Source organism: Chachezhania sediminis (assembly GCF_009765275.1).
Classification (GTDB): domain Bacteria; phylum Pseudomonadota; class Alphaproteobacteria; order Rhodobacterales; family Rhodobacteraceae; genus Chachezhania; species Chachezhania sediminis.
In genome coordinates this window covers 1-57,260 of sequence record NZ_VOPH01000008.1, presented here as the reverse complement: position 1 = coordinate 57,260, position 57,260 = coordinate 1, and the positions used below count along the sequence as shown (strand labels likewise).

General features: G+C 64.9%; 50 protein-coding genes (1 of these 50 running past the window's edge). 18 read left to right on the top strand and 32 right to left on the bottom strand.

Annotated features, from left to right (window positions below; genetic code table 11):
• Positions 1-487, top strand: partial view of a porin gene (locus tag FQK05_RS19780; RefSeq protein ID WP_158970112.1) — the end only. It extends 704 nt beyond the left edge of the window; 487 of the gene's 1,191 nt are visible here — the last part of the coding sequence; the start codon falls outside the window, past its left edge; its stop codon occupies positions 485-487.
• 125 nt (positions 488-612) lie between these two features.
• Here the strand turns inward: FQK05_RS19780 and FQK05_RS19775 are convergent, their stop codons facing one another.
• From FQK05_RS19775 to FQK05_RS19750, 6 genes are all read right to left on the bottom strand, one after another.
• Positions 613-1,560, bottom strand: a complete 948-nt coding sequence (locus FQK05_RS19775) for a PDR/VanB family oxidoreductase (protein ID WP_158970110.1) — start codon at positions 1,558-1,560, stop codon at positions 613-615.
• 4 nt (positions 1,561-1,564) lie between these two features.
• A complete protein-coding gene (locus FQK05_RS19770; protein ID WP_158970108.1) occupies positions 1,565-2,035 on the bottom strand; it encodes an MOSC domain-containing protein in 471 nt (156 codons plus the stop codon).
• On the bottom strand, positions 2,035-2,649 hold the full coding sequence (locus FQK05_RS19765; RefSeq protein ID WP_158970106.1) for a glutathione S-transferase family protein: 615 nt from the start codon (positions 2,647-2,649) through the stop codon (positions 2,035-2,037). The genes FQK05_RS19770 and FQK05_RS19765 overlap by 1 nt, the downstream gene beginning before the upstream one ends.
• Before the next feature lie 6 nt (positions 2,650-2,655).
• Positions 2,656-4,299 carry a TRAP transporter large permease gene (locus FQK05_RS19760; RefSeq protein ID WP_158970104.1) on the bottom strand — a complete coding sequence of 548 codons (1,644 nt, stop codon included), beginning with the start codon at positions 4,297-4,299 and terminating at the stop codon, positions 2,656-2,658.
• Between the two features lie 62 nt (positions 4,300-4,361).
• Complete coding sequence (locus FQK05_RS19755) at positions 4,362-4,886, bottom strand: TRAP transporter small permease subunit (protein ID WP_158970102.1); 525 nt, start codon at positions 4,884-4,886, stop codon at positions 4,362-4,364.
• 7 nt (positions 4,887-4,893) lie between these two features.
• Entirely contained in the window at positions 4,894-5,964 is a 1,071-nt protein-coding gene (locus FQK05_RS19750) for a TRAP transporter substrate-binding protein (RefSeq protein WP_158970101.1), read from the bottom strand.
• 223 nt (positions 5,965-6,187) lie between these two features.
• Between FQK05_RS19750 and FQK05_RS19745 the strand changes: the two genes are divergently transcribed.
• Positions 6,188-6,754 (top strand): helix-turn-helix domain-containing protein, encoded by a 567-nt coding sequence (locus tag FQK05_RS19745; protein WP_158970099.1) that lies wholly within the window; start codon positions 6,188-6,190, stop codon positions 6,752-6,754.
• A gap of 367 nt (positions 6,755-7,121) precedes the next feature.
• Here the strand turns inward: FQK05_RS19745 and FQK05_RS19740 are convergent, their stop codons facing one another.
• The 8 genes from FQK05_RS19740 to FQK05_RS19705 form a co-directional block, all read right to left on the bottom strand.
• Positions 7,122-8,654: a class I adenylate-forming enzyme family protein gene (locus tag FQK05_RS19740; protein ID WP_158970097.1), complete on the bottom strand. Its 1,533-nt coding sequence runs from the start codon at positions 8,652-8,654 to the stop codon at positions 7,122-7,124.
• Positions 8,655-8,664: 10 nt separating this feature from the next.
• Positions 8,665-10,005 carry a TRAP transporter large permease gene (locus FQK05_RS19735; protein ID WP_158970095.1) on the bottom strand — a complete coding sequence of 447 codons (1,341 nt, stop codon included), beginning with the start codon at positions 10,003-10,005 and terminating at the stop codon, positions 8,665-8,667.
• Positions 10,006-10,020: 15 nt separating this feature from the next.
• Complete coding sequence (locus tag FQK05_RS19730) at positions 10,021-10,512, bottom strand: TRAP transporter small permease (protein ID WP_158970093.1); 492 nt, start codon at positions 10,510-10,512, stop codon at positions 10,021-10,023.
• 72 nt (positions 10,513-10,584) lie between these two features.
• On the bottom strand, positions 10,585-11,634 hold the full coding sequence (locus tag FQK05_RS19725; protein WP_158970091.1) for a C4-dicarboxylate TRAP transporter substrate-binding protein: 1,050 nt from the start codon (positions 11,632-11,634) through the stop codon (positions 10,585-10,587).
• A 134-nt stretch (positions 11,635-11,768) separates the two neighbouring features.
• Positions 11,769-12,746: an NAD(P)H-dependent flavin oxidoreductase gene (locus tag FQK05_RS19720; protein ID WP_158970089.1), complete on the bottom strand. Its 978-nt coding sequence runs from the start codon at positions 12,744-12,746 to the stop codon at positions 11,769-11,771.
• A 23-nt stretch (positions 12,747-12,769) separates the two neighbouring features.
• Positions 12,770-13,924 carry a CaiB/BaiF CoA transferase family protein gene (locus FQK05_RS19715; RefSeq protein WP_158970087.1) on the bottom strand — a complete coding sequence of 385 codons (1,155 nt, stop codon included), beginning with the start codon at positions 13,922-13,924 and terminating at the stop codon, positions 12,770-12,772.
• A gap of 54 nt (positions 13,925-13,978) precedes the next feature.
• Positions 13,979-14,449 carry a MarR family winged helix-turn-helix transcriptional regulator gene (locus tag FQK05_RS19710; protein WP_233270589.1) on the bottom strand — a complete coding sequence of 157 codons (471 nt, stop codon included), beginning with the start codon at positions 14,447-14,449 and terminating at the stop codon, positions 13,979-13,981.
• Positions 14,450-14,527: 78 nt separating this feature from the next.
• Complete coding sequence (locus FQK05_RS19705; protein ID WP_158970084.1) at positions 14,528-15,430, bottom strand: SDR family NAD(P)-dependent oxidoreductase; 903 nt, start codon at positions 15,428-15,430, stop codon at positions 14,528-14,530.
• A 120-nt stretch (positions 15,431-15,550) separates the two neighbouring features.
• Here FQK05_RS19705 and FQK05_RS19700 point away from each other — a divergent pair, with 120 nt between their 5' ends.
• From FQK05_RS19700 to FQK05_RS19690, 3 genes are read left to right on the top strand one after another with little or no spacing between them, the layout of a single operon-like run.
• Positions 15,551-16,705, top strand: a complete 1,155-nt coding sequence (locus FQK05_RS19700) for an acyl-CoA dehydrogenase family protein (RefSeq protein WP_158970082.1) — start codon at positions 15,551-15,553, stop codon at positions 16,703-16,705.
• Positions 16,702-18,279 (top strand): long-chain-fatty-acid--CoA ligase, encoded by a 1,578-nt coding sequence (locus FQK05_RS19695; protein ID WP_158970080.1) that lies wholly within the window; start codon positions 16,702-16,704, stop codon positions 18,277-18,279. The genes FQK05_RS19700 and FQK05_RS19695 overlap by 4 nt, the downstream gene beginning before the upstream one ends.
• Positions 18,279-19,076, top strand: a complete 798-nt coding sequence (locus FQK05_RS19690) for an enoyl-CoA hydratase/isomerase family protein (RefSeq protein WP_158970318.1) — start codon at positions 18,279-18,281, stop codon at positions 19,074-19,076. The genes FQK05_RS19695 and FQK05_RS19690 overlap by 1 nt, the downstream gene beginning before the upstream one ends.
• Positions 19,077-19,185: 109 nt before the next feature.
• Here the strand turns inward: FQK05_RS19690 and FQK05_RS19685 are convergent, their stop codons facing one another.
• From FQK05_RS19685 to FQK05_RS19640, 10 genes are all read right to left on the bottom strand, one after another.
• Positions 19,186-21,639 (bottom strand): CaiB/BaiF CoA-transferase family protein, encoded by a 2,454-nt coding sequence (locus FQK05_RS19685; protein ID WP_158970078.1) that lies wholly within the window; start codon positions 21,637-21,639, stop codon positions 19,186-19,188.
• A gap of 2 nt (positions 21,640-21,641) precedes the next feature.
• Positions 21,642-22,430: an SDR family oxidoreductase gene (locus tag FQK05_RS19680; RefSeq protein WP_233270588.1), complete on the bottom strand. Its 789-nt coding sequence runs from the start codon at positions 22,428-22,430 to the stop codon at positions 21,642-21,644.
• Entirely contained in the window at positions 22,427-23,572 is a 1,146-nt protein-coding gene (locus tag FQK05_RS19675; RefSeq protein WP_158970074.1) for a thiolase C-terminal domain-containing protein, read from the bottom strand. The genes FQK05_RS19680 and FQK05_RS19675 overlap by 4 nt, the downstream gene beginning before the upstream one ends.
• On the bottom strand, positions 23,569-23,982 hold the full coding sequence (locus FQK05_RS19670) for a Zn-ribbon domain-containing OB-fold protein (protein WP_158970072.1): 414 nt from the start codon (positions 23,980-23,982) through the stop codon (positions 23,569-23,571). Before FQK05_RS19670 ends, FQK05_RS19675 begins: the two co-directional genes overlap by 4 nt.
• 349 nt (positions 23,983-24,331) lie before the next feature.
• Complete coding sequence (locus FQK05_RS19665) at positions 24,332-25,192, bottom strand: MaoC/PaaZ C-terminal domain-containing protein (RefSeq protein WP_158970070.1); 861 nt, start codon at positions 25,190-25,192, stop codon at positions 24,332-24,334.
• A 430-nt stretch (positions 25,193-25,622) separates the two neighbouring features.
• Positions 25,623-27,236 carry an ABC transporter ATP-binding protein gene (locus FQK05_RS19660; protein WP_158970068.1) on the bottom strand — a complete coding sequence of 538 codons (1,614 nt, stop codon included), beginning with the start codon at positions 27,234-27,236 and terminating at the stop codon, positions 25,623-25,625.
• Positions 27,233-28,066, bottom strand: a complete 834-nt coding sequence (locus FQK05_RS19655) for an ABC transporter permease (protein ID WP_158970066.1) — start codon at positions 28,064-28,066, stop codon at positions 27,233-27,235. The genes FQK05_RS19660 and FQK05_RS19655 overlap by 4 nt, the downstream gene beginning before the upstream one ends.
• Positions 28,067-28,069: 3 nt before the next feature.
• Entirely contained in the window at positions 28,070-29,047 is a 978-nt protein-coding gene (locus FQK05_RS19650) for an ABC transporter permease (RefSeq protein WP_158970064.1), read from the bottom strand.
• Between the two features lie 87 nt (positions 29,048-29,134).
• A complete protein-coding gene (locus FQK05_RS19645) occupies positions 29,135-30,682 on the bottom strand; it encodes an ABC transporter substrate-binding protein (RefSeq protein ID WP_158970061.1) in 1,548 nt (515 codons plus the stop codon).
• A 79-nt stretch (positions 30,683-30,761) separates the two neighbouring features.
• A complete protein-coding gene (locus FQK05_RS19640; protein ID WP_158970059.1) occupies positions 30,762-31,532 on the bottom strand; it encodes a class II aldolase/adducin family protein in 771 nt (256 codons plus the stop codon).
• 150 nt (positions 31,533-31,682) lie between these two features.
• Here FQK05_RS19640 and FQK05_RS19635 point away from each other — a divergent pair, with 150 nt between their 5' ends.
• Genes FQK05_RS19635 through FQK05_RS19625 form a run of 3 tightly spaced genes read left to right on the top strand, consistent with a single transcriptional unit; the run spans position 31,683 to position 34,693 of the window.
• The gene (locus FQK05_RS19635; protein ID WP_158970057.1) at positions 31,683-32,387 is read left to right on the top strand and encodes a GntR family transcriptional regulator; all 705 of its coding nucleotides are present in this window, start codon (positions 31,683-31,685) and stop codon (positions 32,385-32,387) included.
• Positions 32,384-33,406, top strand: coding sequence for a histone deacetylase family protein (locus tag FQK05_RS19630; protein ID WP_158970055.1), 1,023 nt, complete (start codon positions 32,384-32,386; stop codon positions 33,404-33,406). The genes FQK05_RS19635 and FQK05_RS19630 overlap by 4 nt, the downstream gene beginning before the upstream one ends.
• A 3-nt stretch (positions 33,407-33,409) precedes the next feature.
• Positions 33,410-34,693, top strand: a complete 1,284-nt coding sequence (locus FQK05_RS19625) for an ArgE/DapE family deacylase (protein ID WP_158970053.1) — start codon at positions 33,410-33,412, stop codon at positions 34,691-34,693.
• A 1,548-nt stretch (positions 34,694-36,241) separates the two neighbouring features.
• On the opposite strand, the gene FQK05_RS19620 is transcribed toward FQK05_RS19625, so the two are convergent.
• The 3 genes from FQK05_RS19620 to repA form a co-directional block, all read right to left on the bottom strand.
• Positions 36,242-37,411: a helix-turn-helix domain-containing protein gene (locus tag FQK05_RS19620; protein WP_158970051.1), complete on the bottom strand. Its 1,170-nt coding sequence runs from the start codon at positions 37,409-37,411 to the stop codon at positions 36,242-36,244.
• A 282-nt stretch (positions 37,412-37,693) separates the two neighbouring features.
• Positions 37,694-38,626: a plasmid partitioning protein RepB gene (repB, locus tag FQK05_RS19615; protein ID WP_158970049.1), complete on the bottom strand. Its 933-nt coding sequence runs from the start codon at positions 38,624-38,626 to the stop codon at positions 37,694-37,696.
• The gene (repA, locus tag FQK05_RS19610) at positions 38,623-39,825 is read right to left on the bottom strand and encodes a plasmid partitioning protein RepA (RefSeq protein ID WP_158970047.1); all 1,203 of its coding nucleotides are present in this window, start codon (positions 39,823-39,825) and stop codon (positions 38,623-38,625) included. Before repA ends, repB begins: the two co-directional genes overlap by 4 nt.
• A gap of 867 nt (positions 39,826-40,692) precedes the next feature.
• Between repA and amaB the strand changes: the two genes are divergently transcribed.
• Positions 40,693-42,213, top strand: coding sequence for an L-piperidine-6-carboxylate dehydrogenase (gene amaB / locus FQK05_RS19605; RefSeq protein ID WP_407644513.1), 1,521 nt, complete (start codon positions 40,693-40,695; stop codon positions 42,211-42,213).
• A gap of 43 nt (positions 42,214-42,256) precedes the next feature.
• On the opposite strand, the gene FQK05_RS19600 is transcribed toward amaB, so the two are convergent.
• Genes FQK05_RS19600 through FQK05_RS19590 form a run of 3 tightly spaced genes read right to left on the bottom strand, consistent with a single transcriptional unit; the run spans position 42,257 to position 44,709 of the window.
• The gene (locus FQK05_RS19600; protein WP_158970043.1) at positions 42,257-43,162 is read right to left on the bottom strand and encodes a LysR family transcriptional regulator; all 906 of its coding nucleotides are present in this window, start codon (positions 43,160-43,162) and stop codon (positions 42,257-42,259) included.
• A 7-nt stretch (positions 43,163-43,169) separates the two neighbouring features.
• Positions 43,170-44,447 carry an NAD(P)/FAD-dependent oxidoreductase gene (locus FQK05_RS19595; RefSeq protein WP_158970041.1) on the bottom strand — a complete coding sequence of 426 codons (1,278 nt, stop codon included), beginning with the start codon at positions 44,445-44,447 and terminating at the stop codon, positions 43,170-43,172.
• A gap of 34 nt (positions 44,448-44,481) precedes the next feature.
• Positions 44,482-44,709, bottom strand: a complete 228-nt coding sequence (locus FQK05_RS19590; RefSeq protein WP_158970039.1) for a hypothetical protein — start codon at positions 44,707-44,709, stop codon at positions 44,482-44,484.
• Positions 44,710-45,073: 364 nt separating this feature from the next.
• Between FQK05_RS19590 and FQK05_RS19585 the strand changes: the two genes are divergently transcribed.
• Both FQK05_RS19585 and FQK05_RS19580 read left to right on the top strand, forming a co-directional pair.
• Positions 45,074-45,994, top strand: coding sequence for a DUF1254 domain-containing protein (locus FQK05_RS19585; protein WP_158970037.1), 921 nt, complete (start codon positions 45,074-45,076; stop codon positions 45,992-45,994).
• A 26-nt stretch (positions 45,995-46,020) separates the two neighbouring features.
• Positions 46,021-46,254: a hypothetical protein gene (locus tag FQK05_RS19580; protein ID WP_158970035.1), complete on the top strand. Its 234-nt coding sequence runs from the start codon at positions 46,021-46,023 to the stop codon at positions 46,252-46,254.
• A 472-nt stretch (positions 46,255-46,726) separates the two neighbouring features.
• Here FQK05_RS19580 and FQK05_RS19575 read toward each other — a convergent pair whose 3' ends face one another.
• Entirely contained in the window at positions 46,727-47,971 is a 1,245-nt protein-coding gene (locus FQK05_RS19575; RefSeq protein ID WP_158970033.1) for a serine hydrolase domain-containing protein, read from the bottom strand.
• A 48-nt stretch (positions 47,972-48,019) separates the two neighbouring features.
• The gene (locus FQK05_RS19570; protein ID WP_158970031.1) at positions 48,020-48,682 is read right to left on the bottom strand and encodes a GntR family transcriptional regulator; all 663 of its coding nucleotides are present in this window, start codon (positions 48,680-48,682) and stop codon (positions 48,020-48,022) included.
• A 157-nt stretch (positions 48,683-48,839) separates the two neighbouring features.
• Between FQK05_RS19570 and FQK05_RS19565 the strand changes: the two genes are divergently transcribed.
• The 7 genes from FQK05_RS19565 to FQK05_RS19535 form a co-directional block, all read left to right on the top strand.
• A complete protein-coding gene (locus FQK05_RS19565) occupies positions 48,840-49,709 on the top strand; it encodes an alpha/beta fold hydrolase (RefSeq protein WP_158970029.1) in 870 nt (289 codons plus the stop codon).
• Positions 49,709-50,821, top strand: a complete 1,113-nt coding sequence (locus tag FQK05_RS19560; protein WP_158970027.1) for a C45 family autoproteolytic acyltransferase/hydolase — start codon at positions 49,709-49,711, stop codon at positions 50,819-50,821. The genes FQK05_RS19565 and FQK05_RS19560 overlap by 1 nt, the downstream gene beginning before the upstream one ends.
• A 59-nt stretch (positions 50,822-50,880) precedes the next feature.
• Positions 50,881-52,437: an ABC transporter substrate-binding protein gene (locus FQK05_RS19555; RefSeq protein ID WP_158970026.1), complete on the top strand. Its 1,557-nt coding sequence runs from the start codon at positions 50,881-50,883 to the stop codon at positions 52,435-52,437.
• A gap of 26 nt (positions 52,438-52,463) precedes the next feature.
• Positions 52,464-53,411, top strand: coding sequence for an ABC transporter permease (locus tag FQK05_RS19550; protein WP_158970024.1), 948 nt, complete (start codon positions 52,464-52,466; stop codon positions 53,409-53,411).
• Complete coding sequence (locus tag FQK05_RS19545) at positions 53,408-54,256, top strand: ABC transporter permease (protein ID WP_158970022.1); 849 nt, start codon at positions 53,408-53,410, stop codon at positions 54,254-54,256. The genes FQK05_RS19550 and FQK05_RS19545 overlap by 4 nt, the downstream gene beginning before the upstream one ends.
• A 1-nt stretch (position 54,257) precedes the next feature.
• Positions 54,258-56,036, top strand: coding sequence for a dipeptide ABC transporter ATP-binding protein (locus FQK05_RS19540; RefSeq protein WP_158970020.1), 1,779 nt, complete (start codon positions 54,258-54,260; stop codon positions 56,034-56,036).
• A 287-nt stretch (positions 56,037-56,323) separates the two neighbouring features.
• On the top strand, positions 56,324-57,260 hold a 937-nt coding region (locus FQK05_RS19535; protein WP_199252717.1), incomplete at its 3' end, for an Orn/Lys/Arg decarboxylase N-terminal domain-containing protein.

Here is a 57,260-nt window from a genome sequence, read left to right as displayed (position 1 = left end):
CAATACGCTGGGCGACTTCGAGGTGAAGACCTCGCTGGGGACGTCGCTGGCCGACATCACCTCCGCCACGGCGGGACAGCTGGCCGGGTCTTTCAGCCTGCTGCACAACCCGTCGGGGCTAAACCTGACCGCCGCATACGGTGCCCGTGCGAACGAGGGACATTACCTTTATTCCAAGATCGGCCTGACGCGACGGTGGTCCGACTGGGGCGATACCGCATTGTCGGTCGACCTTTACCGCGGCGTGGATACGGTCGAGGACGGGTCCGAGGCGATGTCCTATGGGCTGGGGATCGTGCAGGACATCGACCAACTGAACCTGCAGTTCTACCTGGGCCTGCGCAACTACGATTACACCGGCGGGGGACAGTCCTACCAGACGGCATCGTCGGTGCTGTTCGGCACCAAATGGGTCTTCCGCAAACTCGAAGCGATCAAGCTGCCCGACGACTGGCAGGACACGGACTGGAGCGGAGCCGACGAGTGACCCGCCGGGCAGGCGCCCACATGCACCAGCCGGGATGAAGGACCCCGCATGTCGTCCGGCCGCAGAGAGGCCGGACAGCGTGGCATTGTTGCCCTTCGTAACGGGCCGCGACGGGAGACGGGCCGCTATGGCAAAGGCAGGTCCAGGACGATCCGTTCGCTGGCGCAGCCGGACACGCAGGGCGTCAGGAACTCGCCACGTTCCCCTTGCGGCATGATCAGATCGCGATGGACCGGCGTCCCAGACAGATAGCGGGTCTTGCAATCCAGGCAGACCCCCGCCTCGCACGAGGACGGAACTTCGACCCCAGCCTCGCGCAGGGCTTCCAACATCGTCTGCGCCGCGCCGACGCGGATGACCTCGCCGCTGCGCGCCAGTTCGACCTCGTAGGCGGTCTGCCCGGCCAGGATCGCCGCACCGAAGCGTTCCATGTGCAGCCTGTCGCCAAGGCCTTCCCCCGCCGCCTGCGCCGCGTCCAGCATCCGTTCCGGGCCGCAGACATAAAGGTGGTCGTCGGGCCCCAGCGTGGCAACCAGTTCGGCCAGGTCCAGCCGGGTGCCGGCATCGCTGAAATGAAGGTGAAGCCGGTCCGGCGGAACGCCATCCAGCAGGTCGGCCAGCCCGTGCCGCGCCACGCTGCCGTTGCAGACATGCAGCGCGAAGTCCCGGCCTTCCGCCAGCAGCGCGGGCAGCATCGACAGGAAGGGCGTCAGACCGATGCCGCCGGCCACCATGACAACGCGACCTTCGTCCGCCATGGGAAAGTGGTTGCGCGGCAGGGACAACATCACCTCGTCCCCGACCGCCAGGCCGTCGTGCACCTCGCGCGAGCCGCCGCGCCCGGCCTCGTCCCGTGCAACGGCTATGACATAGCGGTTAGATACGGCCGGATCGCCCACCAGTGAATATTGCCGGATCCGGCCGCTGGGCAGGTGCAGGTCGATATGGGCACCGGCGGTAAAGGGCGGCAGGTCCCAGTCGTCCCGGTCGGCAAGCTCGATCAGGCGGATGTCGCCCGGCAGGTCGGTAAGGGTGCGGATGACCGCGCTGACGCGGTGTATCGGTTTGGGCATGGTCTCACTCCGGTCTGATCGTGTCGCCAAGGGCCACCTCGCCGCCTTCCAGGATGCGGGCATGCAGGCCCGAACGGTGCAGCAGGATGGTGAAGATCTCCTGTCCGGTGATCTGCTCGATATGGCGGCAGGGGGTCGACAGGCGCGTGCCTTCCAGCAGCACCGGCCCAATCCGGAACCGCTGTCCCACCAGGTGGTTCAGCGGCACGTCCCGCACGGTGACATTGCGCCGGTGCTCGGCCGGCAGCAGCGTCACCTTGTGATCGCGCTGAAGCGCTTCCAGCGTCTCGATCTCGAACAGGGTCACCTGGCGGCCTTCCTCGGGCCGGTCGGAATAGAACCCGTCGCCGGTGGAATAGCGGTCGCCGGTGATGCCGCGGCCCGCGACCAGCTCGATCCTGTCCATGCTGCGCATCGGCAGGAAGGACCGGGGCACAATGTGCAGATGTTCGACTGTTCCTGTCCAGGTTGCCATCACAGCGCCTCCTTCAGGCCGGGCATGGAAATATAGCCGGGCAGGGACCGGATCCGGTCCAGCCAGGCCAGCACGTTGGGGCAATCGGCCAGCGGCAGTTGGCCCTGTTCCGAAAGGCCGACATAAGGAAAGACCGCCAGATCCGCGATGGTCGGCCGGCCCAGGCACAGCCAGTCGCGATACGTCAGCAGCCGGTCCAGAAGCGCCAGCACCTTGCGGCCCACGGCCTGTGCACGCTCGATGTCGATATTCTCGTGCGGGTCAAGGAAATGCAGCCGCGACATCTGCGGGCCGTTGGACACTTCCTTGGCAGCAAAGGACAGCCATTCCATGATCGTGCCCATCCCTTCGGGCGTGCCATCGATCCAGTCGGGCGCATATTTCAGGGCGATGTAGACCAGGATCGCCTGGCTGTCCTGCACGACGTAATCGCCGTCCTTCAGGACCGGGATCTGCTGCATCGGGTTCAACCGGAAAAACTCTTCGGTGCGGGTTTCGCCCTCCAGAACCCGCGTGTTCTTCAGGGTCAGCTTGATGCCCGTCATCGCGCACAGCAGGCGCACCTTGTAGCAATTGCCGGACAGCGGGAAATCGTAAAGAAGTAGATCGGGCATGGGGTCCTACTTGAAGATATCGTTCAGGTTCTGGGATGTGTCGCCCGAAGCCGGGGCCCCGAAATCGGAAGACCGGGTGCCGAAGTCGACGGCGTTTTCGGCACCGGGGACAAAATCGGGCGTGGGCGGAGAGATCAGTTCCGGGAATGCGATCAAGAGACCCATCACCACCACGTTGATCGCGATGAACCCCAGCGCGCCGTAATAGATCGCCTCGTTCGACAGCCGGTTCGGGCCATTGGTCGTGGTGACGGACCGCAGGTAGAACAGCGCGAAGCCGAAGGGTGGCGTCAGGAACGAGGTCTGCAGGTTGATCGAGATGATCAGCGCGAACCACAGGGGATCGATGTCCAGCGCATAGGCCGTGGGCAGCAACAGCGGGATGACGATGAAGGCGATCTCGAAGAAGTCGAGGAAACAGCCCAGGACGAAGATCAGGATCATCGTGATGACGATGAACCCCGTCCGCCCCCCGGGCAGCGAGGTCAGCTCCCTGTGCAGCCATTCGTCGCCGCCCAGCCCGTAGAAAGTCAGGCTGAACATCTTGGCGCCAATCAGGATGAAGAAGACGAAGACCGTCAGCCTTGCCGTGCGTTCCACGGTCTGGGTCAGGTCCGCCTTCGACATCCGCCCCCGGACCAGCGCCAGAAGCAGCGCGCCGGTGGCTCCCAATGCGCCGCTTTCGGTGGGCGTCGCCACGCCCAGAAAGATCGTGCCCAGCACCAGGAAGATCAGGCCCAGCGTCGGCACGATGGCCAGGACCGCCTGCCGGGCGAAGTTGCTGGTGGCAGGGCGCGGCCTGATACCGTCGAGCCAGGCCAGAAGGAGGGACGTCACGCCACCGGCAGCAATGGCGGCAATGGTGCGCGGGCCGGAGTCCATGTTGGTGAAGACCAGGTGGCCGGCCAGCCCGACCGCTATGCCCGGCAGGGCCAGCAGGACGAAAGACAGGTAGTCATGCCGCGCCGGCGCCGCCTCGGCCGAGGCGGGCACCATCTTGGGGAACAGAACCGACAGGACCAGGATCGCCAGCAGGTAGGCCCCGATCAGCAGGGCCGAAGGCACCAGCGCGCCGCGATAGATCTCGCCCACCGGGACCATGACCTGATCCGCCATGACGATCAGCACCAGCGACGGCGGCACGATCTGGGACAGGGTCCCGGATGCGGTGATCACCCCTGCCGCCAGGTGCGGGTGATACCCGCTGCGCAGCATGATCGGCAGCGCGATCAGCCCCATCGTCATGACCGAGGCCGAAACGACCCCGGTCGTGGCCGCCAGGAGCGCGCCGACCAGGATCACGGCGTAACACAGCCCGCCGCGCAGGCTGCCGAACAGGCGGGCGACGGTGGCCAGCAGTTCCTCGGCGATGCCGGTCTTTTCGAAGATCGCCCCCATGAGGGTGAAGAAGGGCACGGCCAGCAGCACGTCGTTGCTGACGATGCCGAAGATCCGGTCGGGCTGGGCCTGCAGAAGCGGCCAGGCCAGCGAGATATCGCCCGGCGCCAACCCCGAGAGCGCCGTGCCCAGGGCAAAGAAGGCCAGCCCGCCCGCCGCCAGCGTGAAGGCGACCGGGAAGCCGAGCAGAAGCAGCAGCATGATGGAGAAGAACATCAGCGGCGCAAGGTTCTGGGCGATTAGATGCAGCACGTTTTGGATCCGCTATCCGTCCGTTTTCATCATCGGTTCATTCCCGTTCATTCCGGGTCGGCTCATTCCGGGGGCAGGTCGTTCTGGTCCGTCGGGGCCGGGGCCGCGCCGCCGTTCAGCAGGCGCACCAGCGTGGCGAGCGACTGCAGACACAGCAGAAGGAACCCCGCCGCGATCACCCCCCGCATCGGCCAGACAAGCAGGCCGCCGGTGTTGATCGAAGTTTCGTTCTGCGCGAAGGATCGCGCGAAATACGGCCAACAGAGCCAAAGCATCAGCCCCGCGAAGGGCAACAGCATCAGCAGGTGGCCCAGGATCTCGATCCGCCGCCTGAGCTGCGCAGAGAAGCGCGACGACAGCAGCTCGATCCGGATATGGGCGTTGTCCTGCAGCACCCAGGCGGCGCCCAGCATCACCGAGATGCCGACCAGATACCATTGTGCCTCCAGCATCGCGTTCGAGCTGACGGCGAAAACTTTCCGCATCAGGGCATTGCCCGCGCTCAGCAGGGCCGCGGCAAGGACCAGCCAGGCCGAGACCCGGCCGATCCCCCGGGTGACCCGGTCGACAATGTCGGCAAACCGCACCTTCCGGTCAGCCCCGGATCAGCACGTTTTCGGCCGCGACGTCATTGACCGACATCCAGCGCAGCTGATCGTCCAGATAGGCCTTCCAATGGGCATAGATGGTCTTGAAATCCGGATCGGCCGCCGATTGTTCGGCAAGCAGCTTGTCCGTACTGACGCGCATCGCGGCCAGGATGTCGGGCGACCAAGCGCGCAGCTCCGTGCCGCTGGCGATCAGCCTGCGCAGGGCGGCGACATTCTGACTGTCATAGCGCGCCAGCATGTCCAAATAGCTCCAGGAACAGGCCGCCTTCAGCGCCGCGGCATAGGCCGGCGGCAGCGCGGACAGCGCATCCCGGTTCACCATCATCCCCAGCGAGGCGCCCAGTTCCAGCACGCCGGGGGCATAGTAGTACTTGGCAACCTTGTTCAGGCCCAGCGTCTCGTCGTCGACGGGCGACGTGAATTCGACCGCATCCAGCGTGCCGCGTTCCATCGCCGGGTAAAGGTCGCCGATGGCGATCTGCTGCGGCACGGCCCCCATGTCGGCGAAGACATAGCCCACATATCCCGCCGCGCGAATGCGCAGGCCTTTCAGATCGGCCATGCTGTCGATCGGCTTGCGGAACCAGCCGCCCATCTGCGCGCCGGTATTGCCGGCCGGGAAAGACACGACGTTGAACGCGCCATAGACCCCGTCCAGAAGCTCTTGTCCGCCGCCGTGGTAGAACCACGAATAGTGCTGGCGCGCCGTCATGCCGAAGGGCACGCCGGCATCGAAGGCCAGCGCCGGTTTCTTTCCGACATAGAAGAAGCCCGGGGAAAAGCCTGCCTCGGTCGTGCCGGTCTGGACCGCCTCCAGAACACCCAGCGGCGGCACCAGTTCGCCTGCCGCATAGGGCCGGATCTCGAACCCGCCATCGGTCAGTTCCGCCACCTTTTCGGCCAGTCGGACCGCGCCGCCCTGGATGGTGGCCAGGCTGCTGGGAAAACTGGTGGGCATGCGCCACCGCACGGTGGTCTGGGCCGTGGCGACGGCCGGTGCCGCAAGGGCAGCCGGCATCGTCGCGGCCGCGCCGAGGAAAGTCCTGCGTTTCATCTGGTGTCTCCGTGCTGGGGTGCCCCGGTCGTGTCGCCGGGCCTTGTGTCTTCGGTGGCGTGACCATGACAACATGTTGTCCTCAGGGCAATTACTTTCTGTACCTGAGGGCGGGATTGTTCTGGCCAGAACACAAGCGCCTAATTTATAAACTCAAAGTTCAGATCGGCCGGGAAGCACAACTGGGCAACCGATCTGCCCAGTGAAAACACGGTGAAAGACGATGGAACCCAACGAACATCTGGTCCAGATCGGATTGCGGGCCCGCGAGATGCGCAAGCGGCGCAAGATGACGCTGGACGACCTGTCATCCGCCGCGGGGCTGAGCAAGGGCCACCTGTCGCGCTTCGAACGGGGAGAGAAGTCGCTGAGCATGGCCGCCATGCTGCGTCTAACCGAGGCGCTGGAGATGTCGGTCGCGGCCCTGCTGGGAGAGGTCCAGTCCACCGACAATATCCATATCGTACGGCAGTCGGAACGGATGCAGCTTGTGTCGGACGCTGAGGATGGCGGCCTGATCGTGCAGTCCCTGAACGGCACCATGCCCGGGCGGCCGGAATACGCGGCCTTCATCGTGACCTGCCCGGAAGGCATGGTCCACAGCTCCGAAGCCTATCATTCGGGCTGCGAGGCGCTCTATGTCCTGAAGGGTACGTTGACGGTGCAGCTTGAAGACCGCGAGGTCCGGCTGGAAACCGGCGATTTCATCGAATTCCCGGGCCATATGCGGCACGTGCTGAGCGGCGGTCCCGGCGGAACAGAGCTGCTGTTGCTTGTCCTGAACAGCTAGCCCGGGGCGCCCCCCCCGGCCGGGCGCTGGCGCCCTGAGCGAACGGTACGGCCCGAATTCGTGAAGTGACCGGTTCCAAACGGGGCCCGCATTGTCGGATCCACCGGCCGTCTCGCTCAGGCGCGCGCGGGATTCACGCCATGGCCCAGGCGTCGCCGCAAACGGTGTTTGGCAGGCCGGCCAGTGTTGCCTGCATTTCCGTCGGCAGCCCCGCGTCCGATCCAGGTCCCCGGCGGCGGCAATCCCGGCCGTTCCGGTCGAAGATCTGAAACGCCACGCACACCTGCAGAGCTTTCCCCGAAAGGACGCGGCCCTGCACGATCCCCCTGCCCCGCCAGTCTTTCATCGGCGGACCGGGCGGCCCCGGTCAGCCGGTGGCAGACCAGTAAGGCGCGCGCAGGTCGCGTTTCAGGATCTTGCCGATCTCGCTCCGCGGCAGGTCGTCCTTCAGCTCGATGGCCGACAGGCGCTGCGTCTTGCCAAGACGCTCGTTGGCCCAGCTGCGGATTGCCTGGGCGTCCGCATCCGCCCCGTCGCGTAGCACGACGAGGCCCAGCGGGGTTTCGCCCCATTCGTCGCTGGGGATCGCGATCACCGCGGCGTCGGTCACATCGGGATGATCGCGCAGCACCGCCTCCAGATCGGAAGCATAGATGTTGAACCCGCCCGAGATGATCATGTCCTTGCGCCGGTCGAGCAGGTGAAGGAACCCGTCTTCGTCGAACCGGCCCATGTCGCCGGTGCGGATGAAATCCAGCCCTTCCGGACTGATCCACCGCAGGTCGGCCGTGACCTGCGGAAGGTTGTGATAGGCCTGCATCATCGACGGCGCGCGGCCGACGACCTCGCCATAGCTGCCTGCCGGCAGTTCTTTGTCCTGCTCGTCGATGATCCGCATATCGACCCCGTCGCCCGGACGGCCGACCGTATCCCACTTGTCCGGGAAGGCCTCGCAGTTCAGGGCTGTGGATATGCCGCCTTCGGTCATGCCATAGACCTCGACCAGATTGCCGGGCCAGCGGTTCATCACCTGGGCGATCAGCGGCCCCGGCAGCGGGGCAGAGGTCGAGAACTTGCCGCGATAGCTGGACAGGTCGTAATCGTCGAAGGTGGGTTCCGCCATAAGACGCATGAACTGGACCGGCACCAGCACTGCGAAGTCGGGTTTCAGCCTCCGGCTCAGCTCCAGGAAACCCACCGTGCTGAACTTGGCCATTACGATCAGGGTCCCGCCCAGGGCCAGCGTCGGCAGCATCCCGAAGAGCGTCGTATTGGAATAGATCGGGGTCGAAATCACCAGCCGGTCGTCGCCGGTCAGACCGAAGCGCGTGATGCGGCTTAACTGCCGGGACCGGAAGCGGTGGTCGTGGACGATGCCCTTGGGCTGGCCCGTCGTACCCGACGAATAGATGATGTTGAACAGATCGTCGGGCTTGATTTCAGCGGGCGCGGCCGGTTCGACCGCCGCAGCCCAGTCCATCAGCCCGGCCAGGTCCTCCACCTTGCGCGCTCGCAGCGTCGCGGCCACACCGGCCTGCGTCGGCGACGCGAACAGCAGTTTCGGCGCGCTGTCCGCGACCATGCGCGCCAGCGCCTCGGGCGTAGCCGAGAAGGGCAACGGCACGATGCACGCCCCGGCCGACACGACGGCACAGTAGAGCAAGACATGTTCGACCGAGTTTTCCGACAGAGAGGCGACGAAGTCGCCCCGCCCGATGCCCAGTGCCTTCAGCTGGCCGCTGACCCGGGCAACCATATCGCCGAATTCGGCCCAGGACACCGTGCGGTCGTCGAGGACGACCGCCGGGACCTGCCCGTTCCGGCGCGCATTCGCCTGAAGTGCGGCGCCGAAATCCAGGAATGTCTCGTGCGCGACGTCAGGGGGCGTGAAGTACTGCATGACCGCTCCGTCAGTTCATGGTTGCCGGCAGGTAGAGCGACAGGGCCGGGATCGCGATCAAGAACCCCAGCACCACGAGATCGATGCCCAGGAACCGCCAAAGGCCTGAAAAGATCTTGCCGATGTCGACCTTGTCTTCCAGCACGCTGGCCAGGACAAAGACGTTCAGACCGACCGGCGGCGTGATCAGGCCGATTTCCAGCAGCTTGACGACCACCACTCCGAACCAGATCAGGTTCATGTCATAGCTTTCGACCATCGGGATCATCAGAGGCAGCGTCAGGACCATGATGCCGACCGGATCCAGGAACATGCCCAGGACCAGGTAGATCAGGCAGACCATGGCGATGAAAAGCCACGGGCCGATGGCGGCGTTGTCCAGCAGGCCGACAAGCGAATTCGACAGGCCCGTCAGCGCGATCAGGGCGACGAAGATCTTGGCGCAGGCGGCGATGAAGAAGATCGCGCCGGTGGTCGCCATGGTCTCGCGCAGCAGCGGGATGATGTCCCGGACCCTGATCAGGCCGCGGAAGATCCCAAGGATCGTCGCGAACATGAGCGAGATCGCCGCCGCCTCGGTCGCGGTGAAAAAGCCACCGTAGATGCCGCCGATCACGGTCATGAACAGCAGGACGGCGGGCCAGCACCGAAGGCCGACCATCATCTTCTGGCGGAATGGCACGATCTCTGCCGGGCGCGGCGCGATGGCGGGATCGCGTTTCACCCACAGCACCACGACCAGCGCATAGCCCAGCATCGAGATGACACCGGGCAGGAAGCCCGCAAGGAAGAGCTGGCTGATCGAGCTTTCGGTGAAGATGCCGTAGATAATGAACAGGACCGACGGCGGGATCAGCGATCCCAGCGTACCGCCCGCCGCGACCGAGGCGGTGGCCAGGCGCGGGTCGTAGTTCAGCCGAAGCATTTCCGGCGTACAGATCCGCCCCATGGTCGAGGCACAGGCAATCGAAGAGCCGGAAATGGCCGAGAACCCGCCGCAGCCTGCGATGGACGCGATGGCCACACCGCCGGGCAGGCGCGCCAGCCAGACGCGCGCGGCCTCGTAGATCTCTGTCGTGATGCCGGCCTTGTAGGCGATGTGACCCAGCGCAATGAACAGCGGGATCATCGACAGGTCATAGCTGTGGACAAGGTCGAAGCTGGACGAAAACGCCAGCGACAGGGTCGTCCAGAACGCCCGCTCAGGCATGAAGGTGCCGGTGCGGAAGGCGAAGACGACAAAAATCGCGGTGACGGCGACCCCGCCGATTGCGAAGGAAATCGGGACGCGGATGGCCAACAGGAAGATGACGGCCGCGCAGGACACGTAGCCAACGGTTGCAAGATCCATGACGGGACTTTCCGCTCAGAGCGTTTCGGGCGCCGGCCGGCCGCTGATCGCGGCGCGCAGGTCGACCCACAGGACATGCAGAAGGCGAAGGACGCAGAACCCGATGGCCAGCACGAACAGGGCGCGGCCGGGCCATTTGGGCCACATGAACGTGCCGCCGTAATGGGCGTTCGAATGCACCGTTTTCCAGAATTCCATCCAGCCGGCCATCAGCAGCACGGTCGCGATCAGAAGTCCGATCAGCACCGCAAGGACGGCAATCCAGCGCTTGAGCGGAGCGGGAAAGTAATTGGCGATCACTTCGATGGCGATGTGCCCCCGCGCGGCCGTGGCAGAGGCCAGCGGGAACAGGATCGCCGGGATCATTAGCTCCTGCACCATGATGATGATGTCCGGAACGCCTGTCTTGATCACCTCACGGGCGAAGATGTTGGCAGTGATCAGGATACACAGCAGCACTATGGAAACAGCCGCCATCGTATCGAGGACATGCTCGATGCGTTTCATGGGAAATCCCGTGTTGTCGGTTGGCCTGGTCGGAAGCTTCGGCGCACTATGCGCCGAAGCGGCTGGTTCCGGTCAGTTGTGGTCCCAAGGAAGACCTTGGGACTCCATGACGGCGGTCCACTTGTCGATCAGCTGGTAAAGCTCGGCCATCGTGGCATCGCCATCGCTGCCGACCGCGCTCATGTCCGCCTTCCACTTGTCGATCGACGGCTGCGCCAGTTCATGGATGCGCGCATATTCCGCATCCGTCAGTTCGATCATGTCGTTGTCGGCGGCCAGCGTTTCCATCGCCTTGATGTCGGAGGCCATCAGACGTTCGCCGTAGAAGTCCATGGCATCCCGGCCGACCTGCTTGATCGTCTCCTGATCCTCGGGGGACAGGCTGTCGTAGGTGTCCTTGTTCATCACCGTGGCAAGGCTGGCGAGGCTGGACAGATGCAGGTCCGTAACCGTGTCCGTCAGCTCGTTCAGCTTCGAGGCGACGGCATAATACGCATAGGTGACCGAACATTCGACCAGGCCCGTTTCCATGCCCTGATACACGTCGTAGATCGGCATCGAGACGAGGTTGCCGCCCAGTTCGCCGAAGATGTCGGTCGAGGACCCGGTATGCGCGAACTTGGTGCCCGGCACGTCGTCCAGCGACCGGATGCCTTCGCCAGAACAGGCCATGATGCCGGGCGTCAGCGCATAGGTCGAAATGTACTCGATGTTCATGTCGGCCAGGCGCTGCTGGATCTGCTCGTTGGTCGTGAACAGCTCGTACATGGCCTGCATCATCACCCAGGGGTGCGCCGGCTTCAACTGAAGGCCCGCCATCTGCAGTTCCGGGAATTCAGAGGCGGAATAGGCGCCGATGATGACCCCCAGATCCGCCACGCCCATGCCCAGCGATTGCAGCGCGGCGCTGGTCTTGAACAGGGCGCCGCCCCAGTTCTGTTCCACCTGCACGTCGCCGCCGGTCCGTTCGCCGATCTGTTCGGCGATGTAGTTCACCGCCTCTGCGCGCACGCCGCGGTTCGGTCCCGGCTCGTTCGCAATCAGCGTCATCTGGGCGAAGGCCGGAAACGCCAGTGCCGAAACGGTAGCTGCAAGCACAGCTGTCCCGATGGTTTTCTTCATTTTCGATTTCCTCCCGTCAGGATCACGATCTGCAATGATCGTGACTCCTCTCCACGGCTTTAGGTAGCATGATAATAATTATCTAGCAATATATTTGCTGGATCACTTTCTGCGGAACCAGCGCGCTCGCAATTTCAGAAGCCCGCAAGCTGCCTGTCCAGCCGCACGCGCGCCGCGTCGAATTCCCGCTTCAGCCGGTCGACCAGATCGGCCGTCGGCACGACCGAGTCCACCGCGCCGATCCCCTGGCCGGATCCCCAGATCTCTTTCCAGCTCTTGGGTTTCTCGCGGTCCTCGGCGAAGTTCATCTTCGACGGGTCGGACTGTTCCAGCGAGTCGGGATCCATGCCCGCCGCCCGGATGGACGGTTTCAGGTAATTGCCCCAGACCCCGGTAAAGAGGTTCGAATAGACGATGTCGTCCGCGCCGCTGTCCGCGATCATGCGTTTGTAGCCTTCGATCGCATTCGCTTCCTCGGTCGCGATGAAGGCCGATCCGGCATAGCCGCCATCCGCCCCCATGGCGAGCGCCGCCAGAATCGAGTCGCCCCGCGCAATCGCACCGGACAGGTACAGGGGACCGTCGAACCAGCTGCGGATTTCCTGAATCAGCGCCAGGGGCGACAGCGCCCCGGCGTGGCCCCCTGCCCCAGCCGCCACGGCGATCAGGCCGTCGGCACCCTTTTCGATGGCCTTGTGCGCAAAGCGGTTGTTGATCACGTCGTGAAGCGCGATCCCGCCGCAGGAATGGGCCGCCTGGTTCACCTCGGTCCGCGCGCCCAGCGAGGTGATCCAGATTGGAACCTCGTGCTTCACGCACAGCCCGATATCGCGATCCAGCCGCGTGTTCGACTTGTGGACGATATGGTTCACGGCAAAGGGCGCGGCCGGATTGTCGGGATTGGCCTGGTTGTGACGGTCCAGTTCCTCGCGGATGCGGGTCAGCCATTCGTCCAGGCTCTGCCCATCCTTCTCGCGCGCGTTCAGCGCGGGGAAAGACCCGACGACGCCCGCCTTGCATTGCGCGATGACAAGATCGGGGGTCGAGATGATGAAAAGCGGGCTGGCGATCAGCGGCAGCTTCAGGCCTTGCAGGATTGCGGGTGTTGTCATGGTCTCTCCTCCGCGCGGGTCCGTCAGGACACCACGCCCTCGCTGAACAGGTCGTCGATGTCCCCGGCGCCAAGCCCAAGGTCTTCCAGCACGCTCCGGCTGTCGCGGCCGGGGGCTGGCGGCGTCGACGGCAACGGCGTGGCGGCGCGGGCAAAACGCGGGGCGGGCATCGGCTGCACCGGCCCGTCCGAGAAGATGCCCCGCGCCTTGTTGTGCGGATGATCCGGCGCTTCGGCCATGCTCAGCACCGGGGCAAAGCAGGCGTCGGTGTCCTGCAGCAGGCCGACCCAGTGGTCGCGCGGCCGGGACAGGAAGATGTCGGTCAGACGAACGCGCATCGCCGGCCAGGCGCTGCGGTCCGCGCGATCCCCCATCTCCTCGGCCGTCAGGCCCAGCTTGTCCAGAAGAACGGCCCAGAACTGCGGCTCCAGCGATCCGATGGTAACCCATCCGCCGTCGGCGCATTCATAGACGCCGTACCACGGCACCCCGCCGTCCAGCGCGTTCGAGGCCCGTTCGTCCCGCCACACGCCCATGGAGCGGCGGCTGTAGATCATCGCCATCAGCGCGGCGGTGCCGTCGACGATGGCCGCGTCGACCACGTCGCCCTGCCCGGTCCGCGCCACCTTCAGCAGCCCGGTCACCATGCCGAAGGCCAGGAACATGCCGCCGCCGCCGAAATCCCCCAGAAGGTTCAGCGGAAAAGTGGGCGCCCGATCCGCCTCGCCGCTGGCGTGAAGGGCGCCGGACAGTGCGATGTAGTTCAGGTCGTGGCCCGCGGTTTTAGCGACGGGGCCGTCCTGTCCCCAGCCCGTCATCCGGCCATAGACCAGCCTTGGGTTGCGGGTCAGACAGACATCGGGCCCCAGCCCCAGGCGCTCCATCACACCGGGGCGAAAGCCTTCGATCAGCCCGTCGGCGCTGTCGATCAGGCGCATCGCCAGGTCCAGCGCGCCGGGCTTCTTCATGTCCAGCGCGATGGACTTGCGCCCGCGCGCCAGGAATTCAAGCTCGTGCCGTCCCTGCCCCGTTGGCGAAGCAGCACCCGGGCGTTCGATCCGGACGATCTCGGCCCCCATGTCGGCCAGCATCATGCCGGCGAAGGGGCCCGGGCCGATCCCGGCGAATTCAATGATGCGCAGCCCCGCAAGCGGGGGCGCCGATGCGTCTGCTGGCATCGCGCGTGTCCTTTCCGGATGGGGCGCGGCGGCGTCCTAAGGCGCCGAAACCGCTTACCTGTTGTTGAGGGCGGCCTTGAGGTTCGTCCGCATCAGCGCAAGCACCCGCAGGGTCGTCGCCAGATCCTTTTCCGGGATGCCGGCATTGGCGATCTCGTCGACCTCGAAAATGGTCTTGGTCAGGATCTTGACCAGCTGCTTGGCCTGGGGCGTGGCATAGACCCGGTTCGACCGACGGTCATTCGGGTCGGACCGCCGTTCGACATAGCCGCGCGCTTCCAAGCGGTCGATCAGCTTGGACGTGGTGACGGTCGCAACCTCCAGCCGGTCCGCGAGTTCGGACTGGCGCAAGCCGTTCTCGCGCACCAGGTGTACCAGGACCCAGCCCTGCGACATGGTCATGTCGTGGGGCTTCAGCATGGCGTCGAACAGGATGGCCCGGAAGCGCGCGATGTCCTGGAATACAGGATTGTTGTCTTCGCTCAGCGAAGTCTGCTTCTTCGAGGCGGCAGCATCTTGTGGCACGTTATCCATACCTTTTTTCGACCGGCTCGCCGGGGCGGAGGACAAGCCTACGAAATATGCCCCGGCTCGCCAAGACCGTTAGACCGGATCCCAGGTGAAGATGTCGCCGGACCTTTCCAGTTCATAGAAATCCCGCTTCATGGCCGGGATTGCGTGTTCCAGGACGGTTTCGGGCGTCCAGCCCTCGCCCCGGTGAACCGACCGGATCGGACGCGGCTGGCTGAACAGAAAGATCTCGTTGTTGCGCACACCGAAGATCTGGCCCGTCACGTCGCAGGAAGGATCTGCCAGCGCGACGCACAGCGGCGCGATCTTGGCCGGGGTCATTTCCTTGATGCGCTCGACCCGGGCTTTTTCGGCCTCGGTCTTGGCCGGAATGGTGCCGATCAGGCGCGACCAGGCAAAAGGCGCGATACAGTTCGACCGCACGTTGAAACGCGCCATGTCCAGCGCCAGCGACTTCGACAGGCCGACGATCCCCATCTTGGCGGCGGAATAGTTCGCCTGCCCGAAGTTCCCGATCAGCCCCGAGGTCGAGGTGAAGTTGATGAAGCTGCCCGATGCCTGCATCTTGAACTGGGGCGCCACGGCGCTGGCCATGTTGAAGCTGCCCTTCAGGTGCACGGCGATCACGGAATCCCAGTCCGCTTCGGTCATCTTGTGGAAGATGACGTCACGCAGGATGCCCGCATTGTTCACGATCACATCGATGGTGCCGAACGTGTCCATCGACTGTTCGACCATGGACTTTGCATCTTCGGGCTTGGCCACGTTGCCGAAATTGGCAATCGCCTCGCCGCCCGCGGCCTCGATTTCGTTCACGACCTCCTGCGCCGGGGTCGCATCCGCGCCCCCGCCATCGGCCGCGCCACCCAGGTCGTTCACGATGACCTTTGCGCCCCGCGACGCCATCATCAGCGCGATGTCCCGGCCAATCCCCCGGCCCGCGCCCGTCACGATGACTGCCTTGCCTTCCAGCATGGTGTTCTCCTCCTGCAACTGCCCTCGTTGTAATTAGCTTGATAAAAGTTTGCAAGCTAATTATCAGTTGGTGCAACAGACGGCGCGCCAGCCGTCAGTTTCGAGGGAGGAATCGCCGCAATGTTCAAGCGCACCGTATTCAACGAAGACCACGAGATGTTCCGCGACCAGGTCCGCCGCTTCGTGGCCGAGGAAATCACGCCATATCACGCACAGTGGGAAAAGGACGGCCGGGTCAGCCGCGAGGCCTGGAAGAAGGCGGGTCAGAACGGCCTGCTGTGCGCCGCGATGCCCGAGGAATATGGCGGGGTCGGCGCGGATTTCCTGTTTTCCATGGTGGTCATGGAAGAACTCGCCGCGGCCGGTGCCATGGGCCCTGGCTTTTCGCTGCATTCCGATATCGTGGCGCCCTACCTCCTGCATTACGGCACCGAAGAGCTGAAGAAGGAATGGCTGCCGAAGATGGCCGCGGGCGAGGCAATCGGCGCCGTCGCCATGACCGAACCGGCGGCCGGGTCGGACGTACAGGGAATCAAGACCACCGCGATCCGTGACGGCGACGACTTCGTCATCAACGGGCAGAAAGTCTTCATCACCAATGGCGGCAACTGCGACATCCTGGTGCTGGCGTGCAAGACCGACCCGACCCAGGGCGCGCGCGGCACCTCGCTGATCCTGGTCCCTGCCGACACGCCCGGTTTCACCAAGGGCGAAAAGCTGCTGGAGAAGGTGGGCTGGAAGGCGCAGGACACGGCCGAGCTGTTCTTCGATAATGTCCGCGTGCCCGTCACGAACCTGATCGGCACCGAAGGGCGCGGTTTCGTCCAGCTCATGGAACAGCTTCCGCAGGAACGCCTGCTGCAATGCGTCCGCGCGACCGCCGCCCTGGAAGCCGCGCTGCAATGGACGGTCGACCATGTGACCGAACGCAAGGCCTTCGGCCAGACCATCGCCGATTTCCAGAACACCCGCTTCAAGCTGGCAGAGATCAAGGCACAGTCCGTGATGCTGCGCGTCTTCACCGACAAGTGCCTGGAAATGCACGTGGCCGGCGAACTGGACGCGGTCGATGCCGCCATGGGCAAGATGCTGACCTCGGAAACGCTGTGCCGGTGCCTGGACGACCTGCTGCAACTGTTCGGCGGCTATGGCTACATGTGGGAATACCCCATCGCCCGCGCCTGGGCCGATGCCCGCGTCGGCCGGATCGCCGGCGGCACCGGCGAGGTCATGCGCGAGATCATCGGCCGGTCGCTTCTGGGGAGGCGGAAATGAACCGGTTTCCCGATCTGATCCGGAAATATGCCTTCAGACATCCCGACAAGAAGGCCACCCATTTCGAGGGCCGCGACTTTACCTATGCCCAGTTCCGCGACCGGATCCAGGCCATGGCCCGGGTTCTTTCCGATCTGGGCGTCCGCCCCGGCGACCGGGTGGCCTATCTGGGCCAGAATTCCCACTGGCTGGTCGAGATGTACTATGTACCTTGCGTGATCGGTGGGATCCTGGTGCCGCTGAACTATCGCCTGTCGGAAGACGAGATGGTCGACGTGATCGCCGACTGCACACCCCAGGTGCTGGTGGTCGACCGTCACTTCGTGCCGCGGGCCGCGGCGCTGATGGATCGCTGCCCGACGCTGAAGCATCTGATCTTCGCCGACTGGGACGACGGTGCCCCGGAACTGCCCGCGGGCACGCCCAGCTATGATGCACTGGTCGCCGGGGCGGGCAAGGTGGCGGACGACGCATTCGACGCCGTGGCCAGCCACAGCAACGACACGATGATCATCTTCTACACCTCGGGAACCACCGGCGTGCCCAAGGGCGTCATGCTCAGCCATGCGAACCTGTTGATCAACGCGACCGGATCCGGGCATCTGTATGGCTATGTCGACACCGACGTGCTGCTTCTGTCGGGGCCTCTGTTCCATCTGGGGACCGGCAGCCGGGTCTATACCGCGATTGCCTATGGCACGACGATGGTGATCCAGCCCCGGTTCGAGGTCGAGGACACGATGCGCATCATCCAGGACCAGCGCATCACAACGATGACGCTGGTGCCGACGATGCTGCGCATGATCATGGACCACCCGAAATTCGGCGATTTCGACTTCTCGTCGATCCGCTGCCTGACCTATGGCGCGGCGCCGATGCCGGTGTCGCTGATGGAACGCGCGATCGCGGCGGTGCCGGGCGTCGTCTTCTGCCAGGGCTACGGCATGACCGAAACCTCGCCGGTGCTGACCGTGCTGACGCCTGCGGACCACGTTCCGGGCAACCCGATGATCGGCAAGCTCGGCTCGGTCGGGAAACCGGTGATCTATGCCGATGTGCGGATCGTCGATGACAACGACAATCCCGTGCCCACCGGCCAGCCCGGACAGGTCGTCGTGCGGGGGCCGCAGGTGATGAACGGCTACTGGAACCGCCCCGAGGAAACCGCCGAAGCCATGCGCGGCGGCTTCTACCACACCGGCGACGCAGGTTTCCTGGACGAGGACGGCTATCTGACCCTGGTCGGCCGCACGAAGGAGATGATCATCTCGGGCGGCGAAAACGTCTATCCGATCGAGACGGAGAATGCGCTCTCCAAGCATCCCGCCGTGGCCCAGGCCGCCGTGATCGGCGTACCGCACGAGAAGTGGGGAGAAATGGTCTTTGCGGTCGTCGCCCTTCACGATGGCAAGTCGGTGAGCGAAGCCGATCTGATCGCGTTCTGTCGCGAAAGGATCGCCGACTACAAGGCCCCGCGCGGGGTCATGGTCTGGGACGGGGCCCTGCCCCTGTCCGCGACCAACAAGATCGACAAGAACGCCATCAAAAAGCAACTGGCACGGGAGAACGCATGATGTCCGACGCAATCCTGATCACCCGCGACGACGGGGTCGTCACCCTGACGATGAACGAACCGGGCTCGCGCAATGCGCTGTCGGACGCGATGCGCGAAGGTCTGTCGGCAGCCGTGCAGGGCATTGCCCGCGACGACACGGTGGGCGCCGTGATCCTGACCGGAACGGGCGGCGTCTTCTGCGCCGGGGGCGACCTGAAGAAGATGCTGGCCAACCACAAGGCAGGACTGGTGGCGGGGGCCGAGGACATCCTGCCCCGGATGAAGCACCTGCACGGCTGGATCCGTCTTCTGCGGGACCTGCCTGTTCCGGTGATCACCGCCGTGGACGGCCCGGCCTATGGCGCGGGGCTGGGTCTGGCGCTTACGGGCGATATCATCCTGGCCTCGGACCGGGCCTCCTTCAACGCGTCCTTCTGCAGGGTCGGCGCGGTCCCGGACGGAAATCTGTTCTATTCCCTGCCCCGGATGATCGGGCTCCAGCGCGCGCGCGAGATGTTCTATACGGGCCGCACGCTGGAAGCGGCCGAGGCGCTGCGCGTGGGCATCTGCATGGAAGTGACCACTCCCGAGGCGCTGTTGCCCCGGGCACAGGACATGGCGCGGATGATGTGCAACAGTTCCCGCACGGCCTTTGCCATGACCAAGGCGATCTCGGCCCGGGCGATGGAGCTGGACAGCGACGCGCTGTTGCAGCTGGAGGCGCAGGCCCAGTCGATCTGCCTGACAAGCGGCTATCACAAGGACGCCATCGACCGCTTCACACGGAAGGAAGCGCCGAAGTTCGACTTTCACTGACCGGCGGCCGGCGAACGGACCAAACGACAACGCCAGGGGAGCGATCCCCTGGCATTTTTCATTCGCGACCCGGCTTCATTCGCGGGACGGCGCCGGTATCGGCCGACCGTCAGGTCAGGATGCCGGCAGCCTCCAGCCTTGCGATCTCGGCCGCGTCCAGGCCCAGCCTTTCGGTCAGTACCTTTTCGGTATCCCGACCATAGGCCGGGGCCGCGCGGCGCGTGTCAGCCGGGGTCAGGCTCAGCCGGAAACGGCAGGCCTCGTGATGCGCCGATGTGCCGTCGACGCGGGGGCGTGTCTGGAAATGGTTCCAGACCGCCAGCTGAGGGTCGGCCGCCAGGTCGTCGGGCGAGGCGGCGACATGGGCGGCCACACCTCTTGCCTGCAGCCGCGCCTCGACCGCACCCGCCTTTTGCCCGCGGCACCAGTCGGCCAGCTGCGCGTCGATCCCGTCCTCGTGCGCGGGGCGGCCTTCGCGGGTCGCCAGCGCCGGGTCGGCCAGTGCGGACAGGCCGGTTTCGGCGACCAGGCCCTGCCACATCGCGTCCGAGGTGACAGAGATCGCGACCCAGGCGGTTTCGTCGCCGGGGGCCGCGCAGGCGTAAACCTGGTTCGGGACGGCCAGCGGATCGCGGTTGCCGCGGGCCACCGGCACCCGGCCGGTGACCTGGTATTCGGCGAAGGCTTCCGCGATGAACTGCATCCCGGCCTCGGCCTGGCTGACATCCAGCTGGCGCCCCCGCCCGGTATGGCGCCGCATTTCAAGCGCTGCCATCAGCACCGGCAGCGCAAGGCGGGGCGCCACGAAATCGGTGTAAGGCCCGTAAGGCCCCACCGGATCGGCGCCTTCACGTCCAGCCAACACCTGCAGCCCGGACATCGCGGCGCCGATATTGCCGAAGCCCGCCAGCGCCGACCACGGCCCGGACTGTCCCATCAACGAGGTCGACAGCATGATCAGTCCAGGATTGCCGGCCGACAACACATCATAGCCCAGCCCCCACTTGTCCATCTGCCCAGGCGCGAAACTTTCGACCAGCACGTCAGCCTGCCCGGCCAGCCGGCACAGGATCTGCTTCGCCTCTTCTTGCCCGAGATCCAGCGTCAGGCCGTCCTTGCCGGCATTGCAGTTCTCGTAAAGGCCGGACCGGTCCAGATCGCGCACGCCTTCCGGGAACGGGCCTGTCAGACGGGCGACTTCGGGCTTCTTACGGCTTTCGACCCGGATCACCCGGGCTCCGAAATCCGCCATGTTGCGCCCGATCATCGGCCCCGCCACGACCCAGGACAGGTCCAGGACTGTCAGGTGTTCCAATGGGCGCGCCACCGTGGCCGACACGGTCGCGGCGGGAAACGGGCCACATTCGCGGCTGGTCAACCACCGTGTCTCGACCTCTGCCCCGCCGTCGCCGATCCCCGGGGCCGGGGTCAGCGGCGCAAAGCCTTCGTCGAAGCCCAGAGCCAGCTTGCCCGGCAGCTTCAGCATGCCCGCCGTGGCGAAGAAGTCCCGCGCCGCCGCATGCGGGCTGTCGGCCAGATCGGCCGCCGTCATGATCGGTGCCAGCATCAGGCGATGGTCCAGCGCCATCTGCACCGTCTCGCGCTTGGTCATGCCTGCAAGGAAGGCTGCGACCTCGGTCCGGGCCTGTTCCATTTCCTCTTCGGAAATCTCGTCGTTCTCGATCTTGGGCGGCAGGGTGATCCAGTCCCATTCCGCGAATTTGTCGGAACAGGCGCCGCGCGCGTGCATCAGGGCGAAGAGGTTGTTGGTGAACCGCCCCGCTGCCGGACCAAGGGCCAGGTGCATCTCGACCAGGCCGTCCTTGACCGGCCATTTCGACCGCTGCGTGCGCGCCCCGGACCCCGACAGGTCCAGTTCCTTCTTTTTCTTGGATTTCACCTCGGCCCGGAAGACATAGTTCGGATGCCCGATCACCGCGGCCATCGACAGAGACAGCGTGCATTGCGTGGCCGAGGCCTGCGCACTGGTCACGACCTGCTGGCCCCGCCCACCCAGACGCCGCGCCTCCAGCGCGACCATCACGCCGCACAGCGCATCGGCCGCGGCGTGGTGATAGGCCTGCGGCAGGCTGAGCCGCGTGGGAATCCCGGCCTGGCTTTCGGTGGGCTTCAGCGGGCCACCGGCGGCCCAAAGCGTCAGGTCGCTGTCGGCATAGCCCGCCTTCGGACCCGTCAGCCCGTAGGGCGTCACGATGGAGTGGATCACGCCGGGGTTTACAGCCAGCAGAGCATCCGTATCCAGAAAGGTGGCCCGCCCGGGCACGCCGCTTTCCAGCACGACATCGGCCACGGCTGCCAGCGCCATCACCCGATCGCCTTCCGTCTGACGGTCGAGGACCAGCGACCGGCGCCCGGCCCCGTAGGCGGCCCAGAACAGCGACCCGCCCGCATCGTCGAAGGGCGGCATGGCCCGCGCGTCCGACCCTTCCGCGGGTTCGACCTGAAGCACATCCGCGCCCATGATGGCCAGCATCCGGCCGGTCATCACCCCGCGCCAGTCCGTCAGATCCAGAACGCGCAGCCCCTCAAGTGCTCCGGCCATCGTCAGTCCTCCAGGAATTGCGCCATCCGTGTCGGCGTGGGATTGAGCGTGGTGCCACCGTCGACCGGAATGATGGCCCCGGTGATGTAGCTGGCCTTGTCGGATGCCAGGAAGGCGCACAGTTCGGCAACGTCGTTCAGCGTGCCCATCCGTTTCAGCGGGATGGCGTTCACGCGCTCCTCGACCGCGGCGGGGTTCGGGACCAGTCGCTTCTGCCCTTCGGTATCGGCGATCGGCCCCGGCGAGACGGAATTCACCCGGATACCCTTCGGCCCCCATTCCAGCGCCAGCGCCCGGGTCAGCATGTCGATCCCCGACTTGGCGGCACAGACATGGGACTGACCGACCATGGCAACGCTGCCCTGCGGGGCAGAGATGTTCAGGATGCAGGCCCCCGGTTTGCGCAGGTGCGGAAAGGCCGCGTGCATGACGTGATGGGTGCCCAGCACGTCGATCTCCATCACCGCGCGGAACCCGTTGGAGGTGATGTCTTCGGCCTTCGCCAGAAAGTTGCCGGCCGCGCCGGAGACGAGGATGTCGATTTCCCCGAACAGCTCGGCACAACGATCCATCGCGGCGGCGACCTGGTCATAATGGCGGACGTCGGCCGACATGCCGTCGGCCTCTGCGCCCAGATCGATCAGGCCCTGGACTGCCGCCGTCACCTTGGCCGGATCGCGCGAGATCACGAAGATCCGGGCCCCGCACCGCGCAAAATGCTGCGCGATGCCAAGGTTGATGCCGCTGGTCCCGCCGGACACGAAGACGGTCTTGCCCGCGAACCCGGTCACCACTGGTTCTCCGTCGTCAGAACGACCGTGGCCGCGGCCGAGAACATGCCGCCGACGCCATGGACGACCGACAGCTTGGCATCCTGTACCTGCGCCGGCGAAACGCCCCGCATCTGGCGCACGCCTTCCTGCAGGGCGTACATGCCATACATCCCCGAATGCATGTAGCTGAGACCTCCGCCATTGGTGTTCAGCGGCAGCTTGCCCCCCGGACGGGTGTTGCCCTCGGCGATGAAGGCGCCGCCCTCGCCCGGCTTGACGAAGCCCAGGTCTTCCAGCCCGTAGATCGGCAGATGCGCGAAGGCGTCGTAGATCATCAGGTGATCGACATCCGAATGGGTGATGCCCGCGCTGTCGAAGGCCTGCTTGCCGGAAACCCGGAAGGCCTTGGACGAGGTGAAGCTTTCCATCTGGGAAATCATCGGCCCTTCGGCGCTTTCGCCACCCATGCCGCGCAGATAGACGGGTTTGGTCGCGAAATCCTTGGCCCTGTCGGCGCTGGTCAGGATCAGCGCGCCACCACCGTCGGACACCAGGCAGCACATCATCAGCCGGAACGGATAGGCGATCATCTTCGAATTCAGGACGTCGTCCACGGTGATCGGATCGCGCATCGTGGCGCGCGGATGGAAGGCAGCCCATTCCCGCTGGACCACGGCGACCATGGCAAGCTGTTCCTCGGTCAGGCCGTCATCCTTCATCTTACGCATCACCGGCAGCGTGAAGCGCGACGGCGGGAACAACGGGCCGTAGATGGATTCGAATTCCTGCTGCTGCATAGACGGGAAGATCGGGCGGTGATTGCGGTTGTTCGACCGCCCGCTTTCGCCATGGGTGATCAGCACGGTCCTGCACAGACCGGTCTGGATCGCCGCCGCGGCATGGCGCACCAGCGTTATGAAGGAACAGCCCCCGACCGAAGTGCCGTCATACCATGTCGGCGTGATGCCAAGGTACTGGCAGATCTCGGCCACGTCGTGGCCGCCGGTCGCGACGCCGTCGATATCCGCCGGCGTCAGGCCGCATTCGGCCATGGCGTTCAGCGCGGCATCGGCATGAAGGCCGGTCTGGCTGAGTTCGGGCACCTTTCCCATCCGGGTGGTTTCTGCGGCGCCGACGATGGCGATGCTTGCGCGGCTCATGCGGAAGGCCCCCCTGCGGGTTTGAACTGCGGGATCTTCATGTCGCCCCGGGTCTCGAAGGTGACTTCCAGCGGCATGTCGATCACCAGCGCCTCCGGCTCGGCCGGGCAGTCGAGGATGTTGGCCACCATCTTCACGCCCTCGTCCAGCATGACGACAGCCACGGTGAATGGCGGTTCATAGCCCGGCGCAGGCAGGTGGTTGATGATGTAGGAATAAAGCCGCCCCTTGCCGGAGGCTTCGATGACCGTGACGTCCCGGGACCCGCAGGTCGGGCAGAATGGGCGCGGCGGGAAATAGGCCTTGCCGTCACAGGACGTGCAGGCATTCAGAAGCAGCCGGCCCTCGGCCGCGCCGTCCCAGTAGAACTGGGTTTCGGGATAAATGGTCGGCAAGGGTCTGTCCGCCATCGTCGTTCTCCTCGTTTCGGCCCGCAGATCCGGCCTGTTTCCTGTTGGCCCGGGCAAGAGTTCCCCGCCCGGCCGGTCACGCCGCGACTATTGAAGGCGCGTGAATACCTGCCCCAAGGGCATCGGGTCGGCAGTGGCTTGCAGGCCGGCTTGCGGATGGGTCGTCGGCACCATGTCACGAATCCCGGCCCGGGGGCTGTCGATGCCCGCCCCGGACGTCGTGCGGGTCCGGGACGTGCCGCACGGGTGCGGCCGCCCCCGGACTATGCCGGCGAGCCATGCCGCGATGGTTGCGCTTCTCCGTCTCAACGCATTGCCCTCCCTGCGCCGTCCGGTTGCCGCCGGCGTCCTACGCCAGACGCGCCAGACCGTTGTTCAGGACCACCACGTCACGTTCCACCACGCGGGCGCGGAAGCTGATCTCGTCGCCCGACCGCCACATCTCGGTCCGGATCGTCTCGCCCGGATAGACCGGCGAGGTAAAGCGCAGCTGCAGGTGCTTCAGCGCGGACGGATCGCCACCTGCCAGAGCCGCCGTAATCGACCAGGACGCGACGCCCAGCGTCGACAGGCCATGCAGGATCGGCCGGTCGAAACCGGCGCCGCGCGCCACCTCGGGATCGGCGTGGAGCGGGTTTTCATCGCCGGACAGGCGATAGATCAGCGCCTGCCCCGGCTGCGTCTTATGTTCGAAGATGGTGTCGGGGTCCCCTTCGGGCAGGGCATGGACCGACTTGACCGGGCCGGTCGGACCGCTAAAGCCGCCATTGCCACGGGCAAAGCTCGTCCCTTCGACCGTCGCGATCAGGGTGCCGGTCGCCTTGTCGGTCAGCGTCCGTTCGGAATAGAGCAGGGCGCCCTTCCCTTCGCCCTTGTCGACGATCTCGACAATGCGGGTGTTGCCGATCAGCGTACCCTCGGCGGGCAGCGGCGCATGCAGGGTGAAGCTTTGTTCGCCGTGCAGGATCTTTTGCCAGACCAGGCCGGTGTCCGGTTCCATCGCCCAGAAGCCGGGCCCCGCCAGCACATTGACCATGGACGGAAGCGCGCAGAACCCCGGATCGCGTTCATAGGTGGCCCGCAGATGGGCAGGATCCAGCGGATCGGCGCCAAGCCCCAGTCCAAGCGCGTAAAGGATCGTGTCCTTGCGGGTATAGGTCTGTTCCACAGCCGGGAAAGGCCGGGACTTGAGCCGAGCATAGTCTATCATGATGTCCTCCCGAAGTGTCTCCTCATATAGATATCAAGCTTATAATCTGCAAGCTAATTATTTACAGGCTCGGCGGCCGCCTCTGTCCCATATACCCGGGTTCGGCCGGGCCATTCTGTCGAAAACGGAACTGTCAGACCCTCGGCCGGGCGCAAACGGCATCGCTGGCCGGCCCAAGTCCAAATGCGGCTACTGCCATCGCGGGCGGGCGTGGCCGCCCATGCCACGGGTCATGCCGGGCGTCAGCGACTGTTCAGGGATATGCCAGACCTTGAGCAGGACCGCCCGGTCGTCATCGTGCAAGGGCATTACAGCCGGACCGCCCGGCGTTCGGAAGGCCGGAGGCAAATATGCCGTCGGGCTGCGCTGTCAGTGCCGGGCCCGGTTTGCCGGCCCGCTGCGGGAGGACCGGCAAACCCCGTCGCCGGGATCACGCGCCGGCTGACTCCTGCGACCAGCCCGCGCCGGGCACGGCGGCCAGAAGCTGGCGCGTATAGTCCTGCTGCGGCGCCAGGAAGATGTCGTGGACGGTGCCGATTTCCACCAGCCGGCCCTTCTGCATCACCGCGATCCGGTCGCAAAGCTGCGCCGCGACCCGCAGGTCGTGGGTGATGAAGAGGATCGACAGGTCGAACCGTTCGCGCAGATCGCGCAGCAGGTCCAGCACCTGCGCCTGGATCGACACGTCCAGGGCCGATACAGCCTCGTCCGCGATGATCAGTTCCGGGTCCATCGCCAGCGCGCGGGCGATCCCGATCCGCTGCCGCTGGCCGCCGGAAAACTCGTGCGGATAGCGGCTGGCGGCCTCGGCCCCCAGCCCCACGATCTCCAGCAGTTCCCGTGCGCGCTCCTGCGCCCGTGCCTTCGGCACGCCCTTGGTGATTGGTCCGTCGGTCAGCGCCCCCATGATCCGCTGGCGGGGATTGAGCGAGGCATAGGGATCCTGGAACACCATCTGCACCTTGTGGCGTTCGCGGCGCAGTTCCTCGTCCGACAGAGCCGCCAGATCGGTGCCGCCGACCATGACCTGCCCGCCATCAGGCGTGACCAGCCGCACCGCCGTCCGCCCCAGCGTCGACTTGCCCGATCCGCTTTCGCCGACCAGGCCCAGCACCTCGCCCCGGGCCACGGTCAGGGACACGTCGTCGACGGCCCGGACCTCGCGCACCGGTTTGAAGAGGCCGCCGCCGGTGCGATAGATCTTTCTCAGACCCTTGATCTCCAGCGCCGGCACGTCGCGAGGCGCGCGGGCGGCAGGCAGCTTGCCGGTCGGGATCGCGTCCAGCAAGCGGCGTGTATAGTCGTGCTGCGGGTTGCCCAGCACATCCGCCGCCACACCCCGTTCGACAACCTTGCCTTCGCGCATCACGATGACCTGGTCGGCGATTTCTGCCACGACGCCGAAATCGTGGGTGATGAACATCACCGCCATGCCACGCCTGTCGCGCAGGTCCAGGATCAGCTTCAGGATCTGGGCCTGCGTCGTGACGTCCAGCGCCGTCGTCGGTTCGTCGGCGATCAGAAGCTTCGGTTCCAGCGCAAGCGCCATGGCGATCATCGCCCGCTGCCGCTGGCCGCCGGACAGCTGGAACGGATAGGCACGGATGATCTTTTCCGGGTCGGGCAGCCCCACCTCGCGGATCAGGTGCAGCGCCTTTTCCCGCCGTTCGGACGGGGTGAACCGGTCATGGGCGGCGAAGACTTCGGCGATCTGGTCGCCGATCCGCATCAGCGGGTTCAGTGCCGTCATCGGTTCCTGGAAGATCATCGCGATCTCGGCCCCGCGCAGGGCCTGCTTGCGCGATTCCGGCAGGTCCAGCACGTTCTGGCCGTTGAAGACGGCCTTGCCCGCCTCGACCGTGACACCCGGCGGCAGAAGGCCCATCAGCGCATTGGCGGTCATCGACTTGCCCGACCCGCTTTCGCCGACGACGCACAGGATCTGGCCCATCTCGATCGCCATGCTGACGTCCTCGACGGCCAGGGGTCGGTCTGCACCTTCGGGCAGGCCGATGCTCAGATGGTCTATGACAAGCGTGCTCATGCCCTGCCCTTCCGACTCAGATGCGGGTTCAGCGCGTCGTTCAGGCCCTCGCCGATCAGGTTCAGCGCCAGCACGGTGATGATGATCGCCACGCCCGGGAAGAAGGACAGCCACCAAGCCGACCGGATCACGGTGCGCGCGGCGCCGATCATGTACCCCCAGCTCATCGCGTTGGGATCGCCCAGCCCCAGGAAGGACAGCGAGCTTTCCAGCAGGATCGCCGTGGCCACCATCAGCGAGGCCATGACGATGATCGGCGACACGGTATTGGGCAGGACCTGAGTGATCAGGATCCGCGGCTTCGACAGACCGGCCAGCGTCGCCGCATCGACGAATTCGCGTTTGCGGACCGACATCACCTCGGCCCGGACCAACCGCGCGACGGGGGGCCAGGACACGATGGCGATGGCCAGAATGATCGAGGTCAGGTTCGGCTGGAAGATCGCGACCAGCACGATGGCCAGCGCGAAGTTCGGGATGGTCTGGAAGAATTCGGTAAAGCGCATCGCGCCTTCATCCGCCAGCCCGCCATAAAAGCCTGCGACCGCGCCCAACGGCACCCCGATCAGCAGGGCCACCAGCGTCGAGACAAGCCCCACCAGCAGCGACACCTGCGCGCCGTAGGCCAGCTGCGCAGCCACATTCCGGCCCAGCGTGTCGGTGCCCAGCGGATAGGCCTCCATCGTGAAAGGCACAAGAAACGGGCGCTGGACCATCTGCCAGGGCCCGCCCGGATACAGCATCGGCGCGATGATCGCGATTGCGATCACGGCGATCAGCAGGACGACCCCCACCATGGCACCGATATTCGAGGCAAAGCGTTTCCACATGGCTCAGCTCCTCGCGCCGATACGGGGATCGACGATCCGGTAGACGATGTCGGTGATGATGTTGAACAGGATCACCATGGCGGCAGAGACGATGAAGACGCCAAGGATCGTGTTGTAATCCCGCGCGGCCAGGCTTTCGAACATCAGCCGCCCAATCCCGGGCCAGGCAAAGACGGTTTCGGTCAGAACAGCACCGCCCACCAGCTGGCCCGCCTGAAGCCCGGCCAGCGTGACGACTGGCAGGATCGCGTTCCGCAGGATGTGCCGGCGCCGGATCGCGGCGCCGCCCAGACCCTTGGCCTTGGCGGTCTTGACGAAATCCATCTGGCTGACCTCCAGCATGCTGGCGCGGGTCATCCGCATGTAGACGGCCATGAAGAACAGCCCCAGCGTCAGCGCGGGCAGTACGAGGTGCTTGGCGATGTCCAGCACCCGGGCCAGGCCGGTATAGTTGGCGCCCACCGTCTCGAACCCGAAGGCGGGCAGCCAACCCAGCCAGACCGAAAAGACCAGCACCGCCATCAATGCGGCCCAGTAAAGCGGTGTGGCATAGAACAGAAGCGCCAGCGTGGTCAGCAGGCTGTCCGACGCGCGGCCCACCCGGGCCGATGCCGCGACGCCCAGCCAGATCCCCATCCCCAACGAGATGAAGAAGGCCGTCAGCGTCAGGATCAGCGTGGCGGGCAGACGTTCCATGATCAGTTGCGAAACGGGCATGCCCTGCCGGAAGGAATAGCCCAGATCGAACTGCATGATGCCCCAGACATACTTGCCCAGCTGGACATAGAACGGCTGGTCCAGCCCGAACCGTTCGCGCAGCTGTGCGATCATCTGTTCGTCGGCGGCCCCGGCTTCGCCGGCCAGCACGACGGCCGGATCGCCCGGCGCCGCATGCAGCAGAAAGAAGTTCAGAACGGCAATGGCCAAAAGCGTCAGGACCGCCTTGGCGATGCGCGATAGAACGGCGATGAAAGTATCCATGTGCCCCCTGGATGCCCTTGAGGTGCCGGCTCCCTTCAGGAGCGGTTGGAAACGGCGGGCCGCGCACGGCCCGCCGGGAAGAGGGGGTTACTCTTCGATCCAGGCGTTGCGCGGACCGTCGTTCACGCCGATGCCCGTGGTCACCAGGTCATGGATGTTGCAGCGATAGATGGTCGGGAATTCCAGCTCCATCAGCCATGCCACGGGCACGTCGTCCACGATTTCCTTCTGGATCTCGGCATAGAGCGCGGTGCGTTCGTCGGCCGAGACCAGTGTCGCCGCCTTGGCCCATTTCGCGTCGAGTTCCGGGTTCTCGTACCCTTCGACGTTGTTCCACGGGCTGCCCTTCTTGATGCGGTCGGCGGTATAGTTCCGCGACACGCCCAGGGCCGGATCGCCGTACTGGTACAGATAGGTGAAGGCCAGATCATAGTCCCAATTGGCCGTCTTCTCGTTCCAGCCGGCGACGTCGGTGCTATCGATTTCAACGTTGATGCCGACCTCGGCCAGGTTCTGACGCACGGCCTCCGCCCAACGTTGCCAGGTCTCGCCATAGGGCAGCGGCAAAACGCGGACCGGTTCGCCGTCATAGCCCATTTCCGCCAGCAGCGCCTTGGCCTTGTCGGGGTTGTGATCGTAGATTGTCACGTCGTCCGAATAGAAGTTGGTCTTCGACGACACGGGGCCCGTGGCGACGTTGCCGAAACCGTTCCAGACCACGTCCTTCATGAAGTCGCGGTCCAGCGCGTACATGACCGCCTGACGGAACTTCTGGTTTGCGGTCGGACCTTCGCGGTTGTTCATCCACATCCACGCATGCGGTGCGAAGAATTCCCAGCCCTTGCCGGTGGAACAGACGCCGTCCATCGCCGTCAGGCGCGGCACGTCCCAGTTTTCCACCGACCCGCCGGGCAGCACGTCGACCTCGCCCGTCTCGAAGGCCACGGCGCGGGACGCCGCATCGGGGATCACGCGGTAATAGACCTCGTCCAGGTGCGGCAGGCCTTCGACGTAATAGTCCTCGTTCTTCACCAGGTGGATGAAGCTGCCCTTTTCCCACTTGTCGAACTTGAAGGGACCGGTGCCGATGGGCGTCGCGTTCGCCTCGTTCGTGGCATAGTCGGTGCCCTCATAGAGGTGCTTGGGCACGATCGGCATGGTGCCGGTCTCGAAGACGCTGATGAAGGGACCGAAGGGTTCCTTCAGCTTGAACTCGACCGTCAGCGGGTCGATCGCGGTGATCGTGTCCACATAGGCCAGCGAAGCCCGCAGGCGCGCATGGGTTTCGCGCAGGAAGACATCGGCACTGAAAACGACGTCATCGGCGGTGAAATCCTCGCCATCGTGCCATTTCACGCCGTCGTGCAGCTTGAACGTATAGGTCAGGCCATCGTCCGAAATGGTCCAGCTTTCGGCCAGTCCCGGCATCGGGTTCAGGTCGGTGTCGTAGCGCAGCAGGCCTTCGTAGATATCGCCGGCGACCATCTGGGTCGGGCCGTTCTGCACCAGGCCCAGCATCAGCCCCGGCGGTTCGGGCTGGACCACGATGTCCAGCCGTCCGCCATCCTGTTGCGCGGCCAAGGGCGCCGCCAGCGCGGCCGCAACCAGGAACGTCGTCGTTTTCAGAAAGTTCATCTTTTTCCCCTGTTGGTTTTAATGGGTTCGATTGACTGGCCCGTTTTCCGGCCCGCGCTCTTTCCGGCGCGGTTGGTGCTCAGCCCGTGTAATCGGGATCGTACTTGTCCAGCTTGCGCAGCATCGCGGGCCATTCCGGATCGGGCCTGCCCCCCGCTTCCATGGCGTCGTAGGCGCGGGCATACTGGCTGGCCGTGTGCTCGGCCACCTCGTCGGGCAGGACCACGGGCGTCAGCCCCATCCCCAGGGCCGCGATCTGCGCCTTGCAGGACCGTTCCAGGTTCATTGTCAGCTTCACCGCTTCGGCTACGGACCGGCCCAGGACCAGCGTACCATGATTGCGCAGCATCATCACGTTCCGGCTGCCCAGGTCCGTCACGATGCGGGCGCGTTCGTCGAGGTTCAGCGCGATCCCTTCGTAATCGTGGAACGCGATCCGGCCGTGGAACTGGGCCGACCACTGGTTCAGCGGCAAGAGACCTTCCTGGATAGACGACACGGCCACACCCGCCACCGTATGGGTGTGCAGCACGCAGACGGCATCGTGGCGCGCCATGTGAACCGCCGAATGGATGGTGAAGCCTGCCGCGTTCACGCCCGCGCCATAGGGGTCGTCCACCACGGCACCGGTTTCGTCGACGGTCACCAGATTGGCGGCCGTCACCTCGTCGAAGCGCAGACCATAGGGGTTCAGCAGGAACCGCTTCTCTCCGTCCGGGCCATCCGGCAGCCGGGCCGAGATATGGGTATAGATACTGTCGTCCATGCCTTCCAGCGCGATCAGCCGATAGGCTGCCGCCAGGTCGCGCCGCAGGTCCCGAAGGGTGGTTTCCAATGCTCCGTCCGGCACAAGACTTCCTTTCGATCCGCAAATCGAACGGTCAGCGACCGCTCCTTGCACAATCCAAAGGCAGAGGGGCGGTCCGGGTCAAGGAAATTGTCGACAATCGCCAAAACTACAATTAGCGTGCCTAGAGATGCAGCAGACAGGCCGGTTCAGATGGAGCCTCCAAAAACCGTAACCGGATTTCAGCCGCTTGACCGTGAAGGGCTGGTCAGCCGCGTGGTCACGGTGCTGTCGAAGGCCATCGTGACCCGGCAACTGCCCCAGGGATCGCGGGTGTCCGAATCGGTGATCGCGCGACAGATGGGTGTCAGCCGCGCCCCGGTCCGCGAAGCCGCCCGCCTGCTCGAAGCCTCGGGCCTGATCGAATACCAGCCCAACCGCGGTTTCTTCGTCCGCCAGGTGTCGGCCGACGCGCTGGATCACCTGTACGAACTGCGCATCGTGATCGAGGTGGCAGCCGCCCGCCGCCTGATCCGGCGGGGCGCCGCAGAAACCATAGACCGGCTTCAGGCCCAGATGGCAGAAATGCACCGCGTGGCCGAGGCCGAGGCCGACGTGCTGACCCAGGTCGAGGCCGACATGGAGTTCCACCGCCTGCTTTGCGAAGGCAGCGGCAATCCGAAATTCCAGGACGTGTTCCGGCAGATCGCGATCGAGACGGAATTCTCGATCATGGTGGTCGGCCATATCTACGACGATCCGCACCGCATGGCCGATACCCACGCCCCCATCCTGGCCGCCCTGCGCAAGGGCGACGAGGCCGAGGCCGAAGGCGCGCTGCGGTTTCACATCGGGGTGGCGCGCAAGCTTGTCACCGCCAAGTTCCGCAAGATCGAGGAAAGACAGGGCAAATCATGAAGTGTTTCTATGCAAGGGCGACCGAAGCCCACGATCCGGTTTTTCGCCTGACCCACGGGAAGATCCTGCGCAATGCCGAACAGGCCGAACGTGCCCGGCTTCTGCTGGCGGGCCTGGACCAGCTGTCGCTGGGCACCGAGGAACCGCCCGAGGCCGACCGCGCCGCGCTGGAGGCGGTGCACACCCCTGCCCTTCTCGACTTCCTGGAAACCGCCTGGGACGACTGGCAGAAGCTTCCCAATCCGGGGCCGGAAGTGGTGCCGAACGTCTTCCCCCGCGCGTCCTGTTCGACCTATCCCACCAGTGTCGTCGGCAAGGCCGGCTGGCACATGGGCGATACCTCGGCCCCGATCGGCCCCCACAGCTGGGAAGCGACGTGCCGCGCGGCCGACTGCGCCATCGCCGCCGCCGATGCGGTGATCGCGGGCGACAGGGCCGCCTATGCGCTGTGCCGTCCGGCCGGACATCACACCACCGCCGACATTGCCGCCGGGCACTGCCTGATGAACAACTCCGCCCTGGCCGCGGCCCGTCTGCGCACCGCTTTCGACAAGGTCGCGACGCTGGATATCGACGTACACCACGGCAATGGCACACAGGGCATCTTCTATGACCGGAACGACGTGCTGTCGGTTTCGATCCATGCCGATCCGGTCGACTATTATCCCTTCTTCGTCGGCTATGCCTCGGAAACCGGGGAAGGCGCCGGCGAAGGGTACAACCTGAACATCCCCCTGCCACGTACCACGACCGACGACGCCTGGATCGCCGCCATCGAAACCGGGCTGGCCCGGATCGCGGAATTCAGGCCCGGCGCGCTGATGCTCAGCCTTGGGCTGGACGCGCATGAAAGCGATCCGCTGAAGGGGATGGCGGTCAGCTGGGACGGCTTCCGCCGCGCCGGAGCCCTGATCGCCGCCGCGGGCTATCCGACCGTGATCGTGCAGGAAGGCGGCTATCTGTCCGAAGACCTCACCACCTCGCTGGTCAGCTTCATGACCGGCTATCTGGGGCGCTGAGACATGACCCTGTCCGCGGACCTGACGCAGAAGATCCTCTCGGCCGTCGATGACGGGTTCGAGGACCAGATCGCCTTCACCCAGGCCCTGACGCGCTATCCTTCGCTTCGGGGGCAGGAACATACCGCGCAGGATTTCCTGCACCGCGAACTGCAGAACCGCGGCTACACGATGGATCGCTGGACCATCGACGTGAAGGACATCGAGCACCATCCCGGGTTTTCGCCTGTCGATGTCGACTATTCCAATGCCATCAATGTCGTGGGCACCCTGCGCCCGAAGAACGAGACCGGGAAATCGCTGGTCCTGAACGGTCACATCGACGTCGTGCCCACCGGGCCCGAGGACATGTGGACCACCCCACCCTTCGAGCCGCGCCGCGACGGCGACTGGCTTTACGGTCGGGGCGTCGCCGACATGAAGGCCGGGATTGCGGCCAATATCTTTGCCGTCGATGCGCTGAAACGGCTGGGCTATCGGCCGGCCGCAACGCTCTACCAGCAATCGGTGGTCGAGGAGGAATGCACCGGCAACGGCGCGCTGGCCGCCCTCCTCCGCGGCTACAACGCCGATGCCGCCATCATCCCCGAACCCGAAGACGACAAGCTGGTCCGCGCCAACACGGGCGTCCTCTGGTTCAAGGTCCGCGTGCAGGGGGCCCCCGTCCATGTGCGCGAGGCAGGCAGCGGCGCCAACGCGATCGAGGCCGCCTATGACCTGATCCGCGCCCTGCGTCGTCTGGAAGAGGACTGGAACGCCCGCAAGGCAGACCACCGCTATTTCGAGGATCTCGACCATCCGATCAACTTCAACGTCGGCAAGATCGAGGGCGGCGACTGGGCGTCCTCGGTCCCGGCCTGGTGCGAATTCCATTGCCGCATCGCGATCTTTCCGGGCGACAACCCGTCTACCGCCGCGCGCGAGGTCGAGGACTGTTTGCGACAGGCGGCGCAAGCCAACGCCTTTCTGGCCAACAACCCGCCCGCAGTCACCTTCAACGGCTTCTTCGCCGAAGGCTATGTGCTGGAAGAAGGGTCCGAGGCCGAAGCCACGCTGGGCCGGGCGCACCTTGCCAGCTATGACCAGCCGCTGGAATCCTTCGTGACGCCCGGCTACCTGGATGGCCGCGTCTTCGTGATCTACGGACAAACCCCGTGCCTGGTCTACGGGCCCTACTCGGAATCGATCCATGGCTTCGACGAACGGGTCAACCTGACCTCGGTCCGCCGGATCACCGGGGCCATCGCGCTCTTTATCGCCGAGTGGTGCGGGCTGGAAGCCGTCTGAACAGTTGAGGCAGGGCGCCATCGCGTCGTCCTGTCTTCGCCCTGCTTTTCGGGGCAAGACCCCCTGTTACACAGCGAAGCTGCCCTGCCCTGGCAACGAAGTAAGGGAAGCTGCCGCCTGCGGTCCGGAGCAGACAACCGCCCCGATCCCGCGACTTGATCTTGGCACTGTCGGCGCAGCTCTCCCGGCCTGTGACGCCCGACCGGCAGTCCTGCCGCTTCTTTCGGCTCGTCGGCTGCCCCGCACGCATTTTATCTTCTGGACATCGGGAGGGTACGGCGCTGACACTTTCCGGGCCACGGCTTGAATGCGCCGGATCGGCGCGAACGGTTTCAGGGTCGAGCAGGCGGCAAATTACAGCCTCAGGTTGCATATTTGCTTCCGGGTGGTCGCCCTGCCCTGCCAAAGACGACGTGGTCCCTGGTCCAAGTCGGGCCACTCGGGATCACATCAAGGACGCCGCAGGGAAAAACGATCAAGCCCGTCATGTGCTGCGCTTCTGACCCTCTGCATGGGAAGCAAGGGAACCGATCTGGCGAGTTGGTGAGAGTCCCGACATTAGGCCCGGGCCTTCAGAGTCCACTTATGAGAATGGAATAGACAGAATAACAGAACGAAATCCCACACTTTATTCCGTTATCGAAGCAGCAGACGGCCCTTTACCCGTCAATTCCGGACCCTGCATGTTCGCCTGTCGGGTCCGTGACCGGTGACAACCGATTGCTCCGTCCAAATCAGTGACCAGCGCCGACTGTTGGAGCTTTGCCAACTATTGGAACTATGCGCCCTGTCCGGCTGTTGCCGCCATCTGGTCTTCCGGACGCGCGCATTTTGATCCGGGATCTGGGCCAGGCCAACCGCATAGCGGGTCACGACAGATGACCGCACCAAAGCTCTGAACATACGTGTCGGGCCCAGGAGTATCCGCATCGCGCGCCCGATGTAGGCTTTGCCCCGGTCAATGACCCAGGGCTGTTCTTTTGTTGCGGCGGATTCGTGTCGATCACATCGCATCAACCGCCCCGCTCAAGCTGTACTTCCGCCGAAGGCCAGACATCGGTTGCGTGCCGCTACTGATCGAACGGTGCAACCTGTGCCTAAGGAACGAAACAAGTTCTACGACCGGATTCTCCGTAGGACTGGCGCAGCCGGTCCGAGCAAGCGCAGCCGCGTTGTCCATTGCCACCAACTGTCGCAAGCAGAGAGTGCTTCCCACCATCGCGTCCTGCCGACATGTCATAGACGGGCACTTCTTGGTCTTCGTTCACACGCTCAGCTTCGCTAGTTCCGAGCACACGATCCAATGTTGCTTCTCACAGCGGAATGCCCGGCTCGCTGGTCCGACGCTTCAGCTACGGACTATGGACTACTACTGCTGAACTCACATCCATGCGGAGATCTCGGCAAGACTGGTCCGCCTGGAATTGGTCAAATGCTCAGTAACCACGCTCAGGGAACAGCCCTGAGCGAAAGTGAACTTCAGCGCATCTGTTCGAGGGACGGAGCTTCGGCATGGGCTTCGGAACAGGCACATGGAGCGGTAACCAGTCAGGCATATCCTGCAGTTTGGGAACAGGGTCGCTGCGTCTGGAAGGACGGATGGTAATCCCTGTCGAGGGTAGACCGAAGATAGCCTTCGGGGGATCTGATGCTGTCGCCCTTCCCTGCTATGCGATCCAGCAGCTGCAGGGTCTGTTCGTTGCCCATTCTGGCGATGACCGTAGTCAATGTTTGGGTCGTGACGTGCAATATTGCTCCGAAGTCGTAGATGATCGCTTGCAAGGAGGACTCGGACCCTGGTTCTTTGGGAAAGAACTGCGAGATCGTTTTCAGTTCTGACCAGCGGAATGGTTCCTTTCGCATCCGGGCTTTTTTGTATTCTGATTTTGGGTGTTCTTTGTGCCGGACATTCTGTCCGTCTGTGGCGGTCATTTCATCTGCGGGCCGGGGCGGGGCCACGGGATCAAGGGTCGGGTCAGGGGTTGGCTTGACCTCTGACGTGGTGGCTTGGGGAGCGAGGGCCAGAAGGATGTTTCCCAGCCGTTCAAGGACGGACCGGGCGATGGCAATGGTCAATGTCACGCGCCGAAGGATTCGGCCGGTGTCTTCGATAAGGGCCATGGTCTGGGCGTCGGGGTCGTGGCGCAGGCATTCGGCCCGCAGGCGTTGGATGCGGGATTTCAAACCGCGAAGCTCTGCCTGTTGTTCCGCGTGCCGCTGTGCCCGGTCCAGAATGTCCGCGGACCGGGCAAGAAGGGGGGACAGGTCGATCCCGTAGGCGCCGACGATCTGACCGCCCTGATGGATGGGAAAGCGTTTGCCATTGGCGCTGTCCCGGCGGTGAACAAGGCCCGCGTCCTCCAGTTTCTGAAGATGACGGCGCAGTTGACGGTCTGTGATGCCCTTGCAGCGAAAGCAGAGCGTGTCATTCGCAGCGAAGACCGTAAGGAGCGTCAGGGGAGTGATTGGCATGTCGCGTCCGGTCTTCGGGTCCTTGCAGGGCAAGCAGCTCAAAAGTGCTTCGACCACCATGACCGTGGGCGCACGCAGTCCAAGATCGCGGGAGATCCGGTTCAGCGCAATCATCAGGTCGCGCCGCAGGACAGGCCTGAAATGCGGTTGGGTGGCGATGGCGCCATAGGTTTCCAGGTGAGGGTCATGAAGCGCGCAGTTGCCCTGCGCCTCGACCGAAAGTGCCGTGGCGTTGTCCGTGTACATCGATTTTCAGACGGCAAAGAAAAGCCATTCACCGAAATCGGTGTTGCAGAGACTGAACTTTCGGGCTACCTAGTAAGTGTCTAAGTTACAGGGACCCTCTGGAGTGCTGCACCGCCTTCGGGGGGTTTCTTTTTGCTCGGATGTCTGCTCCTGTTTCTGTTTGCTGCTCGGATCCGCGGCTGTTGACCGGGAAGTGGTTCTTCTTCTTGAGAGTTGACCACTGGTCAATTTAGGTCCGGCCTAAACCCTAAATTGACCAGTGGTCAACGGACGGATCGCGCGTCAGTCGCCGGACCGGGCGTTATGAAACTCGGACAGCAACTGATCCATGCGGCTGTCGAGGAACTCGGAAAAACCGCTAAGGGCATCGTCGCGTACCCAGACCGAAACGCGGTCGGCATGACGTTCCAGCCGAAGCCTGCCGTCGGCGACATCGCGCTTGACCGGGGCAGGGCGGGGGGCTGGTGTCGGTTTGGCGGTCAGTTGCCTCAGAAGGGCAGGGAGCCTTTCTCCACTGGGCAGGGACCCGTCGACAAGCGGCAGAACCCGATCGGTCGTCAGTCCCGGATCCTGCTGAAAAACGTCCCGCAACTGCAGCCAGGGCCGCCGTCCGGCGTCGTGCGCCGGACCGATCGCATTGATGACCTGACGCGGGATGCCCGTCACGACGCCCAGCATCCGGCTGATCGTGGTCTTGTCGACCGCCAGAACTTCCATGATCTCTTCCCGAGTAAAGGCGTGATCCAGAAGCTGTTCGGCATAGACGGCCTGTTCGATATAGCTGCGCTGAAGCCGTGCGGCGTTTTCCAGACCTTGCGAGATCAGTGCCTCGCGGTCGTCCATATCGACGACATAGGCCTGAACGTCGATGTCCAGACGCCGGCACGCCTCGATCCGACGGCGGCCATAGACCACCTCGTAGGGTCGTACGGCTTCCGGCCGACGTCGCAGCAGTACGGGCAACTTCTGGCCCGAGGCCCGGATGGATTCGACAAGGTCGTCGATCCCGTCGCTGACATCGAAGCGGTCCTGGACTGCACTGTCGGCAATCTGGTCCGTCGCAATCGCGCGGGCCGCACCAGAGGCGAGATGGTCCAGACCCTTCTGAACCGCACGCACGCCCGACATCTTGCGCGGCGCGTCCGGCACCGGTTGCGGGCTTTGCTTTCCGTCCTTCACGGCCTTGAGGCTGGAGGCAAGAAGATCCTTTCTCATGCGCTTCGTCCCCAGTTGGCCTGGATCATCGTCTCCATCTCTTCGACGATCTCGTGGACGGAGTGGATGGCGCGTTCATAGGTCTTGCGGTTCTTGACCTCGGTCAGGTCGACCTCCAGCACAGTCTGCTGGGAAATCCCGGCTTCGCTGACGGCCGAGGATTTCAGGAACGGGGCTTTCATCACGGCATCGCCGAACAGGTCCTTCAGGAAGGACGCAAGATCGACCTGGGTCGCCACCGACGTGTCGTAGCGGCTGAGGAGGAACCGGAAATTGTCGAATAGCCCGACACCGGCATTCTCGTGCAGGACCTCCGTCAGGCTCGAGGCCATGTTCAGGAACTGTGCGGCCGATGCCATGTCGACGCGTTCCGGAATGATCGTCATCAGGATGTTTCGCGCCGCACAGATCGCCGAAAGCGTGACATAGCCAAGCTGAGGCGGACAATCGAGGATGACGATGTCGTATTCGTCCCGGACCGGCTTCAAGCAGTCGCGGATCTTGTCGAAGAAGACCGGCAATTCGCCCCGACTGAGCGCCGAAGGTGTCTCGTGCTCGAACTCGGCCACCTGGATGCCACCGGGTACCAGGTCGAGATTCGGAAAATAGGTCTTGCGGATGATATCGGTGATCGGCTTCGGACCTTCGCCGGTCTCCTGATCGCGATACCGGATCGCGTCGTAAAGCGAGCCGCTGTCGAAGAAATCGATTTCGGGCTGATAGCCGAAGAATGTCGTCAACGAGGCCTGTGGATCGCAGTCGGCAACAAGCACCTTGTAGCCCCGCAGGCTGAGCGCATGCGCGGTATGGATGGCCGTCGACGTCTTGCCGCTGCCGCCCTTGAAGTTCACGAAGGCCCAGACCTGCATGTCTTCTGTTGCCAGATCGCGGCGGCCGGGGCGGAACTGGTTCGGGTTCTTCGCAGTTTCGGCCAGAACGTGCCGGATCTGGTCGATCTGTTCCGCCGTGTACTTGCGCCGGTTTCCCGGCCCCATCTCGACATCGGGGATCCGGCCCTCGTGATGGGCCTTGCGCAGGTATCCGTCGCCCACGCCAAGATAATAGCTGGCTTCGCCAGCCGAAAAACTCCGTAAGGTCTTCACCTCGTGGGGGGCAAATGAACTTTCCGACAGCGCCTTCAGGGCGGCTGTCAGGTCGCTTGCAAATCCCGTAAGGTGCTCATGAAGAGCTTCTGCCATCTGTCTGCCCGGGTCATTTTTGGGGTAAGGAACGCTTGATCCCCGATTTTTTGTCTTCTTCCGTCCAGTCTATGCCCGCATCATGTTCCAATGACAACAGTTTGTTCCATTGTCTCGGGACGCTGGACCATGGAAATCCGGCCTGCAAGCGTTCCCAATCATGAAGCACCAATGAGCTTTGCCTCGTAAATCATTGAAATATAATGATATGGCTTTTTCCACGGCTTATCCACAGACGAAGCGGACCGTGTCGGGGCCAAAATGGCGTCCGTTTCCGGCCATCTGCCTTCCGCCCGGACGTGCAACCCGAAGATCCCAATATGCGTCCGCCCGCGTGCTTTTGATTCCCCGGGGGATTCGGCAGCTCGGCCGGGCCTCGCGCGCCCGGGCTTTGCCCGACCCGGCCGGTCACAGACCCGTGCGCAACATTGGCAGGGCAGGGCGGGTCGGTCTGCCCCCATGCGTGCGTCCGTCCGGATCTTGGTCATGCGTCGGGACCGGCCACGGTGGGGGCAATCATTCCGAAAGCGTATGGGGGTAGTCGGACCCATCGTTGGGCGCGGGAGAGCAGACCGTCTAGTCTGCCGCCAGTTGCCCGTCCATGAGGTCCGCCTTGGCCGAACCACCCCTTTCACCTGCGAGGATCTCCTGCCGGGGTCTGCCGCGGGCGTCTTCCAGGTCAAACTGGGGGACGGGTCTGTGCATAGGCTCAGCGCCATTTCCAGCCGTGCCCGGTTCAAAGCCGACCGGGACACCCCCATCACCGATCTTCACCAAAGCAATGCCGGGGCCGAAGCCGCTTCCTGCGCCCTGGCCATACCTCGCCAGGTAATGGCCCCCCTGCATCACAGGACAAGGATGACAAGGATGACCGAAGACCTCTCCACCCTGACCGCGCGTACGATGGATGCCTTCGGGGTCACGGCGCCGCTGGATGTCGCCGGGGGCATGACGGTTGTTTCGCCCGTCACCGGCGAAGCCGTGGCAAGCCTGGCCACCCACTCGGCCGCGGATACCGAGGCCGCCATCGCGCTGGCCAATATCGCCTTCCGCGCCTGGCGGCTGGTGCCGGGCCCGCGCAGGGGCGAGTTGGTGCGGCTGTTCGCCGAAGAACTGCGAAAGTCGAAGGAAGACCTGGGCCGCATGGTTTCGATCGAGGCGGGCAAATCCCCGTCCGAAGGTCTGGGCGAAGTGCAGGAGATGATCGACATCTGCGACTTCGCCGTGGGCCTTTCGCGGCAGCTTTACGGGCTGACCATCGCCACGGAACGTCCCGGTCACCGGATGATGGAAACCTGGCACCCGCTGGGTGTGGTCGGTATCGTCACCGCCTTCAACTTCCCCTGCGCGCCCTGGTGCTGGAATGCGGCGCTGGCCTTGGTCTGCGGCGATCCGGTGATCTGGAAGCCGTCGGAAAAGACCCCGTTGACGGCGCTGGCCTGCCAGGCGGTCTTCGACCGTGCTGTCGCACGCTTTGGCGCGGACGCCCCCGACGGCCTCAGCCAGGTGCTGGTCGGCGGGCCGGATGTCGGTGCCGCGCTGGTCGAAAGCGACAAGGTCGCCCTGATCTCGGCCACAGGGTCGACCCGGATGGGCCGGATCGTGGGCCCGAAGGTTGCCGCGCGCTTCGGCAAGTGCATCCTGGAACTGGGCGGCAACAATGCCGGTATCGTCTGCCCATCGGCCGATCTGGATATGGCGTTGCGGGCCATCGCCTTCGGCGCCATGGGCACAGCGGGCCAGCGCTGCACCACGATGCGCCGCCTGTTCGTGCACGACAGCATCTATGACCAGCTGGTCCCGGCGCTGAAGAACGCCTATGCCAGCGTGTCGGTCGGGAACCCGCTGGAAAGCCAGGCGCTGGTCGGCCCGCTGATCGATGCGGCGGCCTTCGCATCCATGCAGGACGCCCTGACCGAAGCTGCCGGGCTGGGCGGCACCGTCCATGGCGGCGAGCGTGTGTCGGTCGGTCCCGACACGGCCTTCTATGCCAAGCCCGCCTTGGTCGAGATGCCTAAACAGTGCGGCCCGGTGAAACGCGAAACCTTTGCGCCGATCCTTTACGTGATGAAATATTCGGACTTCGACGAGGTGCTGGAGCTGCATAACGATGTCGGCGGTGGCCTGTCCTCGTCGATTTTCACCACCGACCTGCGCGAGATGGAGGTGTTCCTGTCCGCCCGGGGATCTGGCTGCGGAATTGCCAACGTGAACATCGGTACTTCGGGTGCCGAGATCGGCGGGGCCTTCGGGGGTGAAAAGGAAACTGGCGGCGGCCGGGAATCCGGGTCGGATGCCTGGCGCGCCTACATGCGGCGGGCGACGAACACGATCAACTATTCGAAAAACCTTCCGCTGGCGCAGGGCGTCGTCTTCGACATCGGCTGAAGGGAAGGGGTCGCGGCACAGGAGGCAGACCCTTTGCGGCCACCTAGCGGGCCAGGGGCCGGAACTGGACCTGTTCGATCAGCCAGTCGCAGAACGGCCTGACGCCGGCCTCGCGCCCTTCGGGCACCACCAGGTAATAGGCCTTGCTGGTCGAATGCGGCGCATCCAGCACGATCCGCAAGGCGCCCGAGGCCAGTTCCTCCTCGATTAAGTAGCGGGGGACAAGGGCATAGCCCAGGCCGGCCTTCGCTGCCTCGATTTTCAGGGTGAACTGGTCGAACCAATGCCCGTCCTCGCCCACCGGAGGTTCCAGACCGCAGCGGCTGAACCAGTCGCCCCAGAGTCCGGGGCGTTCCGAAAGCTGCAGCTTCGGCGTTTCCAGCAGGTCGGAGGCTGTGCGAACGGTCCGGTCGCGCAGGGCGCCGCCGGCGACCGGCACCATGATTTCGGAACACAGGTAGGTGCAGGTGGCGCCAGGCCAGACCGGGTCGCCGAAATGGATCGCCAGGTCGCACCGCGCCTGCACCAGATCGAACATGCCCGTGCGCGTGGTCAGGTCCAGCCGGATTTCCGGATGATCCTGCAGATAGGCGGGCAGCCGCGGCGACAGCCAGCGCAGGGCAAAGGTCGGCAGGGCATTGACCGACAAGAGGCGCCGTTCCCCTGCGCCGGCGCGGGCATGGCGCATCGTGACTTCGGCCATGTGAAGAAGGGCCACGACCTCCTGCCGGAAGATCTCTCCGGCCGGGGTGGTGACGACACGGCCGCGCACGCGTTCGAACAGGGGCTGACCCACTTGCGCCTCCAGCTCGCGGATATGGCGGCTGACGGCGCTTTGGGTCAGGGCCAGTTCCTCGCCCGCGCGGGTAAAGTTGCCGTGCCGCGCCGCACTTTCGAAGGTCTGCAGCAGGCGCAGATCCGCAAGCGCGCTGCGCGGGGGGATGGTCATGGTGCCGTTACCCCAGGATCCCGGGGTTCAGGGCATGGGTCAGCGTCGCGCCGAATTCGTAATAGGCCGACCGGGGCCCGGTGAACCGTTCGCTGTAGCCCCGGACCACCGGCATCGGCATCGCGTCGGCGCCCGCGCCGGTCAGCGCCTTCGCGGCGGCCGTGCCGATCACCGTGCCGGGGCAGATGCCGCGCCCGGAAAAGCCGAAGACGGCATAGGCGGATGGCCCGAATTCCACGGCCTTCGGGACATGGTCGCTGGTCATGGCGATGCGGCCTGACCAGGCATGTTCGAAAGGCAGGTCGGCCAGCTCGGGATAGAGCTTCGCCAGTTTTCGCCGGGCCCATCCGGCATGAATTGCGCCGCCGGGGCCGTCGGACTGTCCCATGCCGCCGACGATCAGCCGCCCGGCCCTGTCCGTGCGGACCGAGGACATCACCAGCGCCGTGTCCCAGCAGCCTTCGCCACCCGGCAGGACCTGGTCACGCTGCGCGTCGGTCATCGGTGCGGTCGCGAACTGGCAGTAGTTCACGGTCACGTATTGCGGCGCATAGGCGCCGCTGGCCAGCTGGTGATACGCATTGGTCGCCACCAGCAGCGCGGGCGCCGTGACGGTGTGCCCATTGCTCGAGACCTGCCAGGTCCCGTCCACATGCCGGATCCGGGTCACCGGGCTGGTCTCGTGGATCGACGCGCCAAGCGAGATCGCGGCCCGGGCCAGCCCAGTGCAATAGGCCCGCGGCTGGACCGTACCCGCCCGCGGATCCAGCAGCGCGCCGTGAAAGGCCTGCGACCCCGTGCGCCGGATGGTTTCGTCGCGGTCCAGCATCTGCACCGGTGCGCCCAGGCGGTTGCCCTGTCGGAACCGGTCCTGAAGATCGGCCAGCCCGGCCTGGGAATGGGCCAGGTGCAGGGTCCCGGCGGGCGTCGCCTCGCAATCCATGTCGTATTCGCGGATCAGCGAAAAGACCGCGGCCGGGCCTTTGCCCAGTTCCTCGGTCAGGCGGGAGCCTGCGGCCTCTCCCATCTGGGCGACGACTTCGTCCGGTTTCAGCCACAGGCCGGCATTGACCAGACCGACGTTCCGGCCCGATCCGCCATGGGCGATGGTCTGCGCCTCCAGCACCACGGCCTTCCTGCCGGCGCGCGCTGCTTCCAGCGCGGCGGCGCAGCCGGTAAAGCCCGCGCCGATGATCACGAGGTCCGCCACCGCGTCCGCCGTCAGCGGCTGTGTCGCTGCGGTTTCGGTGTTGGAATGGGTCCAGAGGTTGGTCATGGGTGTCATTGCGCAGTCTCGCTGAGATCGGGCGTCCTGCCCGCTATATCATCGGCCCCGGGGAAGTGCGCAAGCCATGCCAACCCGCCAGCGCCACGATGTCGTATTGGCTGGTCCGGTAGGGTGCGGCCATGATCACCTTGTTCCCTCTATCCAGCGTCGGCAGCATCGCATCGGCCAGCACTTGCTTGGCGCCGGTGCCGACGATGACCTGGGCCCTTGCGACACCGGCCTGTGCCGCGATGGCATCGCGCAGCCCGGTGGCCGGCAAGGTGGGACGGACTGGAAGGCCCGCGGGACGGTGCGTCGCCGCCAGCCACCGTCCCGATGACCGGGGGCGCCAGAAACCGATAGGGGAATGGCCGCCGGACGTGCATCCTTTGTTCCAGGCGGATCAGGGAATGCCGCAAGGGTGGAATTTTATGAGACTGATGATCAGGTACGCCGCGACGGTCGGGGCGATCGCGCTTTACGGGACCGGCGGCGCCGGCGCAGTCGGGGCAGACCTGTTCCGCGGACGTGCCGGCAAGGATCACGATCTCCGACAGCGTCGAAACCCGGATCGGGACGCTGTCCGTCGCAAACGGGGCGCCAGACGACCGGACCGTTCAGGCGGTCTATGACACATCGATTTCATGCGCGGGGTCGACGCGTTCCTGACCGGCATTTCCGCGACCTCGGTCCGCGCGATCTGCAGCGGTCTGGACAGTATCGGGATCAAGCCGAACCGGGGCGTCAACATCACCGAAGACCTGATCGACGCGCGGTCGCTGCTCCTGACGCCCAACACCACGACGGTCTGCGGTCTGGCCTGTCTCGACCTTTCGGACGGGCCGGTCGCGCTGGAGGTGCCCTCCGGTGTCCTGGGGCCGGTCGATGATGCCGATTTTCGCTGGGTGACGTATGTGGGCCTGACCGGGCCGGCTGCCGGCAAGGGCGGTAAGTACCTGTTCCTGCCCCCGGGCCATGACGGCAAGCTTCCGACCCAAGGCTGTTTCGTCCAGAAACTGCGCACGAACACGCTTTTCTACTTCTTCCGTGCCTTCGTGAAGGACTGCGACATCGCTGCGGCGGTCGACCAGATGATGCAGGGCACAAAGCTCTTTCACCATGGCGCCACGAACGGGGGGTGCGCCTCGCCGGAAGCCGAATTCTTTAACGCCTCGGGCGTCCGGTTCAACACGATCAGCGCCAACGACTTCAGCTTCTTCGAACAACTGAACCAGGTCGTGCAGGCGGAACCAGCCGACTGGGTCGACCCGGACAAGGTCGGGCTCTTTGTTGCGATCGGGATCCGCAAGGGGCAGCCCTTCGCGCCCGACGACCGGACGAAGGCGATCCTGACCGATGCCATGGCTGTCGGCAACGTGACTGCACGCACCATCCCGTTCGATCCCCGCAACCCTGACGCCTATTCCTATCCCGACCGCAAGCGGCTCACGGCGTTCAGGCAGCATGGCCAAGCCCTTGCCATGATTGGAGAAGGGGCGCGCGGTATTTTGCCGGCCCGCAGAAGAAACCGACTGGACAGATTGTCTTTTGCAACCGAAGATTGAGTGGACCTGCTTCAGGAGGCGACCCAATGTATCCAGAGCACAGAATTGAAGGGCCCTATCACCGCGTCGAGTTCGTGGATTTCGTTCCGTTGCTGGAACGCCGGACCGAGCTTGTTTCCGTCCGGCAATGGGACGGACGGCCAAGCGACCGCGAGCTGGTCGTCCTGCGCATCGACAAGCGCGCCTTCGGGCCGTGCCTGTTCGCGGCCGTCACGCTCTCGGCGTCGGTCGCGGCGCTTCTTTTCTGCGTTTTCTGTTAGGTTCTGATGCCTTGGTGCGGCACGGTCGCCCGTGCCGTAAGTTCGCGTCTTCCGAAGCTCGGCGATCCGGGTCGGCAGCCACATGTGGGCGGGTTGCGATGCAAAGGGCCGGTGCCACCGGCATAGGCGGCACCGGTAACCCGGCCAGGGGCGCCACCCGCCGTGCCGGCGGTGTCGGCAGAAGCGGGGCAGGGGGCCCGCGCGGTCTTTGCCACCGCCACAGCGAAGCCCCTGCCGATTTGAAGAAACTCTGCGACTGACCGGATTGCCGGTCGCATTGCGCGAGGTCCGCGCCATGCCGGTGGCGGGCAGCGTCAGCAAGGACCGCGGGGCGCGGGCCAAGGCCGGATCCTGCACGTCATGCCATACCGGCCACGCGCTACCCGGTATTCTGCAGCGACGGGTCCCGGCATGTGCAGAACGCCCCACGGATCCGGGCAATCTGTCGAGGACGCGACCGGGCGCCGCCCGGTCAGGGGGTCAGTGTCTCGACGATCCGGTCGAAGGCAGTGATCGTGTAGTCGTCGAAGGCCTCTTCCACCGCCACGGGTTGCGAGCTTTGCTTGACGATTGCGATGCCGCGTTCGATGTCGCAGTAGAGCCACTGGCCATAGATACCCTGTGCCGTGATCGCCTCGCGCCCCGGGGTGCGGCGCACCCACCATTGGGCGCGATAGCTCCAGTGTCCGTCGGCCATCAGGCCCGCGCCTTCGCGGCTTGCCATGAAGAGGTCGGTCGAACCGCCCCGGGCGATGGTATCGATCACGCGGGCGGGGACCAGCTGCCGGCCCTTCCAGGCCCCGCGCGCGGCGATCATCGCGGCAAAGCGTGCCAGGTCGTGGGGTGTGGCGTTCAGCCCGCCCGCCGCGATTTCGGTTCCGGCCGGATCCAGCAGGACATAGGCCTCGCCATCGGTGCCAAGGGGCGACCACAGCCGGTCCTCGGCCTGCCGGGTGAAGGGCTTCCCGGCCAACCGCGAGTTGACCCAGTTCAGCATGTCGGTCTTCGGGCTTTGGTAATGGAAGGCGGCGCCATGGGCGATGCCGCCTTCCTGTTCCATCTGGCACAGGTAGTCCTGGATCGTGCGCGGCAGCCCGTCATGGCCGGTTCGGTCCCCCAGCCCGGTGATCCGGGCATAGTCGTGGATATGGGACCGGGTGTCGGCGTAATCCTCGTTGAAATGAAGCGAGTTGGTCATGTCCAGGACCTGTCCCAGCGTCGCTTCGGCAAAGCCGGAGCCAAGCGCCACGTCGGGCAGCAGATCGGCGATCCGGTCGCCTTCGTCGGCACGGCCTTCGTCCACCAGCATCAGCGCGAAGAGGCCCGCAAAGGACTTGGTGCAGGACATCATCAGGTGCGGGGTCCGGGCGGTCATGCCGTTTAGCAGGCTTTCATGGACGATCCGGTCGCCGGCCATGACGACAAGGCTGTCGGTGAAGGTCTCGCGCAGGAAGCTGTCGAAATCGGCGGCAGATCCGTCGGGCCGCTTGATCGTCAGGGCGGCGATCCGGTTGTCGGGAGCACGGTCCAGCGGGATCGGCGTGTCGGCAGGGCGCAGGGGCGCACTGGGCATCAGCCGGCGCATGTTCTGATAGGCCCACCGGTTGTACGGGGGGATCCAGAACCCGTTTTCCAGCGTCACCTGCTTGTCGGGCGGGGGCGGGAAGCCCTGCATCAGGCCCAGGTCGGCGGCAGTTGCGGTGTCATAGGTCATCATGTCGGTCCCGTCCTTTGAGTGCGCGTCGTCCGCGTGCGGGCGCCCGGGTCAGTCCGGCTGCCCGGGCGCGGGCTTTGGCGTGCCGCCGATATGGCTGGCGATGGTCGCCTGCAGCAACGGAAGGTCGCGCCTCTCGATCGCGTCGACCAAGTCGAAATGGCCCTGGGTTGCCTGTTGCAGCTGGAACATCGTCTGCCACTGGCCGACGGGTGCTGCGGGCCCGCGCTGGCGCAGGTCGAACAGCAGCTCGCGCAGCACGGCGCTGCGGCACAGGTTGTAGAACTTGGAATGAAAGGCGAAATTCGCCTCGATCTGGGCGAAGGACGTGCCGTGATACGCCGCGTGCTGGAAGTCCTCGGCATACTGGCGCAGCTCGGCAATATCGTCATCGGTCGCGTATTCGATCACGTCGGCGGCGGCCCGGCATTCCAGCAGCACCCGCACCTCGCCCACCTCGCGCAGCCTCTGGGCATCGGGCATGGGCACGCGGTAGCCGCGGTTCGGGATATGTTCGACCAGCCGCTTGGAATGCAGGTTGGTCAGCGCATCCCGCACCTTGATCCGGGTGCAGCCATAGCGCCGTTCAAGGTCAATCTGCTTCAGCCATTCCCCGGGGCTGAGCGCCCCCTTGTTGATGTCGGTCACGATCTGCTGCGCGATCTCGTCCGAGGAGCGCCGCGAGGCGCCGGTCTCTAGTTCTGATGCACTCATGCTGCCCGTATCCCGCTGTTTCAGGATCACCTTACGCATCTGCGAGGCGCCGCTCAATATCTTCCACAAAATTGGCGCCAAATTGTTAAAATATTTTGACGCCACCGATTCCGGGGCCTAGTCTCGCCCTCACATCGCATGCCGGAGACCGCCAAGAATGTTGCCGAGAGTTGGGGACAGCCCCCAGGACCGCCTCAGATCCCTGTACCTGACCGGAGAGACGACCATCATCGCCTGCAAGGCGGATCCGCGCTTTTCCTATACGCTCTACATCCCCGAAAGCGCCTGGGACGAACCGGACCGTGATCTGGACATGCTGGTCGCGGTCCACGGCACCATGCGGCTTCAGTCGTTGTATCGCGATGCGTTCTCGGGCTTTGGCCGCTTCAACAACTGCGTGATCCTGGCGCCGCTGTTCCCGGTCGGTGTGCGCGGCGACATGGAATCCGGCGGCTACAAGTACATCATCGAGGGCGAGATCCGCTATGACGAGGTGCTGCTGGCCATGGTCGAGGAAGCGGGCGCGTTGCTGAAGCGCAGCTTCGAGAAGTTCATGCTGTTCGGTTTCTCGGGGGGTGGGCACTTCACGCACCGATTCCTGTACCTGCATCCCGAACGGCTGAAGGCAGCCTCGGTCGGGGCTCCCGGGTCGGTCACGCTTCTGGACGAGACGATGGACTGGTGGCCGGGCATCCGGAACTTTGCCGACGTCTTCGGGCGCGGCATTGATTTCGACGCGCTGAAGCAGGTCAAGGTGCACCTGTCGGTCGGCGCGCAGGACCTGGAGAGCTGGGAAATCACGTTCCCCGAGGATTCGCCGCGCTTCATCCCCGGCGCCAACAGCGCCGGCAAGGACCGGAACGAACGGCTGCACAGCCTGCGCCAGTCGCTGCAATCGCGCGGCGTCGACGTCTGGCACGACATCGCGCCGGGTGTGCCCCACGACATGCGGGGCGTGTTCCCCTATGTCGAACGCTTCTTCACCGATGTGCTGACGGACCGCCTGCCGGCGCCGGGCGTGCGCTGATGGCCCCGGTTCCGAAACTGGTCGAGATCGAGGGCACGCCCCGTGCCCGGGGCCTTGCCTATGGCCGTGCCGCCGATACGCAGATCCGCCACGGGCTGGGCGTCTATCGCAGCCTCTTCGAGGAAGCGGGGCTGAGCTGGGACAGCGTGCTGGCCTATGCTGCCCGCCTGCGCGACAGCCTTGCCGCACGGGCGCCCGACGCGGTGGAGGAGTTGGAAGGCATCGCCGAAGGGGCAGGCGTCCAGCTGGGGGAAGTGCTGGTCATCAATGGCCGGAGCGAGATCATCAATCTGCACGCCCAGCGGCCGAAGGATCCGTCGAAGCTGGATGACGGCTGTACCGCCGCGGTGGTCCTGCCGGAGATGACGGAAAGCGGGCGGCTGCTGCATGTCCAGAACTGGGACTGGTTGCCCGACTGCGCCGACAGCACCGTTGTCCTGCGCATTAGGCGCGAACACGGCCCCGATGTCCTGACCTTTGTCGAGGCGGGCGGGCTGGCCCGGGCCGGGTTCAATTCGGAAGGCGTGGCCATCACCGGCAACAACCTGGCGTCGGGCCAGGACGGCACGGCGCCCTTCGGCGTGCCCCTGTCGGTGATCCGCCGGCGCGTGCTGGAAGCGGGCGGCTATTCCCAGGCTCTGACCGAACTCTACCGCCTGCCGCGGACGGTTTCGAACAACATGACTGTCAGCTGTGCCACCAGCGGCGATTGCCTGAACTTCGAAACCACGCCCGACCAGATCTACTGGCAGGCCCCGGACGGCCCCTGTCTGACCCATTCGAATCATTTCACCAGCCCCGCGGCCCGCGTGCGGGAACGTGACGTGGGCATCGCGCGGGGCGCCGACACACTGTTCCGCGACCGTCGTCTTCGGAAACTGATCGAGGCGGGCGGCAAGGCCCATACGCTCGATACGCTGGCCGGGGCGCTGGACGACAGGTTCGGCGCGCCGCGCGGGATCATCCGGACGCCCGAAGGCAACGAGGGTGAAACCAACGCCTATCTGTCGGCCACCGTGGCGATGGTCCTGATGGATGCGGGCGCGGGCGAGATGCGGATCCGCCAGCTGCCCTATGCCGACACGACGACGACCCGTTTCACCCTTCACTGAAACGGCATTCCGGCACCGCCCGTCGGTGCCGCAACCCATAAGAACCACAGGGATCCACCATGAACGCGAAACTCAGACTCTTCGGGCCCATTCTTGCAACAACCGCTGCCGGGCTGGCCCTGGCCACGCCCGCGATGGCTGACAGCATGGTGCGCATGGCGCTGAACGCCGACATCCGGGGCACCAACCCGGGCGTCACCCGCGACGGCAACACCGACATCGTGCACAGCCAGTACGTCGAGGGTCTGGTGACCTATGGCGACAATTTCGAGATCATCCCGATGCTGGCCGAAAGCTGGGACGTCTCGGACGACGGGCTGACCTATACCTTCCACCTGCGCGACGGGGTCAAGTTCCACAACGGCGCGGAAATGACGGCGCAGGACGTCGAGTGGTCGTGGAACCGCCTGGCGGGCGAGGCCTCGGAAAGCCACTGCAAGACCTACTTCAACGGGACGAACGGATTGAAGGTCGTATCGGCGGAAGCCGTAGACGATGACACCTTCGTCGTCACGCTGGACCGTCCCTTTGCCGTGTTCCTGGCCACGATGGCGCGGTTCGATTGCGGGTCCATGGGCATCCTTCACCCGGATTCGGTGAATGCCGACGGGTCGTGGAACGCGCCCATCGGCACCGGCCCCTACATGATGGGCGACCACAAGCCTGGCCGCTATGTCGAACTGGACCGCTTTGTCGACTATTCCAGCCGTGAAGGGGAACCGAACGGCCTGGGCGGCGGCAAGCATGCCGAGGTCGACACGCTGCGCTTCGAGATCGTGAGCGAAGGTGCCGTGGCCAAGACCGCGCTGCAGGCCGGCGACCTGGATCTTGTGGCACTCGATGCCATTGCGGCGGCAGAGCTTGACGGCCAACCCGGCTTCAAGATCGATGCGACCCAGTCGGCGGTGTGGGATACCTATCTCCTCAGTCCCAGCGCGCCGATCCTTCAGGATGTGCGCATCCGGCAGGCGATGGCCCATGCCATCGACCCGAACCAGATCATGGCCGCGATTACCGAAGGCTTCGGCGCGGCGTCGCCGTCGCCCGTGCCGCCGATGTCGAAGAACTTCACCGCGGTTGAGGCCGAATACCCCGCCTATGACGTCGACCTGGCGAAATCGCTGATGGCCGATGCGGGCTACAACGGGGAAGAGATCAAGATCCTCGCCACCCGCCGGAACGGGGCCTATTACGAACGCGCGTTGATGGCGCAGGCGATGCTGATGGATGCCGGCTTCAACGCCACGCTGGAAGTCGTGGAATGGGGCACCCAGCTGGAGGCCTATCAGTCCGGCGAAGGCTACGTGATGCAGTCCTTCACCTTCTCGCCGCGGCTTCATCCGGGGCTCAGCTTCGAGATGTTCACCGGCGATGCCCCCCGCAAGGCCTGGCAGAACCCCGAAGCGATCGCGCTGGTCTATGAATCGCTTCAGACCGGCGATCCCGAGCGCCTGCAGGAGATCATCGACCAGCTGTCGCGCATGTTCAACGAGGAGATCCCGGCCATCGGGCTGGGGCACCGGATGCTGTTCACCGGCATGTCGGACAGGGTCGACGGCTTCCAGAACTGGGGCGCGGGCGTCCTGCGCGGCTGGATGCTGCGGGTGTCGGACTGATCCGCGGCGACCGGGAGTAGACGGCCATGATCACCTTCGTTCTCAGACGATTGCTGATGTCGGTTCCAACCCTCATCATCGTGGCCGTCATCGTCTTCTGCCTTGTCCGGGCGCTTCCGGGCGATGCGGCGATGATCATGCTGGGCGGCAATGTCGACGACGAGGCGACATTGCAGATGATGCGCCAGCAGCTGGGCCTGGACCAGCCGCTTCCGGTGCAGTTCCTGGCCTGGCTGCGGGAACTGCTGTCCGGCAATCTGGGCGTTTCCGTCCGCACCGGGCAGCCGGTGGGCGCGCTGATCTGGGATCGTTTCGGCGTGACCGCGACGGTGGTGCTGCTGTCGATGGCCACCGCGCTGATCGTGGCGGTGCCGCTGGGCCAGATCGCGGCGCACCGTCACAATTCGCGCACCGACTATGCCATCGTCGTGCTGACGATCCTGAAGCTGTCGATGCCCAGCTTCTGGGTCGGCCTGATGCTGCTGGTGGTCTTCGGCGCGATGCTGGGCTGGCTGCCGACGGTCGGCTTCGTGTCGATGTCGCAGGATTTCGGGCTGGGGATCACCTTCCTGATCCTGCCCGTCACCTCGCTGGCGCTGTCGGAAATCGCGGTCATGACCCGGATGATGCGGGCCGGCAGCCTGGAGGTGATGAACCGTGACTACATCACCCATGCCCGTGCCAAGGGTCTGCCGGAACGGCAGGTGTTGTGGCGGCACGTCTTTCCCAACGCCTTCGCGCCGACGCTGACCATGGTCGGCATCGCGATGGCCGGTCTTCTGGCCGGGGCGGCGGTGACCGAAACCGTGTTCACCCTGCCGGGGCTGGGCCGGCTTCTGGTGGATTCGATCTATGGCCGGGACTATCCGGTCCTGCAGGGCGCGTTGCTGTTCATCGCCATGATCTATGTCGTGACGAACCTGCTGATCGACATCGCCTATTCCTTCTTCGACCCCAAGGTACGCCTGTCGTGACTTTCCTGTCCCGCCTTCTGGGCAAACCCAATGGCCTCATCGGCATGGTCCTGCTGACCGCCGTGTTGGCGACCGCCTTCCTGGGCGCGGTCTGGACCCCATACGACCCGCTGAAATCCGACCTTCTGAACCGCTTCGCCCAACCCAGCGCCGCGCATCCGTTCGGGACCGACATGTTCGGCCGCGACGTGCTGTCCCGCCTGATGCGGGGGGCCTGGGTCTCTGTCTCGATCGGGCTGGCGACATTGGTGATCCCGGTGATGCTGGGCACGCTGCTGGGCGCCGCCGCCGGATTCTTCCGCGGCTGGTTCGACCGGCTGCTGATCATGGTGCTGGACGCGCTCATGGCCTTTCCGGGCCTGCTGATCGCCCTTGGCCTGATGGCGGTGATCGGGGCGAACCGCTTCGGCGTCATCATCGCGCTGTCCGTGGCCTATCTTCCCGCGGTCACGCGGCTGGTCCGCGGTTCCGTCCTGTCGATCAGCCAGAACGAATTCGTCGAGGCCTCGGCCTCGATGGGGAATTCGCGGCTTTACACGCTGGTGGTGCACATCCTGCCGAACTGTGTCGGGGCGCTGATCGTGCTGACCACGATGATGTTCGGCTGGGTCCTTCTGGCGGAAAGCGCGCTCAGCTTCCTGGGGCTGGGCGTGCCGCCCCCGGAACCCAGCTGGGGCAACATCCTGTCCGAGGCCAAGGCCCACCTCATGCGTCATCCGATGCTGGGCCTTTTGCCGGGCATCTGCATCTCGATCTCGCTTCTGGGGGTCAACCTGCTGGGCGATGCGCTGCGGGACGAACTGGATCCGAAATCGGCCGCCGCCCCGTCGAAGGAGACGATCTGAGATGAACGGGCAAGCGAAACCGGCCGACCTGCTGACGGTCGAGGACCTGGATATCTCGTTCGGGTCTGTGTCCGTGGTGAACGGCGTCAACCTGACCCTGAAGCCGGGAGAGGTGCTGGCGCTGGTCGGCGAATCCGGCAGCGGCAAGAGCATGATCGGCCGGTCTATCATGGGCCTCTTGCCAAAGGCGGGTCGGGTCAGCCGCGGGCGGATCCGCTTCGACGGGCACGAGATCACGGCCCCCGAAAGCGCCGAGGAACTGCGCCTGTTGCGCGGCCGGTCCATCGGGCTGATCTTCCAAGAACCGTTGTCGTCGCTGAACCCGTCGATGCGCATCGGCGAGCAGATGTTCGAGGCGATGCGCCTGCACACCGACCTGACCGAGGCACAGATCCGCGACCACGCGCTGGATATGCTGCGGCAGGTGCGGCTGGATCGGCCGGAAACGCTCCTGAACCGCTATCCGCACGAATTTTCTGGCGGCATGCGGCAGCGGATCATGATCGCCTCGGTCATGATGCTGAAACCCCGGCTTCTGATCGCGGACGAACCCACGACCGCGCTGGATGCCGTGGTCCAGCGCGAGGTGCTGGACATCATGCAGGACGTGGCCCGCGCCAGCGGGACCGCCGTCATCCTGATCTCGCACGATCTGGCGGTGGTCGCGCGCTATGCCGACCGGATCGCGGTGATGGAGAAAGGCAATCTTGTCGAAGGCGGCGACACCGGCGCGGTGCTGGCCCGGCCGCAGCACCCCTATACCCGCCGCCTGCTGGATGCGGCGCAGCTGGGTACGCCCACCCCGGTCGCGGGCCGCGCTGGCGTGCCGCTTCTGACGGTGGAAGGCCTTAGCGTCGATTTTACCGAAAAGAAGCTCATGGGGCTGTTTGGCCGAACCGTTCATCACGCGGTACGCGACGTCTCGCTAACCGTGGCGCCGGGCGAGTTCGTGGGGCTTGTGGGTGAATCCGGCAGCGGCAAAAGCACCATCGGCCGGGCGATCTGTGACCTGACGCCGATGACGGCGGGCAGGGTGGTCTTTGACGGGCAGGCTTTCGGAGAGCTGCCGGCAGCCGGGGAACGCCGCCTGCGCCGCCGGATCCGGATGGTGTTCCAGGACCCGTTTTCGTCCCTGAACCCGCGGATGCGGATCGGGCAGATCGTCCGCGAGGGCCTGCGCCACGACCGCAGCCTGACGGCCGCGGAACGTCAGACCGCGGCGCATGACATGCTGGAGGCGGTGGGGCTGGACCGGAACATGGCCGACCGGTTCCCCCATGCGCTGTCGGGCGGCCAGCGCCAGCGGGTGGCCATCGCCCGCGCCCTGATTGCCCAGCCCGACCTGATCATCGCGGACGAACCCGTCTCGGCACTCGACGTCACCATCCAGGCGCAGATCCTGGCACTGCTGAAGCGCCTGCAGGCCGAATTCGGCTTTGCGTGCCTGTTCATCAGTCACGACCTGCACATCGTGGAACAGCTGTGCGCCCGGCTTTACGTCCTGCACAAGGGCCGCCTGATGGAAGAAGCGGCGACACCGGACCTGTTCGCCGCGCCGCGTCATCCTTATACGCGCAGGCTTCTGGGTGCATCGCCGCGGCTGGAGAAGGGGCCCGAGGGACTGCGCCTGGCCGAAGATCCGGCGCCGGACCTGTCCGACAATGCCTTCGAGTATTACGACGCGACACGGGTGGACGATCCGTACCGGTTGATCGAGGCCGGAAAGGGTCACCGCGTCGCCGTCCGGGCAGAGGCAGAGATCGGGGCTGGGGCGGCCTAGGGCGGCGGCCCCGTGACATTGGCTGAAGTCGCGGGCAATGGCCGGACCGCCCGCGACGTCGTCCTTTCGCCCCGGTCGGAAGCTGTCGGAAGGCCGAACAAGAGTTGCCCGTCGGCCCCGGCGGGTCAGCCGGCATTTGCCAACGTCATCAATAGACACACCTTATAATGATGGCGGCCCTACGTGCATTCGCAGTGGTCCGGCCAAGCCGCCGCACAACGGCCTTGACGGCGGCGGCGAGCAATGACCACAACGCGGCGAAAGCCACGCATCCTCGGGAGAGGTCGATGAAGTTTCGTTTCCCCATCATCATTATCGACGAGGATTTCCGGTCCGAGAACACCTCGGGCCTGGGGATCCGCGCGCTGGCCGCGGCCATCGAGGAAGAAGGATTCGAGGTGCTGGGCGCCACCAGCTATGGCGATCTGTCCCAGTTCGCCCAACAGCAAAGCCGCGCCTCGGCCTTCGTGCTGTCGATCGATGACGAGGAATTCACCACGGGTCCCGACCTGGACGCTGCCGTCGTCAACCTGCGCACCTTCATCGAGGAAGTGCGCTGGAAGAACAGCGACGTGCCGATCTTCGTCTATGGCGAGACCAAGACCTCTCGCCACCTGCCGAACGACATCCTGCGCGAGCTTCACGGCTTCATCCACATGTTCGAGGACACGCCGGAGTTCGTTGCCCGCGTGATCATCCGTGAAGCCAAGTACTATCTGGAAAGCATCCAGCCGCCCTTCTTCAAGCAGCTGCTGGATTACGCCGAGGACGGATCCTATTCGTGGCACTGCCCGGGCCATTCCGGCGGCGTGGCCTTCCTGAAGTCGCCCATCGGGCAGATGTATCACCAGTTTTACGGCGAAAACATGCTGCGGGCCGATGTCTGCAACGCGGTCGAGGAACTGGGCCAGCTTCTGGACCACAACGGCGCCATCGGGGCATCCGAACGCAATGCCGCGCGGATCTTCAACGCCGATCACTGCTTCTTCGTGACCAACGGCACTTCGACCTCGAACAAGATGGTCTGGCACCACACCGTGGCGCCGGGCGACGTGGTGGTCGTGGACCGCAACTGCCACAAGTCGATCCTGCATTCGATCATCATGACCGGTGCCATTCCGGTCTTCCTGAAGCCCACGCGGAACAGCTGGGGCATCATCGGCCCGATTCAGCGGACCGAGTTCGAGCCCGAGGCGATCAAGGCCAAGATCGCGGCGAACCCGC

What these genes read in the sequence shown, in the direction of transcription:
- FQK05_RS19775 (WP_158970110.1), bottom strand. Translation starts at nt 1,560, where the DNA reads ATGCCCAAACCGATACACCGCGTCAGCGCGGTCATCCGCACCCTTACC.
- FQK05_RS19695 (WP_158970080.1), top strand. Translation starts at nt 16,702, where the DNA reads ATGAACCGGTTTCCCGATCTGATCCGGAAATATGCCTTCAGACATCCC.
- FQK05_RS19560 (WP_158970027.1), top strand. Translation starts at nt 49,709, where the DNA reads ATGGCCCCGGTTCCGAAACTGGTCGAGATCGAGGGCACGCCCCGTGCC.
- FQK05_RS19555 (WP_158970026.1), top strand. Translation starts at nt 50,881, where the DNA reads ATGAACGCGAAACTCAGACTCTTCGGGCCCATTCTTGCAACAACCGCT.
- FQK05_RS19630 (WP_158970055.1), top strand. Translation starts at nt 32,384, where the DNA reads ATGAAGTGTTTCTATGCAAGGGCGACCGAAGCCCACGATCCGGTTTTT.
- FQK05_RS19575 (WP_158970033.1), bottom strand. Translation starts at nt 47,971, where the DNA reads ATGATGACCTATGACACCGCAACTGCCGCCGACCTGGGCCTGATGCAG.
- amaB (WP_407644513.1), top strand. Translation starts at nt 40,693, where the DNA reads ATGACCGAAGACCTCTCCACCCTGACCGCGCGTACGATGGATGCCTTC.
- FQK05_RS19660 (WP_158970068.1), bottom strand. Translation starts at nt 27,236, where the DNA reads ATGAGCACGCTTGTCATAGACCATCTGAGCATCGGCCTGCCCGAAGGT.
- FQK05_RS19675 (WP_158970074.1), bottom strand. Translation starts at nt 23,572, where the DNA reads ATGAGCCGCGCAAGCATCGCCATCGTCGGCGCCGCAGAAACCACCCGG.
- FQK05_RS19620 (WP_158970051.1), bottom strand. Translation starts at nt 37,411, where the DNA reads ATGTACACGGACAACGCCACGGCACTTTCGGTCGAGGCGCAGGGCAAC.
- repB (WP_158970049.1), bottom strand. Translation starts at nt 38,626, where the DNA reads ATGAGAAAGGATCTTCTTGCCTCCAGCCTCAAGGCCGTGAAGGACGGA.
- FQK05_RS19580 (WP_158970035.1), top strand. Translation starts at nt 46,021, where the DNA reads ATGTATCCAGAGCACAGAATTGAAGGGCCCTATCACCGCGTCGAGTTC.
- FQK05_RS19595 (WP_158970041.1), bottom strand. Translation starts at nt 44,447, where the DNA reads ATGACACCCATGACCAACCTCTGGACCCATTCCAACACCGAAACCGCA.
- FQK05_RS19550 (WP_158970024.1), top strand. Translation starts at nt 52,464, where the DNA reads ATGATCACCTTCGTTCTCAGACGATTGCTGATGTCGGTTCCAACCCTC.
- FQK05_RS19730 (WP_158970093.1), bottom strand. Translation starts at nt 10,512, where the DNA reads ATGAAACGCATCGAGCATGTCCTCGATACGATGGCGGCTGTTTCCATA.
- FQK05_RS19635 (WP_158970057.1), top strand. Translation starts at nt 31,683, where the DNA reads ATGGAGCCTCCAAAAACCGTAACCGGATTTCAGCCGCTTGACCGTGAA.
- FQK05_RS19570 (WP_158970031.1), bottom strand. Translation starts at nt 48,682, where the DNA reads ATGAGTGCATCAGAACTAGAGACCGGCGCCTCGCGGCGCTCCTCGGAC.
- FQK05_RS19540 (WP_158970020.1), top strand. Translation starts at nt 54,258, where the DNA reads ATGAACGGGCAAGCGAAACCGGCCGACCTGCTGACGGTCGAGGACCTG.
- FQK05_RS19650 (WP_158970064.1), bottom strand. Translation starts at nt 29,047, where the DNA reads ATGGATACTTTCATCGCCGTTCTATCGCGCATCGCCAAGGCGGTCCTG.
- FQK05_RS19655 (WP_158970066.1), bottom strand. Translation starts at nt 28,066, where the DNA reads ATGTGGAAACGCTTTGCCTCGAATATCGGTGCCATGGTGGGGGTCGTC.
- repA (WP_158970047.1), bottom strand. Translation starts at nt 39,825, where the DNA reads ATGGCAGAAGCTCTTCATGAGCACCTTACGGGATTTGCAAGCGACCTG.
- FQK05_RS19720 (WP_158970089.1), bottom strand. Translation starts at nt 12,746, where the DNA reads ATGACAACACCCGCAATCCTGCAAGGCCTGAAGCTGCCGCTGATCGCC.
- FQK05_RS19750 (WP_158970101.1), bottom strand. Translation starts at nt 5,964, where the DNA reads ATGAAACGCAGGACTTTCCTCGGCGCGGCCGCGACGATGCCGGCTGCC.
- FQK05_RS19645 (WP_158970061.1), bottom strand. Translation starts at nt 30,682, where the DNA reads ATGAACTTTCTGAAAACGACGACGTTCCTGGTTGCGGCCGCGCTGGCG.
- FQK05_RS19705 (WP_158970084.1), bottom strand. Translation starts at nt 15,430, where the DNA reads ATGCTGGAAGGCAAGGCAGTCATCGTGACGGGCGCGGGCCGGGGGATT.
- FQK05_RS19745 (WP_158970099.1), top strand. Translation starts at nt 6,188, where the DNA reads ATGGAACCCAACGAACATCTGGTCCAGATCGGATTGCGGGCCCGCGAG.
- FQK05_RS19700 (WP_158970082.1), top strand. Translation starts at nt 15,551, where the DNA reads ATGTTCAAGCGCACCGTATTCAACGAAGACCACGAGATGTTCCGCGAC.
- FQK05_RS19670 (WP_158970072.1), bottom strand. Translation starts at nt 23,982, where the DNA reads ATGGCGGACAGACCCTTGCCGACCATTTATCCCGAAACCCAGTTCTAC.
- FQK05_RS19565 (WP_158970029.1), top strand. Translation starts at nt 48,840, where the DNA reads ATGTTGCCGAGAGTTGGGGACAGCCCCCAGGACCGCCTCAGATCCCTG.
- FQK05_RS19685 (WP_158970078.1), bottom strand. Translation starts at nt 21,639, where the DNA reads ATGGCCGGAGCACTTGAGGGGCTGCGCGTTCTGGATCTGACGGACTGG.
- FQK05_RS19690 (WP_158970318.1), top strand. Translation starts at nt 18,279, where the DNA reads ATGTCCGACGCAATCCTGATCACCCGCGACGACGGGGTCGTCACCCTG.
- FQK05_RS19765 (WP_158970106.1), bottom strand. Translation starts at nt 2,649, where the DNA reads ATGCCCGATCTACTTCTTTACGATTTCCCGCTGTCCGGCAATTGCTAC.
- FQK05_RS19665 (WP_158970070.1), bottom strand. Translation starts at nt 25,192, where the DNA reads ATGATAGACTATGCTCGGCTCAAGTCCCGGCCTTTCCCGGCTGTGGAA.
- FQK05_RS19600 (WP_158970043.1), bottom strand. Translation starts at nt 43,162, where the DNA reads ATGACCATCCCCCCGCGCAGCGCGCTTGCGGATCTGCGCCTGCTGCAG.
- FQK05_RS19735 (WP_158970095.1), bottom strand. Translation starts at nt 10,005, where the DNA reads ATGGATCTTGCAACCGTTGGCTACGTGTCCTGCGCGGCCGTCATCTTC.
- FQK05_RS19715 (WP_158970087.1), bottom strand. Translation starts at nt 13,924, where the DNA reads ATGCCAGCAGACGCATCGGCGCCCCCGCTTGCGGGGCTGCGCATCATT.
- FQK05_RS19770 (WP_158970108.1), bottom strand. Translation starts at nt 2,035, where the DNA reads ATGGCAACCTGGACAGGAACAGTCGAACATCTGCACATTGTGCCCCGG.
- FQK05_RS19625 (WP_158970053.1), top strand. Translation starts at nt 33,410, where the DNA reads ATGACCCTGTCCGCGGACCTGACGCAGAAGATCCTCTCGGCCGTCGAT.
- FQK05_RS19585 (WP_158970037.1), top strand. Translation starts at nt 45,074, where the DNA reads ATGCGCGGGGTCGACGCGTTCCTGACCGGCATTTCCGCGACCTCGGTC.
- FQK05_RS19740 (WP_158970097.1), bottom strand. Translation starts at nt 8,654, where the DNA reads ATGCAGTACTTCACGCCCCCTGACGTCGCGCACGAGACATTCCTGGAT.
- FQK05_RS19725 (WP_158970091.1), bottom strand. Translation starts at nt 11,634, where the DNA reads ATGAAGAAAACCATCGGGACAGCTGTGCTTGCAGCTACCGTTTCGGCA.